The organism is Microcystis ichthyoblabe FBCC-A1114 (assembly GCF_050500245.1).
In the GTDB taxonomy this organism is placed as follows: domain Bacteria; phylum Cyanobacteriota; class Cyanobacteriia; order Cyanobacteriales; family Microcystaceae; genus Microcystis; species Microcystis ichthyoblabe_A.
Window position 1 is genome coordinate 230,687 of sequence record NZ_CP191408.1, and the last position, 55,742, is coordinate 286,428.

Consider the following 55,742-nt stretch of genomic DNA (forward strand, 5'->3'; position numbering starts at 1 on the left):
GCGTTAGTTTACAGCTTGCCCGTCCCGATAAAGGGGTATTTGAAGTGACTTTGACCCGGGTAGATATCGAAATCCCCTCCGTTAGCTATACCCTGAAACAGGAAGGTGGGGTGAAAGTTGGTTATATTAAACTGGATGAATTTAGTTCCCACGCAGCCGAACAAATGAAAGAGGCGATCGAGGAATTAAGTCAACAACAGGTATCCGGCTATGTTCTCGATCTGCGGGGCAACCCCGGCGGGTTACTATTTGCTAGTGTCGATATCGCTCGTATGTGGATGAAACAGGGCAAAATCGTTAGCACCATCGATCGACGGGGCGGAGATCGCCAATTTATCGCCAATAACACCGCTATTACCGATTTACCCCTAGTAGTCTTGGTTAATAAAGGTTCAGCGAGTGCCAGCGAAATCCTCGCCGGAGCGCTAAAAGAAAATGGCCGGGCGACTTTAGTAGGTACATCGACTTATGGCAAGAGTACCGTCCAATCGGTACACACCCTTTCCGATGGTTCTGGATTAGCGGTGACAATTGCCCGTTATTATCCCCCCAACGGCGAAAATATCTACAAAAAAGGCATTAAACCCGATGTGCAGATCGAGTTAACCCAAGAACAACAGCTGCGCTTCCGGGATGATCCTTCTTTGCTGGGAACGAAGGATGATCCCCAGTATCAACAGGCGATCTCACTCCTACAATCCCATAGTGTTAAACGTCCAGGCACTGGCAATCTCAATAACCCTTTGAGTAGTCGGGCCGAATAATCGTCCTAGAAAATCTGGGGAAACGGCTACTGTTTCGGCGAAATGGCGATTCTAGAACAGCCTTTAAAGTCTTTAACAGCGCTCTCTCTCGCTCCCGTGCAGTTGCTGGTGATTCCCCCCCCAAAGATTTCTGCAGCTACAAATTCTGCAACTAAGCATAATACGCATTATAAAACTGTATCGCTGGCTACAAATGCTCGATTATTCGCCAAAAAGTAACCTGATCAAAACCTCACACCCTGCTCTATAATTCCCGACGACCTTCTAAAGCTCTCGCTAAAGTTACTTCATCAGCGTATTCCAGATCGCCGCCCATGGGCAACCCGAAAGCGATACGGGTAACTTTAGTGAAGGGTTTCAGTAAACCCCCGATATACAAAGTCGTGGTTTCCCCCTCGACACTGGGACTGATAGCTAAGATAACTTCCTGAATTTTTTTCTGGCTGACTCTGGTGACTAAAGACTGTATATTTAATTGATCCGGTCCAATCCCATCCATAGGTGAGATAACACCCCCTAAAACGTGATATTTGCCCGAATATTCCCTAGTTTTCTCCAAAGCAATCACATCTCTGGAGTCAGCTACCACACAGATAGTCCCCGTTTCTCGGTTAGGATTGCGGCAAATTTCACAAATCGGTTCGGCCGAAAGATGAAAACAAACCTGACATAATCCTACTTGTTTTTTAGCCGCCACGATCGCCTGGGCCAATTCGATCGCATCTTGTTCTGGTCGTTTGAGAATATACAGGGCCAGACGTTGAGCGCTTTTTGGTCCGACTCCGGGTAATTTTTGTAACTGCTCGATCAAACGAGCTAAAGGCGGTGTATAAATAGCAGTTAATCCTCTTATCAGTTATCAGTTATCAGTTATCAGTGGGTAAGTTATCAGTTATCAGATTTGAGTTTTCAAGTGAGCAGTGTTACATGGAAGTTTCCTACTGTCTTTTCACTGTTTACTGCTCACTGTTTACTAACTAAGACCTTTTTGGTAAACGGACATCGATAACACTGGTGTTGAAATTATAATTATCTCCTTCCAACTCGATTAAAGTGCCAATTTTCACCTTTTGACCGCCAACAACCGCACCAGTGTCGGTAAATTCCGCTTGACCACTGAGAGTCATAATCATATCTTGAGAATAGTTTTCCGTGCGGGGATCCGGTAGGACTTTCACACTACCATCCGGCTGCGGAACTAAGACATTTCTCGATAAAGGTTTAACATTTTTTATATCCACTTGACCGGCCGGTTGATTACGAATAACAATATTAGTTTTCTTCTCGGTATTGAATTGATTGATCAAAGCATTGGGATTGAGAACACTTAAACCCCGGACAATAACATCCACTTCTATGGGTTCTTTGGTAACTTGAGCGATCGTACTTTTACCACTTGTCCCCGGTACAACAAAAATACCGATAATTGTCAATAAAATTACTAAGGCCGCTCCGATATCAAGCAAGCTAAATTTACCGAATAAACGTCCTTTTGAGTCTAATAACTGCATAGCCTTGAATTTATATAGATGACTATTCCTAGAGATCGAGCCTAGATAGTAAATTCTATCACGATCGGAATCTTGGTCGCAGACAGGAAGTCTGACTTAAGATAGAAGATCGGAGTCTCACACGGAGCGATCGATAGACAATGGCGGGTAAAACTCAACTTAAGAAACAAGAAAAGCAATTATCTCCACTCGATCTGACCCCTTCTGACGGTAACAACCTCGAAAAAGTTGCCCCCGTTAAACATTGGTCGATCGAAGATAGCGAAAATCTCTATCGCATCCAAGGCTGGGGAGAACCCTATTTCTCGATCAATGCCGCAGGAAATATTACCGTTTCGCCCCAGGGAGAAAGGGGCGGTTCTTTGGACTTATACGAGTTAGTTTCGGCGATTAAGCGGCGAAATATCGGTTTACCCCTGTTAATTCGGTTTAGTGACATCCTTGAGGATCGGATCGAGCGCCTGAACGCCTGTTTTAACCGAGCGATCGCCCGTTATAATTATGCCAATGTCTATCGCGGTGTCTATCCGATCAAGTGCAATCAACACCGTCACATCGTCGAGTCTTTAGTACGTTTTGGCAAACCCTATCAATTTGGGTTGGAGGCTGGTTCAAAACCTGAGCTAATGATTGCTTTAGCTACCCTAGAACCTGCCTTAAACGGCAAAAATGACAAAACACAACCCTTGCTAATTTGTAACGGCTATAAGGACAAAGAATACCTGGAAACTGCCCTATTGACCACTCGTCTCGGTCATCGGCCTTTGATTGTCATCGAACAATTGGAGGAATTATATTTAACCCTGCGCGTCAGTCGTCAGTTAGGAATTGCCCCACATTTGGGAGTGCGTGCGAAACTGGGGACAAAAGGGGTGGGCCGTTGGGGATGTTCCACGGGAGACCGGGCAAAATTTGGTTTAACCGTCCCGGAAATCTTAACGGTGGTGACGGAATTAGAACAAGCGGGGATGTTAGATTGTCTGCAACTGCTGCACTATCATATCGGGTCGCAAATCTCCGCTATTAGCGTCATTAAGGATGCCATTCGCGAAGCTAGTCAGATTTATGTGGAATTAGCGAAATTAGGGGCAAATATGACCTATCTCGATGTGGGGGGTGGTTTAGGGGTGGATTACGATGGCTCAAAAACTAACTTCTACGCCTCAAAAAACTACAATATGCAGAATTATGCCAATGATATCGTGGCTGAGGTCAAGGAAGCTTGTGAAGATGCCCAGATTTCACCCCCAATTCTCATCAGTGAAAGTGGCCGGGCGATCGCTTCTCATCAATCGGTGTTAGTCTTTGATATCTTGGGAAGTAGTGAGGTTCCCCAAAATCCCCCCGATCCCTGCAATGGGAAAGAACATCTGATCCTCCGTAATCTCTGGGAAACCTACACGGGTATCGATGAGCGCAATTATCAGGAAGCTTATCACGATGCGGGACAGTTCAAAGAGGAGGCGATTAGTCTGTTTAATTTCGGTTATCTCAGTCTCAAAGAACGAGCTAGAGCCGAACAATTGTACTGGGCTTGTTGTCACAAAATTCTGCAAGTGGCCCGACAAGAGGATTATGTTCCCGATGACTTGGAAGACTTAGAGCAAATTATGGCCTCAATTTATTATGCCAATCTCTCGGTTTTTCAGTCAGTTCCCGATAGTTGGGCGATCGATCAACTATTTCCAATTATGCCGATCCATCGTCTCGATCGAGAACCTACTCAAAGAGGAATTCTCGCCGATTTAACCTGTGATAGTGATGGGAAAATTGCCCAGTTTATCGATTTGCGCGGGGACATAAAATCAGTTTTAGAATTGCATCCGTTGGAGTACAAAAACGGGAAACATTCTCCAGAACCCTATTATCTAGGAATGTTTTTGGTGGGTGCTTATCAAGAGATTATGGGCAATTTACATAATCTTTTTGGCGATACTAACGTGGTACATATTCAGATGAGTCCCAAGGGGTACGATATCGAGTATCTAGTCAAAGGAGATACGATCACGGAAGTATTAAGTTATGTGCAGTATTCTGCGGAAGACCTGTTAGAAAGAATTCGTCTTCGTTGTGAACAAGCTTTGCAGGAAAATCGCATGACTGTGGAAGAATCCCAATTACTACTACAGGATTATGAACGCAGTTTGCGACGTTATACCTATCTAGTGGGTGGGGATTAATAGAGGTTACTTGTGGGGGAAATTTAGCTCATTTTCCCTTTTTAAAGCATTGATCGCAGAATTTTGGGCTAATGCTACCTCTGGTAGTACATTTATATGTATTTTCTCACTCCTTTCTTGCCGTCCCGCAGGAGGGAAGCGACATCAACATCTATTTCGTAAAAATTTAGTTACAAATACTTTGCGATTTGTGTCAATAACTTGCTACCTGCTACTTTTGCTACAGGAAATAGGTTACAACCCACATTCCGCATTTCTTATCATTCAATTGATAATTTGATAATTATTACTAATACATTGCTTACAACCCATTGGCAGGAAGGATTATAGCTACAATTATTGATTTTCATCAAGGTGATGTAAAAATATATAAGAATATATAAAAATATATAAAAATGTGCGTAATTTCGGTTACAACTAATGATGGAATAGAGTAAGTGGGTGGGTGGAATTAAGTATAAGATGAACGTAGGTTGGGCTTCGGCCGTGAGCTTTTGCCGAACGGTTGAAGCATGAAACCCAACTCCTGCTCATGTTACGCTACCGCCAACCCATCCTACAAATAATTTTGCCTCCCTACTTAAGAGTCTTTACTCAAGGATAAAAAAGATGCTTGACCAAAGTTTCAACCTATCAGACAGCAATGTTTTAGATGATATCTTCCAGTTACCAACCCTTGGCGTGGGATCAGGTTTGGGACGCTCCGACTTGATTACCCCTTTTGTCCGCAAAAGTCTCCAGGGACTGGATTCTGACTTTTTAAGCAATTCTCTGGAAGAATACCAGCTAGAACTGAAAAATCGCTGGCAATCATCCCAATCCCTTTCCTCTTGGCCTAACGGCGGTGATTTTTTAACAGGTCAAAGTAGTTCTGCGGGTCTTTTCAGTTCTGTTGACCTAGCCGGCAATACCCTCGCTACTGCCAGAGCGATTACCGTCGGTTCCAGCACCACCAGTTACACCGATTGGGTAGGAAGCACCGATACCAACGATTACTATCGTTTCACCCTCGCTAATTCTAGTAACTTTAATCTCAGTCTCACCGGAATGACCGCCGACGGGGACGTGCAACTGTTAAATAGTGGCGGTTCTGTCATTGCCTCCTCTACTAACGGTGGTACGGCTTCTGAGAGCATTACCGGTCAGTTGAGTGCAGGTACCTACTACATTCATGTCTATCCCTATCAAAGTGCTAATACCAACTATAATCTCGCTGTTTCGGCTACCAGTATTGACCTAGCCGGCAATACCCTCGCTACTGCCAGAGCGATTACCGTCGGTTCCAGCACCACCAGTTACACCGATTGGGTAGGAAGCACCGATACCAACGATTACTATCGTTTCACCCTCGCTAATTCGGGTAACTTTAATCTTGGTCTAACTGGAATGACCGCCGACGCGGACGTGCAACTGTTAAATAGTGGCGGTTCTGTCATTGCCTCCTCTACTAACGGTGGTACGACTTCTGAGAGCATTACCGGTCAGTTGAGTGCAGGTACCTACTACATTCATGTCTATCCCTATCAAAGTGCTAATACCAACTATAATCTCGCTGTTTCGGCTACCAGTGGTGGAACTGGATTTAACTCCACCTATGGTTACGGTTTAGTTAACGCTGCCGCTGCCGTTGCTCAAGCAATTAGTCAACCCACTTTTGCCGATGTTCCTAACTTGGGAGGTAATAACTGGGGTAATGATATGGTTAACGCCCCCGAAGCTTGGGCAAGAGGTTATACAGGACAAGGTGTTACAGTAGCTGTAATTGATTCTGGGGTGGACATTTCCCACCAAGACCTGAGCAATAATATTTGGCGCAATACAGGGGAAATTGCCAGTAATGGCATTGATGACGACGGAAATGGCTATACCGATGACGTTTATGGCTGGAACTTTGGTATCGGTCAAAATAACAATAACGTTCTACCCGGAACTACTTCTTCTGGACAAGGACACGGAACTCACGTCGCTGGGACAATTGCCGCCGCTAATAACGGCATTGGTATGACGGGCGTTGCCTATAATTCCCGAATTATGGCGATTCGTATGGGAGATGTAGATTCACAAGGTCGGTTTACTAATGGGGGCAACCTTGCTCAAGCTATCCGCTATGCAGTGGATAATGGCGCTCGCGTCATTAATATGAGTTTGGGATGGTCTGATTCAACTGCTTTACGCGATGCCCTTGCCTATGCCGCTAGTCGCAATGTGATTACGGTTAGTGCAGCTGGCAACTCTAGCTTGTCTTCTCCCGGAACACCTGCATACTACGCTACCCAATACGGTTTTTCCGTCGGTGCCGTCAATAGCAACCGGACAATTGCTAGTTTCTCCAATCGTGCCGGAACTAACAGCAGTATGCAGCACGTTATGGCTCCGGGGGTGAATGTTTATTCGACCTTACCAGGCAACCTATACGGGAATTCCAGCGGAACCTCGATGGCGGCTCCCCATGTGGCAGGAGTAGTGGCTTTAATGCTCGGGGCTAATCCCAACTTAACCCATGCTCAAGTCCGCAGTATTCTCACTAGCAGTGCTGTCCGTCTTGCTTAAAACGCTATTAATGCTCACAACCCAGAGCATTCCTAGTTAACCAATGCTGAAGAAAGTCTCTGTTGGATTCTGCAGGAGGCTTTTCTTCAGCCAAAATAACAGCCAAATCGCCAAAACTATGATTTATCCTAACTTTCGCTGGTTCCTAAGTTTGACCATTATTCTAGTTACAATGATGAGCTTTACTGACCCGAATTTTTCTCAATCAAAACAGGGTATTTCTGGCACTATTCTTCGTCTTAGCGGCGACCAAATGCCCACTATAGACACAACATCCTTAAGAACAAAACCTGAACCTATTAAAACAACTGTTTGGATTTTTTCAGGTAGAATTCCCGCTCAAGGAACCAACTGGCCAGTAGCCCAAGCCCAAAAACATCCTCACCTAATCAAGCAAATAAGTAGTGATTCTCAAGGTAATTTTTTGGTGGAATTGCCCTCAGGGGAATATACTCTCCTCGCTCAATATGATGACAATTTGTACCTCAATAATTTTTTAGGGGACGGCAGCTATGGAACCGTACAAGTGACTAACGGTCAAATTGTCAATATTCAGTTAATTAACACGGAAAAAGCTTATTTTTAGCAATTATTGTCCCAAAACGCTCAAGAAATAACATTTCTTGAGAGTGAGATAGAAGAAAATAATTTACTATCTTGCTTGATTACGTCTGCATTTCGCCAGTATTTGAATTGGCGAATTCCTAGTCTTTTTAATTACGATAGGTCTGGCTCTGTAATTTCTTCGGCGATGTTCTCTAGCATTCTTGGAATCTCTTCTTCCGTTACGTCATTTCTTCGGCTAACATTTAAAATATCACCTTCTTTTAATTGTTCGAGTATATTCTCGGCTAGTCTTTTCGTATAAGTTCGTTTACTGGCGACAAAATCTAACTCTTCGCTCAAGGGTTTCCGACAATTATCGCACTTAAATTGACGACGATTAACTTGTGGGTACACTGGTTGTCCTGAGAGCGGCGAATCTTTGACTAAATGGGGTTTGCTGAATAAATCTAAAAACCTTGTTTGATAAGACTTTTAGACTTTTTTGAAATCCAAAAGTGGTGGACATGGGAGTGATCAGGGGGAAAATCCCAGGACTTTTTCCCTGAAAATTAGGTAATTGACCCCCTCAAAATGGGTAAAACCCCACACTCTACCCCCACGAAAAACTTTTTGCCACAAACCCTATCTAGTGGGTGGGGATTGATGATTGCTCTTGCCGATCGAGTAATCGATCGAGGATGATAGAAAATAGACAAAATACATAGGCAGTAAGGGGAAGCAGTGGAAAAGGGAACGCTGGTAGAATTTCGGGTGCAAGGAGAAAGGCGCTTAGGGGTGATCGATCGCCCAGAAGGTAAAAAAGATTGGATCGTCATCGATCAAGGGGGAAACCCGCATAAACTGCGTCCCCAACGCTTCGATTACATTATCAAAGCAGGTCCGTCCAACCATAAGGAGATTGGCAATTTTCTGCGGGAAGTCCAACCCTATCTAGATCCCAGTGGTTTAGAAGTGGCCTGGGAATTATTAGCCGGGGAAAATCAGTTAGTCACTCCCGAAACCATGGCCGAGATTCTCTTTTCCGATCGCAGTCCCCAGTCTTGCTATGCAGCCCATTGTCTCTTGAGTGATGATAAAGTTTATTTTAAAAATAAAGGGGATGGTTACGAGGCCCGCTCGGAAAATCAGGTAGAGGAAATCAAACACCAGCTAGAGGTAGAACAACAGCGTCAACGGGAAAAAGGCCAATTTCTCCAACGTCTCCAACAGACCCTGGCCGGTGAAACGGTAGAATGGTCAGAAAGCGATCGAATTCGTCTGGAGTCTCTAGAAAAATTTATCCTCCAACCCGAACAAAAATATCCGGCAGCCACGGACATACTCTCGCTGCTAGGCCGTTCCCAAACCCCCGAGGCTGCTTTTGAATTGTTAGTCGATTTGAAATGGTGGAGTAGTCACGAAAACCTTTTCCTGCGACGCAGTTCCTACCCTGTTCAATTCTCGAAAAAGGTACTTGATGTGACGCGTCTTAATTTACTCAATCCCCCTGCGGATGCGGATGTCAACAATCGTCTCGATTTAACCCACCAAAAAATTTATACCATCGACGATGAAAGTACCGAGGAAATCGATGACGGATTATCGGTGGAAATGCTCGCGGATGGTGGTCATCGTCTCTGGATTCATATTGCCGATCCTAGCCGTTTAGTGCTTCCCGATGATGAATTAGACCTAGAAGCGCGTCGTCGCAGTACCAGTCTCTATCTTCCCACGGGAATGGTTCCCATGTTTCCCCTAGAGTTGGCCGCCGGTCCAATGAGTTTGGTACAGGGTAAACTTTGTCCCGCATTGAGTTTTGGGGTAATCCTCGATGAAACGGGGGCGATCGCCGATTATCGTATCCATCCCAGTACAATTAAACCCACCTATCGCCTCACCTACGAAGATGTGGACGAAATGTTACATCTGGATCTGCAGCATGAACCGGAAGTGAAGATTCTCAACCGTTGGGCCAAACAACGCCACGCATGGCGCAAATCTCAGGGATCGATTAACATCCAAATGCCAGAATCATCTATTAAGGTGAAGGCTAACGACGAAATTATCATAGAATTGCAGGAAGTTTCCCCATCTCGGCAATTAGTGGCGGAAATGATGATTTTAGCCGGAGAAATCGCCGGTCGCTACTGTCAGGAACACGAGATCCCCGTGCCTTTCCGCGGACAACCACAACCGGAATTACCCCCCGATGAGGAGTTAATTTTACTACCTGCGGGCCCAGTGCGTTCCTGTGCCTTGCGTCGCTGTATGCCGCGCAGTGAGATGACGACGATTCCTAACCGTCATGCTAGTCTGGGATTGAATACCTATTCCCAAGTAACTTCGCCAATTCGCCGTTATACTGACCTTTTGACCCATTTTCAACTAAAAGCCCATCTCCGGGGCGATAAACTGCCTTTTACCCGGGATAGAATGCAGGAAATTCTCTATAGTGTCGCTAGTTCGGCCCTGGAAGCCACCTCGGTGGAACGACAAACTAATCGTTATTGGAGTTTGGAATTTTTGCGACGACAGGGAGATCAAGTCTGGCAAGCTTTGGTATTGCGCTGGCTGCGGGAAGAGGAAAATTTAGGCTTGATTTTATTGGAGGAATTGGGGTTAGAATTACCCCATCGTTTTGAGCGATCGGTATCTTTAGGCGATCGCTTTCAAGTACAAGTTAGTCGCTCTGATCCCCACCGCGATGAGATCCGTTTTCGCGAGTTATCGGGTTTTGTCTCCTCCCAAGCAAGTTAATCTCTCGCGGAGACAGAATTCAGGAGTCGGGAGATAGGGGTTTAGGGGTTTAGGGAAATTTCAGCCAAATGCTCCACTCCCCTCTACCCTCTCCTTGAGTTAGCGGGTTCGTCATCTGATCCGTCTATTTCGGGTGCGGAACCTCTTGGCAGACTTTAAATACCGAACAATTTATTATACTAAATCCGTTGAGTATAGGCCACATATCAGGAGAGGCACTCATGCAAGAGGCAAAAGGGAGAATAATCGCTCTTCTGGAACTTTCGGAAATCCCCGACCGAATCCAGATTCTGAAACCCTTGCTTGACAAGTGATCGCTAACTTTTTTTCTAATAAAAACTCAAATTTGGCTCTCTTGGATTTGGTGGGTAAAATGTATTCTAAGATACAGTCCTGCTGGCGAGGGGGTGGAACGAACCACAAAGACACAGAGGACACAAAGATTGATCGATCCTATGTAAGTTAAACTTATCACACAGAACCTAGAAGAGCCGAAGAGCGATAAGCCGTCAGCTTTTTGCTGTGATCAGTAAACAGTGAACTGAAAACTCAAATCCGATCCCTGATAGCTGTCTCCTGACTCCTGACCCCACTAACAAACTTTTTCAGAAAACCCTACTCACTTTTCACCCGATCTGCCCGGTCTTGCTATTGTTAAAAGTATAGAACCTCCGAAAAAGGTCTCAACTCTGTGCAGTTAAAACAAGTCATCATCGCTCATAAGGCCAACCATCCCCAAAGTAAAGCATGGGCGGAAAAATGCGCTAAACAGTTAGAAGCCCGTCAGTGTAAAGTTTTAATGGGACCCAGTGGCTTTAAAGATAATCCCTATCCGGTATTTTTAGCCTCAGCATCGGAAAAAATCGACCTTGCCATCGTTTTGGGCGGAGATGGAACCATTTTAGCCGCCGCTCGCTATTTAGCTCACGAAGACATTCCGATTTTAGCGGTGAATGTCGGCGGCCATCTGGGATTTTTAACGGAACCTTTTGAGATTTTCCAGGATACGGAGACGGTCTGGGAGCGTTTACAATCCGATCACTATGCGGTACAACAACGGATGATGTTAACGGCCAGAATCTATGAAGGGGATAAAAGAAATCCGCAGCCAGTGAGCGAGGCATTTTATGCCCTGAATGAGATGTGTGTGAAACCCGCTAGTATCGATAGGATGCCCACCTCAATCCTCGAAATCGAAGTGGACGGGGAAATAGTAGATCAGTACCAAGGCGACGGACTATTAGTGGCTACTCCCACGGGATCCACCTGTTACACCGCTTCCGCTAATGGTCCGATTATACACCCCGGCATGGAAGCGATCGCTGTCACCCCGATTTGTCCCTTGAGTCTCTCCAGTCGGCCGATTGTCATTCCCCCGGCATCTCTGGTCAGTATTTGGCCTCTAGGAGACTACGAGTTAAATACTAAACTCTGGATGGATGGTGCTTTAGCCACTTCCATTTGGCCCGGGCAATGGGTGGGAGTTACTAAAGCCGAAAAATTCGCCCAATTTATTATCCTGCGGGAAAGTTATTCTTTTTATCAGACTCTACAGGAAAAACTGCAATGGGCCGGGGCGAGAATTCATTATGATGGCAATCGTCATAATTAGGGTTTGCGGCAAAGTTTTTCGTGGGGACAGGGTGTAGGGTGTAGGGTTTTACCGATTTTGAGGGGGTCAATTACCTAATTTTCAGGGAAAAAGTCCCTGAATTTTCCCCCCAATCACTCCAAAGGTCGACACTTTTTGAGGGAAAAAAAGTCTAAAAACCTTATCCAACAAGGTTTTTAGATTTATTGAGCAAGCCCTAAGTATATCTTCTAAAATTGGTCATTACTTCCGATTTTATCAGTAAATCTAGGCTTTTGGGGGTAGAACCCCCCAAACCCAGAAGCGCATTTGCTGATTGTCGGTATTTCTGCAAGAGAGGGTCAAAAGTTGTCAAAATATTTGACAAAGTTGCCACTTTATGGTAAGAAATTGGGTTATTATTATCCCTTAAATTTTAAATTTCATCCCATCCAGTTAAGCCAGAAGACATAACATAACTGGTAACAGTTGCTTCAAAAAAGTTAGCTTTGGTGTGGCCTTCTTTTTTGGTATCGGAAAAGCGTTCCAGATGGTTATAGGGACTTTTGTTATACTTTTCTTCCCTGTATAAAGGCTCAAGTCCGATCGCTTTTAGCCGAATATTAGCGAGGTATTTAGTGTACTGTTCGGTACTGTATTCGGTAATACCTAAAATGTCGTTGCCAACGATGTGATTTGTCCAGCGACATTCGTGTTTAACGGCACTATCGAACATCTCATAAATCTGTTCAACGGAATGGGGAAAAATTGCCATGGCTTCAGGAATAAGTTTTTGATACAAACGGACGTGACTTAATTCGTCCCGGTTGATCATTTTGAAAACGTCAGCACTACCGGACATTAGCTGTCGAGAAGCGAGATTATAGAAAAAGATAAAGCCGTTATAAAAATACAAACTCTCCAGTAAATAGTCGGCAAGAAGAGCGATAAAATAGCTTTCAGTAGTTTGTTTATCGATGTATTGCTGGTAGAGACTAGCAATAAATTCACAGCGATCCTTGAGAACTTTATCGGTGCGCCAAAAGTCATAAACTTCGCCTCTGCGATCCGAGGGAATAATCGTTTCAATTAAGTATTGATAACTTTGATTGTGCATGGCCTCTTGAGAAATTTGTTCCGCCATACAAAGACTAATTTCTGGCGCAGTGACGCTACCTTTTAGGTGGGGAATATTACAGGTTTGCACGGAATCAAGAAAAGTTAGATAGGACAAAATACCATCATAAGCATATCTTTCTTCGTCGGTAAGATGCCCGTATTCAGTCACGTCTTGAGTGATATCTAAGCGTTGCGGGATCCAGAAATTTTCCCGCATTTGTTGATATAAACCCACCGACCAGGTGTAGCGGACATCGTTTAATTGCATCAGGTTGGTGGTGTTACCAAACCAGATCGAACGGTTTTCGATCGCATCATCTCCCGACGGATTGAAGATCGGGGAAATGGGCATCGAATGGCAAGAATTAACTAAATGTAAGGACATGACTACTTGGACATTAAGGCACTTTTAGTTTATAATAGGTTTTCGGTAAAAAGTCAAATGGTTTGATTAGGGATAAATTCAAAATCTAGGGCTTCTGCCAAAGTAAATGGGCAATCGTTCGGGAATTTATCTAGGTTTATCCCTGTTTCAATAGCGGCTTTTTTTCTAGCCTTATTATAGCATTTTTTGAAATTTTCTTCTGTTAAAAAACTCTTAAGACTAGGGCTATTTTCTAAATCTTCTTCGATTCTTTCGCGATGCTCAAAAAGGTTTAATGCCCAGCTTCTGGTTTGTTTTTCTGGCTCTTGTAAGTATTTTAGTAAATGCCATAAAATCACGCTCAGATTGCTTTTTAATGCTTTCTGTTGACTGATAGATATAGATTTTATTTCTTCAATTAAATTCTCTAAATCTAATTCAGAAAATTGATTATTTTCTAGCAAAAATATGGTTTTATCTATCCAGGGATAGTAGTCTTTTTTGTATAAGTTCTTTTCCATAATTCGCCAATTCAAAAATGAAACGCATCAACCTCAAGAGTTGACAAAGAAATGCTCATCAGGTACTGTCTGATCATTAACAAAAACAAATCAGACCCAAAAACGAAGCCCCCAACATCTTAACATAGAACAAAGAAACTTGCTCTACCAACTTAGTCAAGAGGGAAATTTATCGTATAACTGCTAAAATAGCAATGACTAAAATATCGGTTAATAAATGTTTTTGGGTTGGGGACACTCTCGGTTCAGGAATATCGGCTCTTCCAGGTTTGGTGGGTAAAATGTATTCTAAGATACATTCCTCCTAGCGAGGGGGTGGAACGAACCACTCCAGACACAAAGGACACAAAGATCGATCAATCCTATGTAAGTTAAACTTATCACACAGAACCTAGAAGAGCCATTAATTTTGCTGAGATACTTAAAAAGTAAAAAAGGGGTTGGGGGAAGAACCTCGGCCTGACTGTAGCCAATTTGACAGAATTAATCGATAGATAAGAGTGAATGGAAGTAACTAGGATAAGTTCGCAGTTTTTAGCAATCTTATCCCGTTTTTTCCCTGTAAATGCTGTATCTGTGCGGCTTTTCCCAATTATCTCCCTCAACACTCCTACCACTTAATTTCCATGCAGGGTTATAATTGTATTAAGATGTGTAACAATTCTCTGGCAAACTCTTGACAAAGGATAACAAATCTGCTCTACCAAAAAACAGGAAAGGTTTTATTTCTATGACATTAATTCAAACCGCCCAATTATCGCTAGAAACTTTGGCTTTAGCCTTTTTTAAGCAGACAGAAGGACGCTGGCAATCCCAGAGACGTTATTACACCCTCACCCAAGAAACGGAACCCCAAGAAGTTATCAGCGCCATCGAGATTAAATATTTACCCCAGGGCAGCGAACCATTAATTCAACTGGCCCGTTTACATAATCTGGAAGATACAACTTTATTAGGTGGTACGGAAGTGACTTGGCAAAGTAATTATCTCCGTCCCCAGAGTAAAAAACCCTCCAACGGTTCCACTATATTCGGTATTTTAGATAATATTCTCTATCGCGATCGGGGATTTGCGACGGATAAACCCGTTAGTGCCATTTATACCTTTCCTAACCCCTCTACTCTCTGTCTGAGAACAGAATACGCCGGTTCTGTCTTTGAAGAGGAAATTAAACTCATCGGTCAACAATATCGCACTCGACAAACTATTATCTCTCGCGCCGGTCAAGAATTGATGATCGGTCAATATCTAGAAAAACGGGTTAATTAGTCAAAAAAATGGCGGCTATTCCCAGAATTTTGACTTCTATCCTAGGAATAGGGCTGAAATCAAATCAGCCCTTCCCATAACTCCCCTTTAAACCGGGGTTAAATTGTCTTGATTCTGACTAGCGAGAAACTTCTCTAATTCCGTAATCGCATCGGCATCGACTTTAGTTTGCATGGGACAGAATTTCGGTCCACACATCGAACAAAACTCCGCAGTCTTATAGATATCTGCGGGTAAAGTCTCATCGTGGTATTCCTTAGCGCGATCGGGGTCCAAGGATAACTGAAATTGACGATTCCAATCAAAATTATAACGAGCAATGGAGAGTTCGTCATCACGATCCCGCGCCCCGGGACGATGACGGGCGATATCTGCCGCATGAGCCGCTATTTTGTAGGCAATTAAGCCATTTCGCACATCTTCAGCGTTGGGTAAACCGAGATGTTCTTTCGGGGTGACATAACATAACATCGCCGTCCCGTACCAACCCGCCAGAGCCGCCCCGATCGCCGAGGTGATATGATCGTATCCGGGGGCAATATCGGTGACAAGGGGACCAAGAACATAGAAAGGTGCTTCGCTACACTCCTCCATTTGTTTTTTCACATTAAATTCAATTTGGTCCATGGGAACATGGCCCGGTCCTTCCACCATCACCTGTACATCGTGTTCCCAAGCGCGACGCGTCAGTTGGCCGAGGGTTTTCAATTCCGCTAATTGGGCTGCATCGGAAGCATCGTGGGTACAACCGGGACGTAGGGAGTCACCGAGACTAAAAGAAACGTCATAACGCTTGAAAATCTCGATAATTTCGTCGAAATGGGTATATAGAGGATTTTGCTTGTGGTGGTGCAGCATCCACTTAGCAATAATACCACCCCCCCGGGAGACAATCCCGGTCAGACGAGTTTTGACTAAAGGCAGGTGTTCGATGAGGATTCCCGCATGAATCGTCATGTAATCCACCCCTTGCCTGGCGTGTTTTTCGATAATATGGAGGAAATCTTCGGGGGTGAGTTTTTCAATATTGCCGTGAACGCTTTCCACCGCTTGATAGATGGGTACAGTACCGATGGGGACGGGAGAAGCATTGATAATCGCGGTGCGAATTTCGTCCAAATTACCGCCACCGGTGGAAAGATCCATTACCGTATCGGCGCCGTATTTGACCGCTAGGTGTAATTTTTCCAGTTCTTCGTTAATATTCGAGGAGTTAGGGGAAGCCCCGATATTAGCATTAACTTTACACTTAGAAGCAATACCGATCGCCATGGGTTCGAGGTTGAGGTGATTGATATTAGCGGGAATAATCAGTCTTCCTCGGGCGATTTCGCTGCGAATCAATTCGGGAGAGAGATTTTCCCGTTTTGCCACATACGTCATCTCTTCGGTAATTATCCCCTGACGGGCGTAGTGCATTTGCGATACATTTGCTTGTCCGCGCCGGGGGGCAACCCATTCTTGTCTCATAATTTTATTTCCTCTGTAAACAGCTTCCCTACGCTGGAATTACCCAGTCTCAGGTTCTAAGGGTCTTTCTCAGCCTGATTGCCTCAGACACCCCTAGCTATGACGGCAATTGTATCACTGTTGACGACTGAGGAGATCAAGCTTAAGATTGTTGTTTGATTAGGCGGTTATCAGTTATCAGTTATCAGTTATCAGTTATCAGATGTGAGTTTTGGCTCTTCTGGTTTCTGTGTGGAAACGAGGTCTATACTGATAGTTTATTTAACAAAATAGTCCTAAAAGTCTTTCCCAGTAAACATTTCACGATTTCATAAGCAAAAATTATCACACAAAGTCGAGAAGAGCCGAGTTTTCAGTTCACTGATTACTGTTTACTGTTTACTGTTCACGGCAAAAAACTTCCCACTTCCCCACTCCCCTGCTGATTCCGAAAAAAAGGGGCAGGCAAAAGCCTACCCTAGGATTAATTATCAATCAAACCTTAGACATCGTAGTAGAGAGAGAACTCGTAGGGGTGGGGACGTAAGCGCATCGGGTTAACTTCGTTATCGAGTTTGTAGGTGATCCAGTTGTGGATAAAGTCTTCGGTAAAAACACCAGAATCGGTCAAAAAAGCGTGATCTTTTTCGAGACTTTCTAGTGCTGCTTCTAGAGAACCGGGGGTAGAGGGTATTTTTGACAATTCTTCGGGACTGAGTTCATAGATATCCACATCGAGAGGTTCTCCCGGTTCAATTTGATTTTTAATCCCATCGATACCAGCACAGAGCATAGCTGCAAAAGCGAGGTAGGGATTAGAAGTCGCATCAGGACAACGGAATTCTAAACGTTTAGCTTTCGGGTTGCTTCCCGATAAAGGAATCCGAATCGAAGCGGAGCGATTACCTTGGGAGTAGGCCAGGTTTACTGGGGCCTCAAAACCGGGGACGAGACGCTTGTAGGAGTTGGTGGTGGGGTTAGTTAAAGCTAAGAGAGCGGGAGCGTGTTTAAGCAAACCACCGATGTAGTACAGTGCCATTTGGCTGAGTCCGGCGTATTTATCCCCGGCGAACAGGGGTTGACCATCTTTCCAGATAGACTGGTGAACGTGCATCCCGGAACCATTATCGCCAAAGATGGGTTTGGGCATAAAGGTGACGGTTTTACCGTATTTCTTAGCCACGTTCTTAATGCAGTATTTGTAGGTCATCAAGTAGTCGGCGGCCCGTACTAGGGTAGAGAATTTAATCCCTAGCTCGTTTTGACCACCGGTAGCGACTTCGTGGTGATGTTTTTCGATGGGAACTCCGCAGTCGGCCATGGTTAAGAGCATTTCCGTGCGAATGTCTTGAGAGGTATCGGTGGGACTAACGGGGAAATAACCCTGTTTGTAGGCGGGTTTATAGGCAAGATTTCCGTCCTTTTCGTCTTTACCGCTATTCCAACGACCTTCGACACTATCCATGTAGTAATAGCCGGAGTTGGCGGTTTGGTCAAAACGAGCGCTATCAAAAAGGAAAAATTCTGCTTCCGGTCCAAAATATACGGTATCACCTAAACCGGTAGTGCTAAGATAATTGATCGCTTTCTGGGCAATAGAGCGAGGATCGCGGCTATACCATTCACCGGTTCTCGGTTCTTTGATGCTACAGATCATGCTTAGGGTCGGTTCCTTGTAGAAGGGATCGATCCAAGCGGTGGTAGGATCGGGAACCATGGCCATGTCGGATTCGTTAATTGCTTTCCAACCGCGAATACTGGAACCATCGAAGGCAACACCATCGCTGAAAGAGCTTTCATCGATTTGATCGTAGTAGAACGAGCAGTGTTGCCAGATACCTGGCATATCAATAAATTTCAGGTCAATAATCTTAATATTGTTGTCCTGAATCATTTTCAAGACTTCTTGTGGCGTTTCGGGCATGGAAAACTCCTTTGACTTATGGATCGGTTCTTAAGCTTCTCAAAAAACCCATCCTAAACAGTCACTTTGTCCAGTTTTGTATTTTTCGATACAAAATCTTTGATCCTAGCTTGAAAAAATCTGTAATTTTCTTGTTGAGTTCGGTAATCGCCCGGAATGGCGATTTGCCTATCAGCTTCTACTGCCTCTTGCCACACTTCAAGGAGGTTCGTTTGTGCAAACATTGGCCGTTTGGAGATTTTCTGCTCACTGAAAAGCTTCCAGGGTAATGATTTGGTAGTAGTGGCGTAGCCCTCTTGCTTACCTGGTAGGAAGTGTGTAAAGTATTTATTAATAAAAATAATTGGAACCCGATCAGTCTTTGAACCTCCTCAGAAAACTGGTGATTTTCTAGTAAAGATATGGTTTTCTTTATCCAGAGATAGTAATCATGTTCGTATAAGTTCGTTTCCATAATTATTCCCATTATTTTGATATTTCAGGAAACCAATCCTCATTTAACGCCTGTTCTATAGTACAAATTGGAGCTAAACTGACCAAATTTTCAGCCATTCCCGATAATTCGATAAAAGAAATACGAGCTTCTTGAAAAGAGTTGTTAAAAATTTCAATCAGATAAGGCTGTAAACTAGGACTATCGGCAATAATTCTTTTTATGGCACGACGAAAATTCCTAATTTCATTTTTCCATCCTCTTTGATTATATTCTAATTCCGACTGCCAGTAAACCAGTTTTAGCAAATGTTCTAATAAGCGAGTTAAATAACTTTCTAAACTTCGTTTCTCACTTTTACCAATGCTGCTAATTTCTTCAATTAAATTCTCTAAATCCAAATCAGAAAACTGATTATTTTCTAGTAAATTAATGGTTTTTTCTAACCAGAGATAGTAGTCTTTTTCGTATAAGTTCTTTTCCATAATTATCCCCCATTATTTTGATATTTCAGGAAACCAATCCTCATTTAACGCCTGTTCTATAGTGCAAATTGGAGCTAAACTGACCAAATTTTCAGCCATTCCCGATAGCTCCAAAAATAATTTACGAGCATTTTGATAACAGGGCAAGAAAATTTCCGATAGATAGGACTTTAAACTGGGACTGTCTTCAATAATTTGTTGAATTCCTAGGCGAAAATTCCTAATTTCATTTTTCCATCCTCTTTGATTATATTCTAATTCCGACTGCCAGTAAACCAGTTTTAGCAAATGTTCTAATAAGCGAGTTAAATAACTCTTTAAGCTTTGTCGTTGACTTTTGCCCATGTCGCTAATCTCCTCGATGAGATTATCTAAATCCAAATCAGAAAACTGGCGATTTTCTAGTAAAGATATGGTTTTCTCTATCCAGAGATAGTAATCCTGTTCGTATAAATCACTCTTCATTGCTTAATCCTCTCCGAGAAACTCAGGAAACCAATTTTCATCTAAAATTTGGTTGATTGATCCAATAGGTGTAGCACTTAAAAGTCTTTTATCGATGCCAGAACCTTCGACAAATAGATGGCAAGCATCCTCATAACATTTATCGAGAATCTCGGTGAGATAAGATACTAAGTTTGTATTATAGTTTCCATCCTTTTTGTTGCTAATAATTCTTTTTATTTGAATGCGAAAATTTAAAATCTCTCGTCGCCACTTGTTTTTATTGTAATCGCGCTTAGATTGCCAATAAGTTAATTTAAGTAAATGTTCCAAGAGTTTAGTTAGTAAACTCTCTAACTTCTGACGTTCTCTTCTGGACATATCTTTTATTTCTTCAATTAAATTTTCTAAATCCAACTCAGAAAACTGACGATTTTCTAGTAAAGATATGGTTTTCTCTAACCAGAGATAGTAATCCTGTTCGTATAAAGTCTTATCCATAGCTGTGATTAGGTGATCAATAAAACTCACCTTTAAATTATATAAAAAAATTAAGGTGGGCATTGCCCACCCAAGTTAACTTTAATTAGCGCAACTAGAACAACTATCGTCAGACTCTCGAAAATTGTCCTTTTGTACGGTACGGACATAATAAATCGCTTTACACCCCAATTCCCACGCCATGATTAGAGTATCAAAGATATCTTTAGCGGTGAGACAACGGTTAGGTTCTGCGGGAAAGTAAACCCCTTCATTGAGGTTGAATAATAACTCCATAGAAATCCCCGTATCGATCCATTCTTGCATAGTAGCGATCGCTTTTACCACCTGCTGCTGTTCGAGATTTTTATTCTCTGGATAAAACCAGAAAGCTTCTTCAATAAAAGGTGGTGCGATGGGAACGGTTCCCTTTGCCCATTTATCGTAGAAAAAGCGACTATAAACCGGCAAAACACTAGCGGTACATCCCTGTACCAAACTGGAGGAAGTATTAGGAGCAATGGCGGTAATATGGGAATTACGGATGCCAAATCGTTGAATATCTTCGGCTAATTGTTGCCATCTTTGCGGTTGCACTGCGTTATTTAAAAACCATTCCACTGGTTTAGCACCGATTAATTTACCTTGGCTCCATTCGCTACCCAAGAAAGCTTGATAAGCGCCGCGTTCTTTGGCTAATTCCATCGAGGAATAGGTACACCAATAGCCAATTTCTTCAAATAAATTACTAATTTCTGACAGGTTATTGTAGGATAATTTCCGTTTAGCTAACCAGTCAGCCAATCCCATCGCCCCTACCCCAATAGTGCGATATTTATCGTTGTGGTTTTTAGCATTATCAAAGGGAGGGTTAGTGATATCGATAGTATTGTCGAGAATTCTGACAGCGATTTGACAATTAGACTCGATTTCTTCCTTGTCGATGTTGGCTAAATTAAGGCTAACTAAATTACAGCAATGGGCAGTTTTATCCGGGGTGACATTCGAGAAACTCTCCGTGCATAAATTTACACCGGGGATATAGCCATCGTGTTTATTAGGATTAGCGCGATTGATGGTATCTTTGAAGGCAATGTAGGGCATTCCTGTTTCTACTTGGGAACGCATGATACTTTTAAATAAGTCCCGGGCATTGATTTTTTTATAGAGGAGAACCTCTTTATCTAAATTAGCCTCTACTAAACGATAAGCCTCTTCAAATTCTTCCCCCCATAGTTCCGCTAATTCTATACCTAATTTTGTGCGAACTTCGTAGGGATCTACTAATGTCCACTCGGCTTTAGTTATCACCCGACGCATAAATTCATCGGTGATAACTAATTGGGGAAAAACATCATAAGCTTTGCGTCTTTGATCACCGTTTTCTGTCTGCATTTCCAGAAATTCTGGCACATCTAAATGCCAGATGTCAACACCGATAGTTACTGCCCCGGCGCGTCTTCCCCCCTGATTTACTGCAATAGCTGTATCGTTGAGTAATTTAATCCAAGGAATAATCCCCCCAGAAGCATTAGCTTTCCCCATTACCCAGCTACCAGTGGAGCGAATTCTACTCACATTCACCCCGACACCGCCACCATTTTTGGAGATGCGGGCAGCATTAGTAATCTCGCTGAAAATGCTTTCTAAACTGTCATCAATGGAAAGTATAAAACAACTGGTTAGGGAACCTTTGGGTGTGCGTAAATTGGCTAAAATTGGGGTAGCAAGAGAGATTTTTCTTTGAGCAATTGCTTGATAAAATTTCTTAGCCCAGGGGAGTCTATTAGCCGGCTCTTCCACAGTGGCAAGCAGTAAGGAACAGGTTAATAATGCCTCTTGGGGTAACTCATTTTTGAGTAAATAACGGCTAGTGATTAACAATGCCCCAGCGTAATCATAATCGATATCCCAATCGGGATTAATCCAAGAACCGGCTTCTTTTAATTCTGCTTCGGAATAGATGAGAATCCTTTCGTCGTACAGCCGATTTTTAACTTGAGTTTTGACGGTTTTCTCGTAATTTCCGTACTGATAACCTCGGACTACTAAGGTATCTTTCCACAGACTCCAAATATGCAATCTTCCCGCTACATAGCGCCAATCCGGTTCCTCGGGACTACACATTTCTAGGGCGCAATTGATTAAATTATCCTGTATTTCCCTAGTGGTAATCCCATCCCGCAGGCGTGTGGTTAAACCCGCTTCTAAGGCGATTGAATTGACTTTTTTACCTTCACAAGCCCACTCTACCACGTCGCGAATTTTGCCGATATTTAAGCTGGTGGTGGAACCATCGCGCCGAATCACTCTAATTCCATGGCTGCCCATATTAGCTAAAGGGGTAGAACGAAAGGGTATTACTTCGTTATTTTTGTGAATGGAGACGGCAGTAGTCAAGGGCTTCGATTGCATAATTGGGAAATTGCGGCGTTAAAAAACTTGACAAATTAATCTATTTGTACTAGAGCATTCTATCAGATTTTCTGGGAAAACACAACATCTAGCGTGTTAAATAATTTTATCACTCTATATGTGGTATAACCAGGATTATTTTGTTCCCTAAAAACCGTGTTTTGGATGACATTTTCTGGAAAAAATTCTCGATTCTCTCTCAAAGTGGTTCTTTTGTATGCTTGACAAAAAGCTTTTTCTTTGATAGCAAAACAGACTGACTGCTGAGGAGGTTATGGTGAGATTTTATTTGTTCTTAACTTTTCGATAATTTAAGACAAGAGTGGATTAAAAGTCAAATTTCCTCTGAGAACCTCTGAGAGAGTAAAATTTCTCTTTTCGCTATTTAGTGGCTTACCGCTAGAATAATAGGACAAAACGCTATATATAGCGTCTAGCCAGTAGAGGACAAGGATGAAATATTTAGAAGAATGGCGTGGTAGCGGGGTGGATGCGGAGTTAATCGCTCTCAATGTCACCAGTTTAGCGGGGTTATCTCCCAGTGAATACCTACTCTACTCCCAAGAATTACCGCGACGCAATGATGGCAGAGTTAGGGATAGTATTCTCAAGCGTTATGAACATACCAGTCAAGGCGGTTGGTGGTGTTCAGGAATCGACCTACTAACGGGCAATTATGACTCTTGGGGCTGTTTTAAGCCCGATTTTCCCCGTTTAAGCTTCGATAATGCTAAACCGATTAAGTACGAACATCCTCCCCAAACCCCCACGGGAGTCTTTGCTTTGCGGGTTCCCCTGAAAATTTGGCAAAAAGTAGCCCAGCGTATCAGTATTAATATTTTAACTGAAGAAGTGGATAATAAGCAAGAGGATCTCGGTTTTTGGTCCTGGGTAATCAAACATCCAGAGATACCTATTTGTCTTACGGAAGGAGCGAAAAAAGCGGGGGCATTACTAACAGCAGGTTATGTGACAATTGCTTTACCCGGGATTCACAATGGTTATCGTACTCCCAAGGACGAACTAGGTAGGAGAATCGGTAAATCTCATCTAATTCCGCAGCTAGAAAAATTAGCTAATTCCGGACGCAAGATTTATCTAGTTTTCGACCAAGAAACTAAACCGAAAACCCAGCAAGCGGTTAATTTAGCTTTACAGAGAATGGGTTATCTATTCACCCAGGCTAACTGTGAGGTAAAGGTGGTTACTTGGGATGCTGCTGACGGTAAAGGAGTGGATGATTTACTAATCAATCGAGGAGAAGATTACTTTAAACAAGTCTATCAAAAAGCTACCTCTTGGGAGATTTGGAAGGCAGCAAGTTTAAATAGTTTAACTCTCCCACCTCATCTAGAGTTAAATAGCCGTTACTTGCCAGATATTTCTGTTCCTACATCAGCGCAGTTAATAGCGATTAAATCGGCTAAAGGTACGGGAAAAACTGAGTTTTTAGCCAAGATAGTTAAACAAGCTATTGCCAATCAACAAAAAGTTTTAGTTATTGGTCATCGGGTGAAACTGGTAGAGGAGTTGTGTCAACGCTTTGGTTTAAACTATATCAGCAAAATTAGAGATAATCCTGCGGCACAAATTTACGGTTATGGTTTATGTATTGACTCTCTCCATCCCCAATCACAAGCTAAATTTAAAGCAGAAGATTGCCAAGGTGCTATCATTATTATCGATGAGATCGAACAGGTTCTATGGCATGGGTTAAATGGGGATACTTGTAAAACTAATCGTGTGGCAATTTTAAAATCCCTAAAGTCCTTGCTGCAAACTGTGGTCAGCAGTGGGGGTAAAGTCCTAGTCGCTGATGCTGATTTAAGTGATATTTCCCTAGATTATTTAACTTCTTTAGCTGCAATTAAACTAGAAACTTTCTTGATTAGTAACGAGTGGAAACCTAGTTATCAAGAAGCTTGGCGAGTTTATAACTACTCCGATAATACTCCCCAACGGCTAGTTAATGATTTGGTCAAGCATATTAAAGACGGAGGAAAACCCTTTGTTTGTCTATCAGCACAAAAATTAACCAGCAAATGGGGAACAATTACCCTAGAGTCTTATCTAAAAAAGCAATTTCCTCATAAGAAAGTTCTGCGGATAGACTCAGAGTCATTGCAAGATTCTAGTCACGCTGCCTATCAAGCGATTGGCAATTTAAATCAGTTGTTACTTAACTATGATATAGTTCTAGCTAGTCCCGCGATCGAAACGGGAATTAGTATTGATATTCAGCAACACTTTTCCTCGGTTTGGTGTTTAGCACAGGGAATTCAGAATCCCACTTCTATCGCTCAATTTTTAGGAAGAATTAGAGAGAATATTCCTCGTTATATTTGGTCAGCAGTGTACGGATTTAATCAGGTGGGCAATGGATCCACTTCTATCCCCAAACTTCTCACCTCTGGACACCGATTAACCGAGGTTAATATTCGCTTACTACACCAATCAGATTTAGAATCTCTGGAGGATTTAGATACAACTTTTCAAGCGGAATCTCTCCTCTGTTGGGCAAAAATGGCCGTAAGAGTCAATGCTTATATGCTTAATTATCGTCAGTCAATTCTAGGGATTTTACAAGCAGAAGGTCATAGAATTAAAGAACGAAATCAGGAAGAAGAACTAGACATAACTAATCAGTTAACGGAAGCAATTGAAGAAATTATGGAACATAATTATCGTTCTGAATGCGAGGCAATTGCCAGCGCAGCCGAGATAACGGAATCAGAGTGTCGTCTGCTAAAAAAACAGTTAGTTAAGTCAGTAAAAGAAAGGAGAATTATCAGGAAATATGACCTATACAAACGCTATGGAATCCCCGTCACACCACAATTAGTAATTAAAGATGATCAAGGATGGTATCAAGAACTACGCTTACATTACTTTTTGACAATTGGGCGACAATTTTTGTGTGATCGAGATGCTTTAATTGCGCGTAAACTGATAGAATCAGGTCACGGAAGTTTATTTATTCCCGATTTTAATAGTAGTCAATTAGGAGTGATTATCGGGACGTTAGAATTGTTGGGAATTCCCGTATTATTAGCTAATCCTGAAAGAGAATTAAATAATCATGATGCCGATTTACAAAAAATGGCGGAAATTGCCATTAAAAACCGTAACGAGATTAAAACTATCACCAAGATTAACCTCGCTAATACTTCCCGTCCTCTGACGATTATTCGTAATTTTTTAAACTTGTTAGGTTATGAATTAACTGACAAGGGCAGCCAGAGAATTGCTAAAAAATCTCTAAAAGTTTATCAGATTGTTGCACCTTATGACGGTAGAGAACAAGTGTTTCAACAATGGTTATTTAGAGACGAAAAATGTGCGGGAAGTTCCGAGTTTTGGTATGAATAAGGTTCTTATACCAATTCTCCAAAGTCTGACTACAGAAGTTTAATCCCCCTAAATCCCCCTTAAAAAGGGGAACTTAAAGGGGGATTTAAATTCGATGTGTAGTTTTCATTTAGAGAAATGGTATTAGGGACTTGTTATACAAATAATTAACCTTATATCTTGTGAAAAAATTAAGATCGATGTCGGCTGTATTAGCGCAGCTTGATGCAGATTAAATTGTTAATTTTGCCACAATACAAGGCGTTGCTGAATCAAGCTATGAATGCCAACCGTGCCATCCTATCTAAAAGTTAGTTTGCCAGAAGCTTCCTATCTCAAATCAGCAACACCAACTCCTGCAAACCGACACCGACACCCACCCCCAAACCACCGGACAAAACAGCGATCGAAACGAGATTAAATCCAGTTAATAGAGTTTAGATTTGATAGGGATTACCCAAGCGATCCACAAAAACATTGTAATCTAAAGGTAAACGCCCCGGATTAAGCCGAGGTTCCGCCGCGTAACCGATGGGAACGACAACAGCGATCGCCAGATCGGGATGATCGGCAGCACCGATCACAGCTTTTACCTTGTCCTCGATCCAACCGTTGAGAAAACAACTAGATAAACCGAGACTTTCGGCAGCTAAAACCAGATGAGTAGCGGCGATCATGGCATCTTTAATCGCGTATTCCCGGGTTTTTTCGCCCAAATCCTTTTGAAATCCCGGGATTGCCTGTTTAAAATATTTTACCGTGCCTTCGCTCCAGGCACCTGTACTGAGAGCCTGTTCATAGATAGGAGTTAGCTCTCCTCCTCCTGCGGCAGCATCGGCAGCGAAAACAAAAGTAACTGGTGCTTGGATAATTTGCTTTTGTCCCCAAGCGGCCTCGGCTAAAGCGGCCTTTTGTGCCTCATCTTGTACTAAAATAATTCGCCAATCTTGGATGTTGAAACTACTAGGTGCGGCAACGGTTAATTCTACTAGGGTTTTCAGCAGTTCTGGGGCGATCGGATCGGTGGTAAAATTTTTAATAGAACGACGTTGATTAATCGCCGTGGGAACATCGAGAGGCAAGGTCATAAAGTCAATGGATCAAGTTAAATACTTCTAATTATTATAAGGTCAAGCTATCAGCCTCAGTCTTAGGTGTGAAAAAACAGAAATAGTAAAACATCAGGGTTAAATTGTGGCAGTCAGGAAAAGATCGACTATACTGTTAAACTTAAACAGGTCATAACCCAATGACCATCTAGCTATAATCATGTCACCGCCACAAAAATCATTTTATGCTTTCTGAGCCGGAACCGAGGGACACTCTCACCACTGCCACCGTCAATATGGGCGATCAAAGTGCCGATATTAAGCCAATTTTAGCCTTAAAAGAGTTGGTCGCCAGTTTATATCGTGAACAAAACAAAGTTCAAAATCTCTTAAGTTCCCTCGGTTTTGCCCTGCGGAGTTTCAATAATTTAAACCAATTCCTCGATCTTACCCCCTTGATGGCCGCACGAGTGGCAGACGCGGAGGGAGGGGCGTTGATTTTGAGTAAAAATAACGGTCAAGTGGCGCTTGATCAACTGTATTGCCAAGATAATCAAATTAATGGGGAACTACGCCGACAATTAGAGGCAATTATCCGACAATTAAACCAAGAAACGCCACTTGAGAATAAAAATAGTCGATCGCTTCTCGATAGTCTCGACCATCAAATCCGGCAAACTCTCGGACAGGGTACGCAGATTTATAGTACACCAGTTTTGGTAAAAAATAGTGAGCGGGGACGTTTATACGTTTTCAGTCGCGATCCCGATTATGGTTGGACACCCACCCGTCGTAAACTGTTGCAGCTAGTGGCCGATCAAACGGCGGTAGCTATAGCTAATAATGAATTAACGATCGAATTACGGGCCAAGGAACGTCAGGATCGAGAGTTAGAAATCGCTTCCGAAATCCAAAATCGTCTTTTACCCCGGCAATGTCCGAAAATTCAGGGGGTAGAATTGGCAGCCCACTGCAAAACGGCTAATCGCGTTGGTGGCGACTATTATGATTTTATCCCCTGCAACTACGATCAATTTAAACCAGCAACGGAGGCGGAAAGGGAAGCTAGTACCGCTCCTTGGAGTATAGTCATCGGTGATGTCATGGGAAAAGGTGTCCCAGCAGGATTATTGATGACCATGACCCGGGGAATGTTGCGAGCGGAAGTGTTAAATCGTCACTCCCCGGCCCAGATTTTGCGTCATCTCAATCGGGTTATGTATGCCGATCTCGATAATTCTCATCGTTTCGTGACATTATTTTATTCCGAGTATGATCCCCTGACGCAGCGTCTTGGCTACAGTAATGCTGCCCATTATCCCACCCTCTGGTGGCGGGCTAAAACGGCAGAGTTAGAGTCTCTTGACACGGAAGGGACATTAGTTGGTTTAGAGGCCGATTCTATCTATGATGATGCCCAAGTGCAATTAGAAGCGGGAGATACGCTGATCTATTATACCGATGGCTTTACCGATGCAGTCAACTCGAAAGGGGAAAGATTTGATCAGAAAAATTGGCTATCGGCAGTTAAAGAAGCCTGTCAACAGTACAACGATCCTGAACAGATTCTAAAATATTTATTTGGAAAAGTGGACGCTTTTACTGGGTTAGGAAATGACAGTAGTGACGATATGACTTTAGTAGTTATGCGAGTGAAATCGGAGGAATAAATCATCGGTTTCTAGCTAAGTAAATTAGCCTAATTCGGCTCTTGCCATGGAGCAAATAAAGGCAATAAAGCTAACCCGGGTAAAGCGGCAATTACTGTGATTAAAAAGAACCACTGCCAACCGATCGCCGCTGCTAAAACTCCGGCGGGAGCGACTAAAATATCGCGACTAAAAGCCATTAAACTCGATAAGAGGGCGTACTGAGTAGCAGTAAAACGAGCATTACAAAGACTCATTAAAAAAGCCACAAAAGCGGCAGTACCTAGACCGCTGCAGAAGTTTTCAATATTAATAGCTAAGACCATAAAAGGATAATTTTGCCCTAAATTTGCTAAAATAAAATAGGCTAAATTACTAATAGCTTGCAAGCCGCCAAAAATCCAGAGCGATCGATTAATTCCCCAACGACTTAACAGGGAACCACCTAATAAAACTCCCACCATAGTTGCTATCATGCCCATACCGCCTTGGATCGCCCCGATAGCGGTTTGACTGAAACCAGTTTTTAAAAGAAAAGGAGTCACCATATTATTAACTAAAGCATCCCCTAAACGATAGAGAACAATAAAGGCGAGAATGCCGATTCCTTGACCTAATTGATAGCGTTGAAAAAACTCTTGGAAAGGCAACCAAACCGCCTCTAAAAGAGTTTGGGGAGTATCATCTCTAGGGGGAGTAGCTGGGGCGAAAAAAGACCAAATAATCGTTAAAGCCATCAATCCAGCTAGGAAAAGATAGACAAGGGGCCAGGGAAAGTGATCGGCTAAAATTAAAGCGATCGAACCAGTTAAAATTAAAGCCAAACGATAACCTAAAACCCCGATCGCCACCCCAGCACCCATCTCCCATTTTTCTAAAATATCTGTGCGATAGGCATCGTAGGCAATATCTTGAGTGGCACTAAAAAAAGCAATCAGTAAAGCATTAATTGCCAATAATTCCAAAGATTGTTTTGGTTGTTGAAAAGCCATGAAACCAATCGCTAAAGTTAGACAAATTTGAGCGATTAAAATCCAACCGCGACGACGACCAAGCAGCGGGGGAAGATAGCGATCGAGTAAGGGAGACCAAAGAAATTTAAGAGAGTAGGGGAGAGCGACTAAACTAAATAAACCGATCGATTTCAGATCAACTCCTTCGGTGGTCATCCAAGCTTGCAGGGTGCGACTGGTGAGCAATAAGGGTAATCCAGAAGCAAAACCTAAGAATAACAAAGCCGCCATTTTTTGACTGCGGAACACTTGCAAATAAGCGGAAATTTCCTTGATCATAGAGGGGGGTAGGAGGATAGATTAGATTAAAGAATATAGTTAATTGACCCAAAAAGAAAGAAATTAGTTCTGACCGGCATCATTCCATCTTAACCATGGCCCGGCGATCAAAAAAAATTCCCGAAAAATAGCGGTCTTTCCCCCAGCCGAGGCTATAGGCAGTAGAATAGATGAGATTTTGATTCAGTAGTCTTGAAAAATTGCGGTCTTCTCCCTAAGATAGATGCTTGATTCCCCCAACTAGCTCCCATCCCTATTTACCCTTCCCGGATAAGGACCGCCACCCCCATCTTCCCTCCCGACTCCTGTGATTAAAGTGGACTCCTGTTTTATCTCATACCTATTGTCTCATCCCTCCGACTCGGAAGCGATCGGTGACACTGCCGCCATTACCGTCGAGGTGCGTTTGGCCCAAGGCCAAGATCTCAAAAGTTTGGCGGAGATTCTCACCGATAGTTTTTTCCCCACGGCCAATTATTGGTCTTTTCTGCGTCCCGTCTTTAAATTAGGCATTTACGAGGACTTACGGGGACGATTGCGCGCCGATACCCCTTACTACCACTGTCTGGTAGTCAGTCAAACCAGCGTCACTGCCACGGGTCCTGAGGAAATTATTGTCGCTACGGCGGAAATCGCCTTAAAATCCAGTGCTTTTTTAGCTGTTCCCATTCCTTATATCTCTAATTTAGCCGTTAGTCCCGATCACCGGCGTGCCGGTCTGGCCCGGAGATTGCTGCTCAAGTGTGAACAGATCGCTAGAGAATGGGGTTTTGAGGAACTTTCCCTCCATGTTCTCGATAATAATCTAGCAGCCCAGTCACTCTACTTAAGTAGCGGTTATCGTCTGCAAAAAACCGACGGTTGGTTGAGCAATTGGTTATTTAATCGACCACAAAAGTTATTTCTGCACAAAAAAATCAGCCATTGAGGAGATAGGATTCAGGAGTCAGGAGACAGTAATCAGGAGTCAGGATTCAGGAGACAGTAATCAGGAGTCAGTAATCAGGAGACAGGAGTCAGGAGTCAGGATTCAGGAGTCAGGAGACAGTAATCAGGAGTCAGGATTCAGGAGACAGTAATCAGGAGACAGTAATCAGGAGACAGGAGATTATTTTTATTTATTCTCCCCATTTCCCCACACCCCACACCCCACACCCCACACCCCACACCCCACACCCCACACCCCACACCCCACACCCCACACCCTACACCCTACATCCCACACCCCACTTCCCCACCAGCAAACCCTAGATATTTCGACAAAATTGCCATGCAGAACAACGATAAGGAAAAATTCTGCTATATTATCTGCTAACTCTCTAGAAAACCCAATTAGTTTAATAATCTTTTCCGGGTATCTGAGAAAAAAAATAGTTCATCCCTTTAAAATATGGTTTTAGGGAGATATTTAGTGATTGTGTGAGGCAATTTGTGGTTAACAAGACAAAATCAAGGGCTAAAAGTAGAAAATCAGGCAAATTAGCAGCTAAAACTGTTAAAAAGCGGCGATTGTCCAGTAAATGGTTCCTGACAGCCCTAGGCTTAACTGGCTGCGCCCTAGTTTCCGCTACGGCCGGTGCTATGTTGGCTGTGTCTCTCTCCTCCACACCTTTGCGACAAGCTGCTCTTAGTCCTCAAGAAGCCGCCGCTTTTAACAATCAGCAGGCCATATCCTATGAAAATCTGCAACTTCCCGCCCTCAACCGCCCCGTTAATATTCTGGTAGTCGGCGCAAAAGTGTTGACATCCGATGTCAAGGAGGCAGAAACCCCAGATTTGGGTTATCATGCCCCGGTTAATTCCTTGGAGGGTTTAACCGATACCATGCTGTTACTGCGTTTTGACCCCCAAAGACAGAAGTTAACCATGCTTTCCATCCCCCGGGATACCCGCACCGATATCGAGGGTTACGGGGAGAAAAAAATCAATGAAGCTAACGCCCTCGGTGGACCTGCTTTAACGGCGGAAACGGTTAGTCATCTTTTAGAGGGAGTCGCTATCGATCGCTATGTTCGCATTAATGTGCAGGGTGTGGAAAAATTAATTGATGCTTTGGGGGGAGTGACGGTATATGTTCCCAAAGACATGAAGTACCAAGATTTTAGTCAACACCTCTACATTGACCTGAAAAAAGGGGAACAACACCTCAACGGCGAGAAATTCCTCCAGTTTGCCCGTTTTCGTTACGATGCTAAAGGCGATATCGGTCGTATCCAACGACAACAGCAATTAATGCGGTCTTTAGTGGAACAAACCCTAAAACCAGCAACTTTATTGAAAATTCCTGATATTATCGAGGTTATCCGCAATAGTATCGATACTAATCTCAGTTTAGAGGAGTTACTCGCCCTAGCCGGTTTTGCCTCCAAAACTGAGCGAGCTGATGTGCAAATGCTACTCCTACCAGGAGACTTTAATGGTGATGGTCGGCAAGGGATCAGTTATTGGTTGCCCAATCAAAGTAAAATTCAAGAGCTAGTGGCTCAACATTTCAACCACGGCTTTTTTATGGCTGACACTGAAGAAACTACGCAACCGACTCGCATCGCTGTGGAAGATAGCACCGATAATCCAGAAGCGGTGCAAACTCTAGTCAGATATCTGCGCTCATTGGGTTATGAAAATGTTTTTGTCTCTAAGTCTTCATCGCCAATTCTAGAAACTACCAAAATTATTGCTCAAAAAGGGGATAATTCCCTCGCTGCTGCCCTGCATAATAGCCTTGGTGTCGGGGAAGTTTTGGTGGAAAGTACAGGGAATCTCGCTTCTGATGTGACAATTAAAATTGGTCAAGATTGGCAAGAAAAATCAGCTAATCTTTCTGAGCTATCCCCTGGCAACTAAGAGAAAAATCAAGTTTATCTGAGTTAGTAGTTGCCCATTGACAAAAAACTCATCCATTATCAGTTATCATTGATTAGTGATTCTGTTTACTAATTACTGATTAGTGATTACTCTCCCATGATTCCTTTTTTTGAGAAACTAAAAACTCCTTTAACTAAGCAAAAAATCTCGGTTCTGCAAATTAATTTAGGGAAAAGATGTAACCTTGCTTGTAGCCATTGTCATGTGGAAGCTAGTCCAGTTCGCTCCGAAGAAATGACTCCAGAAGTATGCGAACAAATTATCGAACTGATCGCAAGATTTCCCCAAATTAAAACCGTCGATCTGACCGGCGGCGCTCCCGAAATGCTCTACGGTTTTAAACCAATTGTGGAAACCTCTAGAAAAGCGGGAAAAGAGGTAATTGTGCGCTCGAATTTAACTATTTATTTTGAGAAAGGATTTACTGATATTCCTGAATATTGCGCTGCCCATCAGCTGCGGGTGGTGGCTTCTTTACCCTGTTATCTTGCCGATAATGTGGATAAAATGCGCGGTCTGGGAGTCTATGATCGATCGATCAATGCTTTACAATGGTTGAACCGTCTTGGTTACGCTCAAGAGCCGAATTTGATTGTGGATTTAGTCTATAATCCCCAGATTCCTAAGTCAGAGAATTTTTCTCTCACACCAGATCAGGTATCCCTAACACGGGATTACAAAAAGTTCTTGCAAGAACATTTTAATATTTCTTTTAATAATCTGTTTACTATCACTAACTTACCCGTCGGAAGAACCCGTTTCCATCTGGAACACCGGCAACTCTATCAACCCTATCTTCAATTCCTCGAAGACCATTTTAATGCCGATACTGTCGAGCATTTGATGTGTCGTCATCAGCTTTCCATTGATTATTTAGGTAATATCTATGACTGCGATTTTAATCAGATGGAGGCTCTGGCTGCTTGCACCAGTCAAGGCAAAAAATTAACCCTGCCGGATTTATTACAAGCGGATAGTTTAGATGTAATTGCAGAGGTACAAACCGCTTCCTATTGCTACGGTTGCACTGCCGGCAGCGGTTCCAGTTGTGGAGGAGCTTTGATTGCAAGCTGAACAAGTGTACTGGATTGACAGCCTGTCTCGGGAAATTTAGTACAAATGCTCGGAATAGCTCTCCCTGCTGCCCACTCCGGTGCTGTCTTAACGGGGTAGGGTGTGGGGTGTAGGGTGTGGGGTGTGGGGTTTTACCGATTTTCAGGTGGTCAATTAGCCAATTTTCAGGGAAAAAGTCCCTGAATTCTCCCCCCGATCGCTCCAATCGCTGGCACTTTTTAGTCAAAAGTTGGACTATTGATTAGGGACCAGAAAAAACCGCCGATTCGATATCTTGACGACTAAGGGAGTATTTAAAAGCGCGATTGATGTCACTGCCGTCATTGGCTGCCCGAAAGTAACGAACGGTGATTTCTTCGATATCGAGGCAGATTTCCGCTTTCCATGTCAGTTTTTCCACAGTCCAACAGTGGACATTCTCGGTATTTTTCCGACAACCTAACTTAACTAGCCATGCTTCGATCGCCGGTAAGGGATGATTATAGAGGGGAGTATCAGCAGTGGGAATCTTCATCGCATCTAAATCAAAAATAATTGGGCTACAGTGACAGCATTCTCTCCTCGAAGCATAGCAATAATCACCGCCAGTAACAAGCAGCCGAGCAGGGTGAGTGCCAAGATAAACAAAGCAAAAATCTCTCCCGAAGATAGGGGGCGATCGGTCGGATCGAGATAGGCGCTACGATTAGCTATGGGTTGATCGCCATCGGGGATGGTTTGGATGACATTCCAGCGCGAGTAACCTATCTGTAAATCATACAGGGAACGGCGATCGGGATTACTCAGGGTGGCATAAGCTTCGTTAAGACGCTGGAATTTAGCCGTTGCCACTTCGGGGCTGAGTTCGGTAGTATCGGGGTGGTATCGTTTGCTCAGTTCCCGATAGGCTCGTCGCACTTCGATCACCGAGGCACTCGGATGTAGTCCTAGAATGGCATAATAAGTATTGGCAAAGCGCGAGTTAGCGGCAATGACTCGCGAGGTGGTTTGGGAATTATCGCGCTCGAAGGTCACAAGATTTTTTACACTAAAAATTGTCTTAATATTTTAACCCTGTTGATCATGAAATCTCGTTATCGGCTGCGTCTTCAGATCTGTCTTGTCTTTCTCATTGTTGCTCTGACGAGTTGGTCTCCTTGGCTAACCCCTAGCGCCTACGCGGGGATCGATGACGATCGCCTCGATGGTAATATTTTTGTGGTCTATGCGGGTAATGGTTCCCTCGTACCACCGCGTTTAAATTTAGCGGAAACTTTTCAACGGAAAATTCCGGCTATTATTGTCTATTATCTGGATGATAGTAGTGATTGTAAGCGATTTGCGGCGATTGTCTCCCGTTTTCAAGAGTTTTACGGTCGCGCCGCCAGTATTATCCCCGTTACTGTCGATTCTATCCCCTTAAAGTCTTCCTATCGTCCCGATGAACCGGGTTACTATTATCGCGGTGGGGTTCCCCAAACGGTGGTTTTAGACCAACAGGGTAAAGTGGTTTATGATGGTTTGGGCAATGTTAAATATGAAGATGTGGATGATGTCTTAAGAAAGGTTTTTGAGCTTCTGCCTCGATCAGAATCGGTAGAGTTAAAAAGACGCTCTTTTAACGAGTTTAACGCTGAATTGCGCTAGTTACCTCTTTTTTATCCTCAATTGAACCAAAAATAATCATTTAGAGATGCTGTCAGCAGCGTCTCTATCTTGTTTTTAGCAACAATAAAATTATTTACTTATTGCTTTTATTATCATTTAAGATTTATTTTAATCAATAAATGCTAGGCAATTCAGATTTTATCTAGAGTAACATTTGAAAAACATTTGCAACAGTGCCAGACTAGAAAAAGTTTGCTAACCTAATTATACTGAGAACAATAATCATTCTTATAGGTGTAGGAGACAGCAATGAAAATCAAGCAAAATTTCCTAACAGCAGCGATATTACTGGGTTTTTCTAGTCCGGTACTGGCTAATAGTCTCGAAAACCTCTCTAGTAACCCCATGGCACAGGTAACAAGTGTCAATCAATTGCGGGATGTTTCTCCCACCGCCTGGGCGTTTGAGGCCTTAAGAAGTCTCGTGGAGAGGTATGGTTGTATAGTAGGTTATCCTGACCGCACTTTTCGCGGTGAACGCGCTTTAACTCGTTGGGAATTTGCCGCCGGGTTGAATGCCTGCTTAAATACCCTAGAAAGATTGATTCAAGAAGGAGTAGCGGTATTAAAAGAAGATCTAGACAAAATCAAGCGATTAGTCAAGGAATTCGAGACAGAATTAGCGGCATTGGGTGCTAGGGTTGATAACTTAGAAAATCGAGTCGCTTTTCTGGAAAATAATCAATTTTCCACCACTACTAAATTAACCGGGGAAGTGGTGATGGCATTATATGGGGTAGCCACAGGAGAAAAAAACGGTGGTGAAGGGATTCCCCAAGTGCCAGCTTTTGGTTATCGGGCCCGTTTAGAATTAAATACTAGCTTCACAGGTAAAGATTTACTCTATACCCGTCTAGCAACGGGAAATATTGCCGATTTAGCCGATACCACCGGAACTTTTGCCAGTACCTTAGCCTTTACCCAACCCGACGGCAATGATTTATTGCTAGAAGTTTTAAACTACAGTTTCCCCGTAACGGAAAATATCTACCTCTGGTTAGAAGCGACGGGAGGTGCTAAAGATGACTTTACCAATACCCTCAACTTTTTGGATGGAGATGGTGCTAGTGGGGCGCTTTCCGCTTTTGGTACCCGCAATCCCCTTTATTTTGCTCCCGGACAAACTGGACTCGGTTTACAGGGTAATTATGGGGCTTTGCAATTCAGCGCCGGTTATCTTGCTGGGGATGCTAACGATCCTAACCCAGGAGCGGGTTTATTTAACGGTTCCTATACTGCCCTAGGGCAGCTGGGTTATGTTCCTAACGAGAATTTTGGTATTGCTTTATCCTACCTTCATGGTTATAACCAATTAGATACGGGAACGGGAAGCCAGCGCTCGAATTTCCGATTTTTCACCGAAGAACTATTCGGGGAGGCTGTCCCGACAATTAATAATAGTTTGGGGTTACAATTTACTTGGCGAATTGTCGATGGTTTTGTCCTCGGTGGTTGGGGTGGCTATACAAAAGCTATCACCCTTAGCACCTTAGATGGACAACTAGAACGCGGGGATTTAGATATCTGGAATTGGGCGGTAACTTTGGCTTTTCCTGATTTATTTAAGGAAGGAAATACGGCTGGTATTATTGTTGGTATGCAGCCCTGGGTATCTAGTTCTAGTATTAGATTAAATGATGGTAGTGCCACTAATGATCCCGATACTTCCTTTCATATCGAAGGATTTTATGAGTGGAAACTCACCGATAATATTGCCCTTACTCCGGGGGTAATCGTGATTACTTCCCCTAACTCAAATAACAACAATTCCACCTTAGTTATCGGCACTATCCGCACAACTTTTACTTTCTGATTTGTCTAGGCAGCCAGTCAGAAATAAAGATAAAGTATGACGGGATTTAACATCATTTCTCGACAACTGGCTGCCGTTCCGCACTCTCAACTAACTGAATTAAGGGGGCATTTATGGTATTTTTAGAGACAATTTACCCTACTTTTGTGGTTTCTTTTTCGGTGGATTTAGAGGGTTTTAGTTTACGCTTCAGGGTTGAAGTTGTGGCGAAGAGGTCGAGGACGATTTGAGGAACACTGTTAAATGTGATTAAATAGGGTACAATGAAAATTGAAGATACACCTAGTTAAGCCATGAAACAAGTTCTCAAAAATATTAAGGTATCGGAGATTCCTGCACTAATCGCTCAGTTAGGTTTTTCTCCTGAACAAGAAGTTAATCTGACGATTGAGGAAAATTCAGAAAGTCTTATCTCAATTATGGATAAAGTCGGCAAAAAAGCTCAAGCTAAAGGTTTGACAGAAGATAAACTAACAGAACTATTAGTAGATGAATCCTAATCGAGTTGTTATAGATACCAATGTTTTTATTAGTGCTTTACTCAATCCCCTAGGAACACCCAAAAAAGTAATCAATATAGCAGTCAGTCAATTTACTATTCTCCAGAGCGAGGCAACTTATCAAGAATTGGCAACGAGAATAAGTAAAAAGAAATTTGACAAATATTTAGAAAAAGATGATAGGTTAGATTTCTTGTCGTCTCTTAGAAATAGGAGCTTATTTGTTGATATATCGCATGAAACGAGAGTTTGTTCCGATTTAGATGATAATAAATTCCTAGAATTAGCTGTATCTGGAATGGCACAATACATCATAACAGGCGATAATGCTCTTTTAATTCTCAATACTTATCAAGGGATTCCAATTATTACTCCAGCAGAGTTTTTAGTGATTTTCTAGTGTCCTTGAGAATTTTTTGAGGGAGGAATTCAAAAAAATAAACCCATCAACTGACTGAATGAAGAGGAATTTATGGTATTTTTAGAGGTAATTTAGCCGACTTTTGTGGTTGCTTTTTCGGTGGATTGGGACGGTTTTAGTTGGCAACTGATAATAAAGCCTCTTCTATTAGCTTTGGTAACTCAATAGCATAAAACCGATTCTTAATGTGTAAAATGTGTAAGAGGAAGAGACGCAAAAAATAAACCCCCTCAACCGACTAAATGAAGGGGGTTATGATATTATTCCAATAGGAAGGGATAGATAGGGTTATAGCCATGAGTATTGATATCTCCGATGAAATTCTCAGTGCAACACGCATGACTGAAGCTGAGATGAGGCAGGAAATTGCGGTCATGCTCTTTCAAAAAGAGAAGCTCACCCTTGCTCAAGCGAGTCGATTTGCAGGAATGAATCGTATTGCTTTTCAACACCTACTTGCAAGTCGTCAAATTCCAGTACACTACGATGTCGAAGATTTTGAACAGGATATTAAGAACTTGCGGGAGATGGGAAGATTGTGATTGTTGTCAGTGATACATCCCCTATCAACAATCTTGCCGCCATTAATCAACTTCATCTGCTACAACAACTTTACGAAATAGTTTTTATTCCTGAAGCAGTTTATCGAGAATTAACTGAGCCTGATTTTCCAGTAGCAGGTTCAATAGAAGTCCAAACCTTAGATTGGATTCAAACTCGAACGGTAACTAACCACACAGTGATTAAAGCTCTTGCTGATGAACTAGATAAGGGAGAAGCTGAGGCTATTGCTTTGGCACTTGAGTTGGGAGCAGATCAAGTTTTGATTGATGAGCGTCGTGGTCGTAGGATTGCTGCTAGACTTAATCTTCGATACACAGGAATTCTGGGCATTTTGGTTGAGGCGAAGAATCAAGGGTTAATCTCTGAGGTGAAACCCCTACTAGACGCTTTGATCAATCAAGCAGGATTTTGGGTTGCTGCGCCTTTATACAGCAGTGTTTTACAGATGGTTGATGAAGGAAAAAACAAACCCCCTCAAGATTGAATGAAGGGGTATTTATAGTATTTTAGAGGTAATTTAGCCTACTTTTGTGGTTTCTTTTTCAGTGGATTGAGAGGGTTTTAGTTGGCAACTGATAATAAAGCCTCTTCTATTGGCTTTGGTAACTCAATAGCATGAAACCGATTCACAGAAAAAGCGTAATCTTCACCACTTTCATCAATAACCCGAATTAGACTGTTTATTTCTGCTGTCTCATCAGGGATAACGCGGTATATTTTGCCCACCTCTAGTGAAGCTTCGTAGCCTTCATTATTGAGACAAACTGCGAACTTATTTGTTGGAGATGACTCTATTTTCATGGTCAATCTAGAAACGGTAACTTGAGCTTAAATTCTTTTTTGCCGATGCCATGAGCTTCATACCAATGGACTTCAGCTAACCTTACTATACCATTGGCAAGCTGAACTTGGGCTATGCCCTTTAATTTTCTCCATTTACCTTTGCCATACTGTTTTTGCAACCGTTCCCGATTACGAATTCCTGTTCCTGTGGCAATAATCTCGATATTCGTGATACCGCTGATAATCTCAAAGTCCACGATCGATCAAGCAATCTTAAAGAGTGGCCCCCTATTATAGCATCTATTGCCAAAAAAGAGATATAAAAAAACAAACCCTCCTCAAGATTGATTGAAGGGGTATTTATGGTATTTTAGAGGCAATTTAGCTTACTTTTGTGGTTTCTTTTTCAGTGGATTAAGAGGGTTTTAGTTGGCGCTTCAGGGTTGAAGCTGCGCCGAGAGTGCCGAGGGCAAGGAGACTGAGGGTTGAGGTGGGTTCAGGGACTGAGGTTGGTGCGTTGCTTCCTGTCAAAGTTCCTTGCAATCTTACTCCTTCTAGGAAGTTATCTGTTGGATCAATAATCCGAATGGTTAGTTGATTCTGTCCTTGATTGAGAAGTGCAGCCGTGGAAGAACCTGCGGCAAGAGAAAATGGTGTTAAACTACCCCAAGCGCCAGCACTTAGTGAGGCAATCTGTTGCCCATTGAGAGCCAAAATACCAGTATCATCTACCGCCCAACTCCCTGTAATAGAGACTGTCGAGAGATCGACCCCAGTCAGATCAAAGGCACGAGTATAAGTTCCAAGTCCATTAGCTGGTGTATTGGCATCTCTAGCAATCCAAGTGGAATTATACTTTAGACGTTCATAATCTGAGATTTATTAAACTTCTGAAATCGTAGAGTCAGCAAGGAATCCAGTTCTTTTTTATGTTTCAGATGGGCATCATTCAGACATTCATAAATGGCTGAAGAAAAGTCAGAAAAGTTTTCATAATATTTACCATGTAAACATTTCTTTTTGACAAATTTCCACAGCCTTTCAATTAAATTTAGATTAGGCGAATAAGACGGCAGATAGAGTAGCTCTATTGACAAAGAAAGACCCAATTCTTCAACAATTTTACATTTCTGATAGCGGGCATTATCTAAGACTAGAGTGATGGGAATCATTAGTCCTAAAGCAGCTATTTTTTCAAGAAGTTCACAGACTTGAGTTGCCGTAATATAAGTGTCATTAGTAACTAGAATAACTTCATGAGTTATTGCATTTAATGCTCCTAAAACATTGAAGCGTTTACGCCCGCTCGGTGACTTAACAAAAAGTCTCTCAAAACACCAAACAAAACCGAGAAATGCTCCCATGACGAAGTGAGCGGCATCAACAAAAAAAACAGCCCTTTTTCCTTCTTTAGCCTCATTTAGTCTGGGTTCTAGCTTTTTTTCTTTGTAGTCTTCTTGTTCATCTGGGTCAGCTTTAGAAGGAAGAGAACCTATTTTTAAACATTTCATTCCCAAGGATTTTAAGAATTTCCTCACTTGGGTAGGACTTCGTTTTATCCCTGTCAATTCTTCTATTCTATATACAGCTTCATTTATTGTGGCTGGTGGATTTTTCTCGAAATATTTTTTGAGTGTTTCTCTTTGAGACTCTAATTCACTTTTAGGGCGATAGAAGTTGATTTCTTTTAATTTTTCTATTCCGCCCTCTTGATAATCTCGAAGATAGGTTAATAAGGTATTTGGCGAGATTCCTGCTAACTGACAAATTTTTTTGTGCGGTATCTTTTGGCTTTTTAACCAGAGAACTTCCATCTTCAGTTGAACCCGGGGATAAGGATGATGAAATCTTTCATAATACAGTGAGTTCTTTTCTTCTTCCGTGAATTCTAGGTTAATCATGTTTTTAATGAGTGCTTTGCTTCTAATTATGACTCTTGAACTATATTATTGTCTTTGAGTAAAAAATGCAAGTTATAACCGTGCAAAGTATAGGCCCATTAGCCAACCATCCACCAAACCAATTTGGATTGCCCGGATAGACTGTTTGAGCCGGAGTAGTAGTTGAACTGCCTTGAGGGTTATCTACAGTCCAGTGAGCGTCAGATTGTGCTCCTGTTGTGATTAAGGTATTGGAAGCATCTAATCCTGTTGCTAAATTAATAGTGATCGCTTGAGCTTGAGTCGGAAAAAATAAAAAAGGAATGACTAGAGTAGAAACGGCGGCTAAGTTTTTTAGCATTCTAACCTCTCTTTTTTGCTAAATATATATATTGTTAAGTGCGATCACACTCTCTCGCAGTCAGGTCAAGCGACAGCCTAACCCAACAGCAAAGGCGAATAGCAAAACAATACACATTCCCCCCCCACAACTGTATCAAAAGCTACAATTTAATAAATCTTTGCATTCCTCTCCCTTCAGATTTTGGGGTTTTTGGGGAGTTCAAGAGCTTGGAATTGTACAATAAGGTTGTACAAGTCTTCCCTAAAAATCATGTTAAGCAAAGAAACCACCTACTCTCAGGCGAGAATGAATTTAGCCAGTATCTTAGATCAGGTGTGTGACGAATCGCAAATTATCGTCATTAAGCGTCGCAATCAGAAAAATGTGGCCTTAATTGCTGAAGATGAGCTTTCCAGTTTATTAGAGTGTGTTTATTTATTGCGATCTCCAGAAAATGCCCAACGCTTATTTCGCTCTTTAGCATGGACCCAGACAGAAGATGCAACTCCTCAAACATTAGCTGAATTGAAAGGGGAGTTAGGAATTGAGTCCTAAAAGAGAAAATAAGCCAGATAAACCTCAAAACAATCCTATTCATGGTTATTTGCCCGTTTTTAGTCCTGATTTCAAAGCAGATTTAGCTTGGTGGTATCGAAACGAACCGAAAAAAGGCGATAAAATTTTAGACTTATTGGCAGATATTTTGGATGGCGATCCGTTTACAGGATTGGGTAAACCCGAACCTCTTAAGTATATTGCTGCCGACACTTGGTCACGACGGATCGATTTAGAGCATCGTTTAGTTTATAAAGTCACAGGAAATAAGGTTTATTTTTTACAAGCTCGCTATCATTATCAATCAGGCTAAACTCAGACAAACCCATTAAGAACTGTTACAGGAGAAAGGGGACAAAGAACGTAGTACGTTCCCCCTCGCAGCTTGGGTTAGGCGATAGCCCAACCCAAGACAGAAGGAGGATAACAGCACAGCACACACCCCCACAACTGTATCAAAAGCTACAATTTATAAATCTTTACATTTCTCTCCCTGACGAGCTATCCACCATGAAACCCATCCTCAACGCCCAGATGATTTCGGAAGTTAGAGGACAACCAGAATCACGACCAATATCAACGGACGGGACTCAACTGCCCCAATTCGACGCTCACCGCATCAAAGCGATTGTCCCCAGGGCGATAGGAGAGAATTTCCAAGCCAATCGGCTCGCCACTGGTGGAATCCTTAATCAGAATCACCCCATCCCCCAGTTCAGTACAAATCTGCTCCTTTCTGGGTTGCTGCCAGAAGACAGTGAGTAATTCCGTTTCCGGTTCATAGAAAACTTTTACTTGAGCCATAGCATTTCCCCTTCTTTAATCCCATCGGTTTGGTAGGCAGTAATCAAGAACCCATCTCCATTTAAACGCCGAGCCACTGCCACAACCCAACGTTTTTCCTGTCGCTGGCGATAGAATAGCAGCACCCCAGCATCGTGGCTACTGCGTCGAATTTCATCCGGTAAAGCTAGGGTAAGGGTCACTAATTCCTCCAACTCCTCAAGGTCAGGATGTTTGCCCATTAGCCTCTGCCAATAACCTTCTGAAGTTCTAACTGTAAATCCCAAAGGGGTAACAACTTCAAATTTCATTGCCAATCATGGATAGGATTCTCGCTTCGGTGTTCGATAAATATAGTGGTCGTGTTGCCGATGCTCAATCTTCAATTCCTGAATCTACAAGACAATTGGCAATGAGTTGGTCAAATTGCTCCCAATCTTCACTATCCCATGATGAATCATCATTTGAGGGAGTATTTTGAGCAGATTCAATCAAGGTAATAATAACCGACCCTCCATAAAACCACACACTATCCCCCGTAACTGTATCAAAAGTTACAATTTAATAAATATTTACATTCTCCTCCCTTGAGATTTTGGGGTTTTTGGGGAGTTCAAGAGCTTGAAATTGTACAATAAGGTTGTACAAGTCTCCCCTAAAAATTATGTTAAGCAAAGAAACCACTTACTCTCAAATACAGTATTTTATCAACTGTAGATATCTCGGCGATGTCCAACCTTGTGGATGGTAATGCGTTCTGCTTCGGGTGCAAAAGAATAGATAACTCTATAGTCACCGACTCGAAGCTTGAAAAGACCACTCAAATTAGCACTTAAAGCTTGAGGACTAACATTTTCAAAATTATCCGACAACCAGCGAACTTTCCGCAAAATTCGCTCTTAAATGATAGGAGCGAGTGCTTCTAAATCAGCAATTGCTTCGCGGCTAAATTCTACAAAGTAAGCCATTACCAGTTTAATCCTAATTTTTTGGCTACTTCCTCGGCTGAAACCCCCTTTTCTCCTATTTCAGTCCGTCTTAGAGAGTCAAGAACTTGTTGCTTAACTTCAGGTTTGACTTCTTTGTCTTGGTCAGGATCGAGTAAGATAGATTGGATGGTTTCGGCAACAGTTTCTTGAATGAGGAGCTTGAGTTCTTCAACTGTTAGCTCTTTAACTTGCATATTTTTAACTAGGAGAGAAGAATAAATAAACTACTCCTAATTTTGGCACTAAATTGGCTATTTGGCTCTTCTCGACCTTGTGTGATCATCAATGCTTTGTCTCGTTCTAAAGTAGAACCTCTGGAAATACCTTGCCAGGAAGATCCTAGCAACGAGGTGATAGTTGTTTAATAAGCGAAAGGAAAAAATAAACCACCTCAAGATTGATTTAAGGGGCATTGATGGTATTTTTAGAGGCAATTTAGCCGACTTTTGTGGTTTCTTTTTCGATGAATTGGCAGGGTTTTAGTTTGCGTTTGAGGGTTGAAGCTGCGCCGGAGCCGAAAGGGATAATAATTAACACATACCGCTCAAACTGTTATCTTTTGATGATGAGTAATTTGTTTAGCTTGCTCTTGCTGCTAAATCGGTAGTGATACTGGCATTATATCTGGATAATGTTATCATCCCGACAGGGGTAAATTTTATTGCGATTGCGTTAGCGCAAATACAATGTTGATAAAAATTAATGTAGTAACCATAATGTAGCTACATTTGGAGAGTAAAATTGAAGTGGACATGGGACGACAACAAAAATCGGACAAACAGGCGCAATCACGGCTTGAGCTTTGAAGCCGCTCAATATGTTTTTGCCGATCCTCTCGCTGTCAGCCGTCCTGATCCATACCCAGAGGAAGAACGCTGGCAGACTATCGGACTGATCGGTAAACTGACTGTGTTTGTGGTGCATACAGGGCCGGAGTCTAATTCAGTGACAGGAGAGGAAACGGGACGAATTATTAGCGCACGCAGGGCAACAGCCCATGAAAGGAGGGCTTATGAAGAAGGGAGATTCTAATCCAGTACCGCCAGAGATACAGGCTGAAATTGACGCTCTAGACGCATCACAAGAGCCTATCCGCACAGATCTGATCCCAGAGGCTACGGGAGATTGGAGCAGGGCGCGGCGTGGTGTATTTTGTCGTCCGCTCAAACAGCAGATCACTCTAAGCCTTGATGCTGACCTGATAGACTGGTTCAAAACCCAGGCCACACAAGAGGAGGGGTATCAGACCAGTATTAATCGCGTCCTGCGAGAATATGTGGAAACACGGGCAAAAAAATAAACCCCCTCAAGATTGATTGAAGGGGCATTTATGGTATTTTTAGAGGCAATTTAGCTTACTTTTGTGGTTGCTTTTTCAGTGGATTTAGAGGGTTTTAGTTGGCGCTTAAGGGTTGCACCTGCGCCGAGAGTGCCGAGGGTGATGATACTCAAACTGTTATTTTTTGTACTGTAGATTTTGTGGTTATTTCCTTAGGATGTCTGAACAATTGACCTTCATTTTGGTAGAAAACTTCATAATCCGGGGCCAGTTCAAGACGTAACTGTTTCCATAAACTAATTCCTTCTTGTTTAAAATCCATTTCAGCTTGCTGATTAGGAAAATCTGATAAAGGTGGATAGTCTTGATTTAAAGTCTTATCGTAAGTATCCTGCCATGCGTTTAAACGCTGAATAGTTGCTTGACTTAATGGTAATTCTTCAGGAGCAATGTTATCAATTTCATCTACTCCCCAAAGTGGGTAACTTCCATAATCTGCCCAAAGTTTGATTCTGATTGCCATAACTATCATTCCTGAATAAGTTTGTTAATTAATCGAGTTGGAGTTGGATTAGCACTCACTAAGTAACCATTATGACTAATTTCTAGAGAAACATACTGAATAATTCTATTGATTTCTACTTTATAAATTATGCGACTTTTTCCTTGTATGCCAATAATTGTCCCCTCACTAATAGCTGTTATAATTAAATCAGGAATTTGTTCTTCGGTAATACCTCTCTGGAGGAAATCTTCTCGATGATTTTCTAGAATATGCAGTAATCCAGAACCTCTCTCTCCTCCTTTTCCTGTTTCTAGAAAAACAATTTTCCCGCTAGGATCTTGAGTAATTATGATAATATTTTCTGGGGTATGTTTGATTGCTGCTTTTTTAAGTTCAGCAATCAGGAGTTTTTTCTGATCGTTGTTCGGATTCGACCTCATTGCCGATTATAGCTCAAGATTGCGTAAGTTGATCTAGTTTACTCATCCCTCAATTATACAATAAAACCCCCTCAAGATTGATTGAAGGGGCATTTATGGTATTTTTAGAGGTAATTTAGCCTACTTTTATGGTTTCTTTTTCGGTGGATTGGGATTGTATTAACCAGATTTAGGCTGAATTAAAATGTGTCTAAAACACTAGCTAAATCCTCAAGAAAATTAGCTCTCTCATCTTCAGAAAGTTCGTCTAAAAATTGATTTAACTTCAGGTAAACTTTGCCTTCGTCGGTTAAATTTGTAAGACTAACTTTAAGTCCGTACTTAGATAAAAGCTTTTCAACCTCTAGTTTCTCCTGATCAGTAAAATCAGATGGATTACATAAATCCCAAACTGCTCCAGGTATAGAACCAATTTTGTTAACTATAGCACCGACAGAGAGACTACTAACTCCAGCAACAATTTGTTTACCATGCTCTTTAGCAAGCTTTGCAAGCCGTTCCGCAAGATTATCTTTCCAGCCCATTTGACAAGAATCCTCCTGTTGATTTTTGTGGGTTTTACTCAAGCATTACTTCTACCGCACTGAGCAGTGCGATCGCACTCTCTCGCAGTCAGGTCAAGCAACAACCCAACCCAACACTAAAGGCGGATAGTAGAACAATACACACTCCCCCCCCCCACAACTGTATCAAAAGCTACAATTTAATAAATCTTTATATTCCTCTCCCTTCAGATTTTGGGGTTTTTGGGGAGTTCAAGGGCTTTGAAATGTACAATAAGATTGTACAAGTCTCCCCTAAAAATCATGTTAAGCAAAGAAACCACCTACTCTCAGGCGAGAATGAATTTAGCCAGTATCTTAGATCAGGTGTGTGACGAATCTCAAATTATCGTCATTAAGCGTCGCAATCAGAAAAATGTGGCGTTAATTGCTGAAGATGAGCTTTCCAGTTTATTAGAGTGTGTTTATTTATTGCGATCGCCAGAAAATGCCCAACGCTTATTTCGCTCTTTAGCATGGACCCAGACAGAAGATGCAACTCCTCAAACATTAGCTGAATTGAAAGAGGAGTTAGGAATTGACTCCTAAAAGAGAAAATAAGCCAGATAAACCTAAAAACAATCCTATTCATGGTTATTTGCCCGTTTTTAGTCCTGATTTCAAAGCAGATTTAGCTTGGTGGTATCGGAACGAACCGAAAAAAGGCGATAAAATCTTAGACTTATTGGCAGATATTTTGGATGGCGATCCGTTTACAGGATTGGGTAAACCCGAACCTCTTAAGTATATTGCTGCCGATACTTGGTCACGACGGATCGATTTAGAGCATCGTTTGGTTTATAAAGTCACAGGAAATAAGGTTTATTTTTTACAAGCTCGCTATCATTATCAATCAGGCTAAACTCAGACAAACCCATTAAGAACTGTTACAGGAGAAAGGGGACAAAGAACGTAGAGGGGGACAGTGAAACAACAAACATTTTCTACTCCAAGTCTGTAGCCTAAGCTACAATTTAATAAATATTTACATTCCTCCTTTCTCCTGTCGATCCTAGACATCATTCTAAAAGTCGGCACTTAAAGGGGTACGGGGGAAAGGAATCACATCGCGAATATTGGTCATTCCCGTCATGAATTGTACCAGACGCTCGAATCCTAAACCAAAACCAGCGTGGGGAACAGAACCGTAGCGACGCAGATCTAAATACCACCACAAATCATCGGGATTCATTCCCTGTTCCTGCATTCTTTGGATTAATACATCTAATCGTTCTTCCCGTTGGGAACCGCCGATAATTTCGCCGATCTTGGGTGCTAAAATATCCATAGCGGAAACAGTTTTATTATTGTCATCTAGACGCATATAAAAAGCTTTGATTGTCTTGGGATAATTGGTGACAATCACGGGTTTTTTGAATAGTTCTTCCGCTAGATAACGTTCGTGTTCTGACTGTAAATCTACGCCCCATTCTACTGGAAACTCGAACTGACGATCGGCTTTTTCTAATAACTCGATCGCTTCGCTGTAGGTAATCCGGCCAAACTCACTATTAACGATATTTTCGGCCGTACTTAACACCGTTTTATCGATACGTTCGTTAAAAAACTGCAAATCTTCGGGACAATTTTCTAAAACGAATTTAAAGATATATTTCAGAAAAGCTTCCGCTAAATCCTGATCTCCTTCCAAGTCACAAAAAGCCATTTCCGGTTCCACCATCCAAAACTCGGCCAGATGACGGGAAGTATTAGAATTTTCGGCGCGAAAAGTCGGGCCAAAAGTGTAAACATTAGATAAAGCCATGGCCATTACTTCCGCTTGTAATTGTCCACTGACGGTTAAATAGGCCCGTTTACCGAAGAAATCCTCGGCAAAATTGGCGGGTTTTTTTAAATCTAAACTGGTGACTGTAAATAATTCTCCCGCACCTTCGCAGTCGTTAGCGGTAATAATGGGAGTATGTACCCAAATAAAGCCCTTTTCTTGGAAAAAAGTGTGTATAGCGGTAGCGCAAGCGTTTCTAACCCGCATTACTGCCCCTAGGGTGTTGGTTCTTGCTCGCAGATGGGCAATAGTTCTTAGGAATTCAAAGGAATGACGTTTCTTTTGTAGGGGATAATCCGCAGGACAGTCACCATAAAGGGTGATTTCGGCCGCTTTTAACTCGATATTTTGCCCTTTACCCGGGGAAAGAACCAAATTTCCCGAAACAGCGATCGCTGTTCCTGTACTAATTGTTTTTAGTACATTATCATAATCGGGTAAAGTCGGTTCGAGGATAACTTGTAAGTTGGCCAGGGATGAGCCATCATTAACTTCCAGGAAAGTAAATTCTTTTAATTCTCGTTTTGTTCTCACCCAACCCTGCACGGTGACGGATTGATCCGGTTGTCCTGTTTGAAAGATTTCCTTGATTCTGCTAGTCATTGCTTATCCCTATGTTAAGTGGCTGAGTGGAATTAAATATAAGATGAACGTAGGTTGGGTTGAAGCATGAAACCCAACGCCAGATTATGTTACGCTACCGCTAACCCATCCTACAAATAATTGTGTCTCCCTACTTAGAACCAAAGAGTATTTTAGGATAGAAGGTTCAGATCAGGCTAAAATCAATCTCGAACAGGTCTCATGCTTCTGGTGGAAAAATTATTAAGTAAGCCCAAAAGCCGTAAATTAGCGATTTTTCTGGCTTTTATCGGTAGTATTCTCGCTTTACCCTTTCCTATCGCCGGTATTCATAAATTCTATCTCGGTCAACCTCTCTGGGGAATTATCTATCTTCTCCTCTGGCAAACTCCGATTCCCCGGGTGGCTTGCGCGATCGATGCGGTGTGGTATTTAATCCAAGATAACCAATTTTTCGCTAACTATTTTCCCACTGCCACCGCTGCTGCCACTGTCCCCAGTTTAGAGCCTAAACAAGTAGAGGCGATCGGGGCAGCTTTAAGGGAATTAGAGCGCCTCCGGCAAGAAGGATTAATTTCTGAGTACGAATTTGAAGAAAAACGGCGACAATTACTATAATGACACCGCAAAACTGGTTAGGGCGCACTTTTAACCCTTTAAAAGCCAAAATTAGCAATGATCCCTATTATCGCTTTCGTTCCCTTGATGAGATCGCTATGGCGGCACAATTGGGCATTAAAATTAATGTCAATCAAGCGGGTGTGGATGATTGGCTGCGATTGCCGGGGATATCCATCCATCAAGCGCGGATGTTGGTGGAATTGTCGGGTATGGGGGTAGAATTGCTTTGTCTTGAAGATCTAGCCGCTGCTTTGAGTGTTCCTGTGGCTAGATTGAAAGCTTGGCAACCGATTCTAGAATTTGCCTATTATAGTCCCGAAAGTCACCTCGCACCCCCTAAAATCAATCCTAACACTGCCTCGATCGAGCAGTTAACCACCCTACCCCTGATCAGCGATAATTTGGCAGCTGCCATTATTAAAAACAGGGAAGAAAAGGGATTATTTAAGAATATTGTGGATTTTAAAGGGCGTTTATCCCTAGACGCTCAGGAAATCTCCCAATTAATGCACTTTTTCCAGTTTTAATCCCAAATACTCAGGAAAGGAGACAGGAGATAGGAGTCAGGAGATAGGAGACAGTAATCAGGAGACAGGATTCGGGAGATTATTTTTATTTATTCTCCCCACTTCCCCACACCCCACACTCCACTTCCCCACTTCCGGGCAAATCTAAATGTCTTCAGATTCCTCCGCATCACTAGGGGGAACTAGGGCCACCGCAGCGATCGCATCGTCCTCATCGAGTTTTTGCACCCGGATGCCTCCGGCCGATCGCGATTGAGGAGTAATAGCATCGACGGATTGACGGATGATAATACCCCGTTCGGTGATAATCATAAATTCCTCGTTGGGGTTAACAACGTGCAGAGCCGCTAATTTATCGTTCTTTTTGCGGAATTTAATCACTCTGACTCCTAATCCCGCCCGATTTTGCAGACGTAGAAGGGTAACGGGAACCCGTTTTCCTAGTCCTGCCATGGTAATTGCTAACACCCAGGGGCCATTATTAGCCACTTCGGGGTTAATTTCTTCGCTTTCGTCCTCGGTTTCTTCTTGGTTAGATTCAGCGATTTGGGCGACAATTTGACTAGGCAGAATGTCCATACTAATTAATTCGTCACCTGAGCGCAATTTCATCGATTTTACGCCCTTAGTTGCCCTTCCCAGGGAGCGCAATTGTTGACTATCGGCCTTAAAATGAATGGCCATCCCCTGACGAGAACCGATAATGACGCTATCTTCCTCTTTAGCCAAGCGAACCCAACGTAGTTGATCACCGTCTTCGAGAGAAATGGCGATTAAACCGTTCGATCGAATATTACTAAAGGCAGCGAGGGCGGTTTTCTTGATAAATCCCTTTTGTGTGAGCATAATCAGGTAATTATCCTCGCTGAACTCGCTGACTGCCACCACCGAGGTAATTTTCTCCCCTTTGGGAATTTCTAACAGTTGCACGATGGGAACCCCGCGAGCGGTACGGGAACCGGTGGGGATATGATAGGCATTGAGACTATAGACAACCCCGCGATCGGTGAAAAAGAGAACGCTATCGTGATCGCGGCAGGTGATAAAGTGATCGATGCCGTCGTCTTCTTTCATTTTCGCGCCAGCTTTGCCCCTTGTTGCCCGATTTTGGGACTCAAAGGTATTAACGGGCATTCTTTTGATGTAACCCTGTTCGGTGACGAGAATTAAGGCCTGTTCGTTGGCAATCAGGTCAGTTTCGGCGATTTCTCCTTCCCGTTGTTCAATATGACTGCGACGGGGGGTAGCGTGAATCGTTTTGATCTGTTGCAGTTCTTCCTCGATAATGCTGTCGATCCGTTCTTTTTTGGCTAAAATATCCTGAAGATCGCCGATTTTTGTCAGTAATTCCCCGTGTTCTTGCTGAATTTTCTCCGATTCTAGGGCGGTTAACCGTCGCAGCTGCATTTGTAGGATTGCGTCCGCTTGCACCTCTGAAAGACCAAAATTCTGCACTAATCCCTCTTTTGCACTAGCTGTGTCGGCAGCACTGCGAATCAGGGCAATGACTGCATCGAGACTAGCGAGGGCAATTAGTAAACCCTGAAGGATATGATCCCTTTCCTCGGCCTTGCGGAGTTCATAACGGGTACGACGGGTGATCACTTCTACCCGAAAATCGAGGAAAACGCGGAGAAACTCTCTTAAAGTCAGTAATCTCGGTTCGTTATCGACTAATGCCAACATATTCGCCCCAAAATTCGACTGGAGGGGCGTTTGTTTATAAAGATTGTTGAGGACGACGCGGGGATAGGCATCCCGTTTCAGTTCGATCACCACCCGGATGCCGTCGCGATCGCTTTCGTCCCGCACATCGGAAATACCGTCTATTTTGCGATCATTGACCAAATCGGCGATTTTTTCGATTAATGCCGCTTTATTGGTTTGATAGGGCAGTTCGGTGATGATAATAGCATCTCGATCGGGTCTTCCCCTTTGTTCGATGGTTTCAAAGGAGGCGACTCCCCGCAGGGTAATGGAACCGCGGCCGGTGGTGTAAGCTTCCTGAATACCGTCTCTACCGAGGATATGCCCCCCGGTGGGAAAGTCCGGCCCCGGGATATAACGCTGTAATTCCGTATCGGTGAGATCGGGGTTATGGATGAGGGCAACGGTTCCATCGATAATCTCGGCCAGGTTGTGGGGGGGGATATTGGTGGCCATACCGACGGCGATACCCGATGAGCCATTAATTAGCAGTTGCGGGACTCTAGAGGGTAAAACCACGGGTTCCTGTTGGGAACCATCGAAGTTATCGGCAAAATCGACGGTTTCTGACTCGATATCCTGTAGTAGGGCGTTGGTGGCCAGGGTGTGCAGACGACACTCGGTATAACGCATGGCTGCCGGGGGATCGTTATCGATCGATCCGAAGTTACCATGACCGTTAATCAGGGGATCGCGCATGGAGAAATCCTGGGCCATGCGGACGAGAGCATCGTAAACAGCAGTATCCCCGTGGGGGTGGTATTTTCCTAATACTTCCCCGACGACTCTAGCGCATTTCCGGAAGGGGCGATCGGGGGTTAATCCTAGTTCGTACATCGCATAAAGAATGCGCCGGTGTACGGGTTTCAGTCCGTCCCTAGCGTCGGGCAAGGCGCGCCCAACGATGACGCTCATGGCGTATTCTAGGTAGGAACGGGACATTTCATTGCTTAAGTCTGTGGGGACGACATGATCCTGGGCGGCGGTCATAGGGGGGTTAACTCCAATAACAAGGCAAAAAAAGCGTTTTTGTGATTAAATTCGCTAAAAATCGGGCTTTTGCCCTTTTGATGTGCAGAATATGCCCATTTGTACGACTATTTTACCATAAAATCCCTCTTTTTTGGGGTTTGAGGCGGCACTCAAACTTTTGCCGAAAGTCTCTTCCCTCATTCCGGCCCGATCTTGACACTCTGTGGACTATCTGTCACAATATTGTCATATAGGCCATTTGTTCTTAAAGTAATGGATTTGCAATTATCATTATTTCCAGATAATCAACCAAGTCAGGCGGTAAGCAAACAGAAAAAAGCCAAGTTAGGTCGTTACGAAAGAATTCAGCGCGAACTAGCAACGGTAAAGCGTGATCCCTATCAAGTCCTGGTCGATGTTAACGTTCCGCTTCAGCCTCTCAATAGCTATAATTTTATCGATCTATTCTCCGGTGCGGGTGGTATCACCCAAGGTTTATTGCAAGCAGGTTTTAACCCTGTAGCCAGTGCAGAAATTAGCCCGATCGCCTCAGCAACCCATCAAAAGAATTTTCCCAATTGTCATCATTTTTGTGGTGATATACATGATTTTAATACTCAAGAATGGTTGGCCAAAATTGGCAATCCATTCATTCATCTTGTGGTGGGCGGACCACCATGTCAAGGATTTTCCGTTGCTGGAAAACGAGATGCTAATGATCCACGGAATCATCTGTTTCAAGAATTTATCCGCCTTGTTTCTGAAATACAGCCTTGGTACGTTGTCATGGAGAATGTACCCGGTATTCTAACAATAAAAAAAGGAGAAATTAAGCAAAATATTCTGGAAGCTTTTCAAAGTATTGGCTATAGAAATATTTCAATAGCAATTCTTGAATCTGCCGCCTATGGCGTTCCTCAAATAAGACCAAGAGCTATTTTCATAGCTAATAGATTTGGGCTGCCAAATCCTTATCCAAGTCCTCAATTAGTACCGGAGAAATACCAACCGATTGAAGCCGCCATCTGCGATTTACCTGCTTATGAACCTCTTCCCAGTATCAATCACGAATGGACTCGTCACTCCCCCGAATATATGGCCAGAATAGCTCAAGTTCCTCCCGGGGGTTCCTTATATGAAACTTATGTTGATGCCTTCAAACGACAGTATCGGGGTAAGCCAAGTATGACAATTAAAGAAAATCATGGCGGTACTCATATCCATCCCTATTTAAATCGGGTTATTTCAGCCAGAGAAATGGCTAGATTACAAACTTTTCCCGATTCCTTTATTTTTGAAGGAACAATGAAAAAAGCGATGTGGCAAATTGGAAACGCCGTACCTCCACGTTTGGCAGAGTGTATTGGCTATGCTCTTATTCCCTACTTAAATCTAATAGCTACAGGTAATAAAAATATTGGAGAGGTGGCAAGATAAATCACCGCTCTTCAGTCAATTTGATATTAAGAGAATTACGCCATGTTTCAAAATCATACCAACCGCAACCTACACAGCCCTGTTCTGCTTCTGCTCCAGATTGAGGAATATTTTCCGGCCAGTTCTCTCCACCGGAATACCAAAATCTGATATCCATTGGTGTTCCTCGCTTACCAGTTTTAATACATTTTTCACAACTTCTTGACTTTAATAAATTATGATTTCCCGCACTATCTTTTTTGAGAAGCTGAAACTTGTTTCTCATCTCAGCTACACTCATATTGACATCATGACTTGGTTCACTTATCCCCCAACGTTCCATAGGAAAACGATGGTCAATAACCAGTTCATGTGACTGTCTGATTCTGTTTTCAATCACATCTTTATATCGATAAAACTCCAAAATTCTAGCCACTAATTGAGGCGGTATGTTGGCAGAGGCATTCGCCGCTCGCATCTCTCCAGTCCATCGATCCCAAGTTGTTGTTTTCTGACAAATTGGACAGTATTCTCGTTTTGTTTCTATTACTAGCCCCTGGCGACCGCTCCTATTTCCGCGCTCTAATCCTTGGATACCACCGCCACCAGCATATTGCTCCGATGCTATTTTTTTTCCTTCACAGGTACGACAATGCCAAGCTCGATCTGATAATAACTCGAAGACTTTGTACTGTGATGAACCCTGTTTAAACTTTGCTTTTATAGCTTCTACTAAATCAGAACTCATTCCGGTTTCTCTATTTCTATCTCTAAATTTTCCAGTAATTGGGATACAGTTATGTTTAAGCCCTTCGCCAGAGTGACAAGAGCGGTAAGAGAAGGATTTCTTACTCCTCGCTCTAGTCCAGATATATAGGTACGATCAAGATGGCAACGTAGCCCTAGTTCTTCTTGTGATATGCCTAAAGCTGCTCTATGCTCTCGGATCATTAACCCCAATGCCCTTAAAATTACTGCTTTTGATTTTTCCATAAAGTCTATAATCGTCTTTAGTGGACGATAAGTCCA

The 55,742-nt window shown here is 42.7% G+C and carries 57 protein-coding genes, 5 pseudogenes and 1 riboswitch (2 of these 63 running past the window's edge); of the genes and pseudogenes, 28 read left to right on the forward strand and 34 right to left on the reverse strand.

Going from position 1 to position 55,742, the window contains the following annotated elements:
• Positions 1-764 carry the 3' portion of a carboxyl-terminal processing protease CtpB gene (gene ctpB / locus ACQY1Y_RS01065; protein WP_430014717.1) on the forward strand. It extends 562 nt beyond the left edge of the window, so only the last 764 of its 1,326 coding nucleotides appear in the window; the start codon falls outside the window, past its left edge; the stop codon is at positions 762-764.
• 244 nt (positions 765-1,008) lie between these two features.
• On the opposite strand, the gene recR is transcribed toward ctpB, so the two are convergent.
• Both recR and ACQY1Y_RS01075 read right to left on the reverse strand, forming a co-directional pair.
• A complete protein-coding gene (gene recR / locus ACQY1Y_RS01070; protein ID WP_043999193.1) occupies positions 1,009-1,599 on the reverse strand; it encodes a recombination mediator RecR in 591 nt (196 codons plus the stop codon).
• Positions 1,600-1,741: 142 nt separating this feature from the next.
• A complete protein-coding gene (locus tag ACQY1Y_RS01075) occupies positions 1,742-2,275 on the reverse strand; it encodes a DUF4330 domain-containing protein (protein ID WP_287231899.1) in 534 nt (177 codons plus the stop codon).
• A gap of 140 nt (positions 2,276-2,415) precedes the next feature.
• Between ACQY1Y_RS01075 and speA the strand changes: the two genes are divergently transcribed.
• The 3 genes from speA (at position 2,416) to ACQY1Y_RS01090 (ending at position 7,591) form a co-directional block, all read left to right on the forward strand.
• A complete protein-coding gene (gene speA / locus ACQY1Y_RS01080; RefSeq protein WP_123230232.1) occupies positions 2,416-4,455 on the forward strand; it encodes a biosynthetic arginine decarboxylase in 2,040 nt (679 codons plus the stop codon).
• A 609-nt stretch (positions 4,456-5,064) separates the two neighbouring features.
• Positions 5,065-7,005, forward strand: coding sequence for a S8 family serine peptidase (locus ACQY1Y_RS01085; protein ID WP_430013801.1), 1,941 nt, complete (start codon positions 5,065-5,067; stop codon positions 7,003-7,005).
• Positions 7,006-7,180: 175 nt separating this feature from the next.
• Positions 7,181-7,591, forward strand: coding sequence for a hypothetical protein (locus tag ACQY1Y_RS01090; RefSeq protein ID WP_262382225.1), 411 nt, complete (start codon positions 7,181-7,183; stop codon positions 7,589-7,591).
• A gap of 134 nt (positions 7,592-7,725) precedes the next feature.
• Here ACQY1Y_RS01090 and ACQY1Y_RS01095 read toward each other — a convergent pair.
• Positions 7,726-8,001, reverse strand: a pseudogene (locus tag ACQY1Y_RS01095) (helix-turn-helix domain-containing protein); the annotation flags it as partial.
• Positions 8,002-8,292: 291 nt separating this feature from the next.
• Between ACQY1Y_RS01095 and ACQY1Y_RS01100 the strand changes: the two are divergent.
• Positions 8,293-10,308: a ribonuclease catalytic domain-containing protein gene (locus ACQY1Y_RS01100; protein WP_123230230.1), complete on the forward strand. Its 2,016-nt coding sequence runs from the start codon at positions 8,293-8,295 to the stop codon at positions 10,306-10,308.
• 691 nt (positions 10,309-10,999) lie between these two features.
• Positions 11,000-11,920, forward strand: a complete 921-nt coding sequence (locus ACQY1Y_RS01105) for an NAD(+) kinase (protein ID WP_002777783.1) — start codon at positions 11,000-11,002, stop codon at positions 11,918-11,920.
• 394 nt (positions 11,921-12,314) lie between these two features.
• Here ACQY1Y_RS01105 and ACQY1Y_RS01110 read toward each other — a convergent pair whose 3' ends face one another.
• Together ACQY1Y_RS01110 and ACQY1Y_RS01115 are read right to left on the reverse strand one after the other, a co-directional pair.
• Positions 12,315-13,382 (reverse strand): ribonucleotide-diphosphate reductase subunit beta, encoded by a 1,068-nt coding sequence (locus ACQY1Y_RS01110; protein WP_016515829.1) that lies wholly within the window; start codon positions 13,380-13,382, stop codon positions 12,315-12,317.
• A gap of 53 nt (positions 13,383-13,435) precedes the next feature.
• On the reverse strand, positions 13,436-13,882 hold the full coding sequence (locus ACQY1Y_RS01115) for a DUF29 domain-containing protein (RefSeq protein ID WP_430013802.1): 447 nt from the start codon (positions 13,880-13,882) through the stop codon (positions 13,436-13,438).
• A gap of 730 nt (positions 13,883-14,612) precedes the next feature.
• Between ACQY1Y_RS01115 and ACQY1Y_RS01120 the strand changes: the two genes are divergently transcribed.
• Positions 14,613-15,152 carry a phycobiliprotein lyase gene (locus ACQY1Y_RS01120; RefSeq protein ID WP_002738011.1) on the forward strand — a complete coding sequence of 180 codons (540 nt, stop codon included), beginning with the start codon at positions 14,613-14,615 and terminating at the stop codon, positions 15,150-15,152.
• Positions 15,153-15,239: 87 nt separating this feature from the next.
• Here the strand turns inward: ACQY1Y_RS01120 and thiC are convergent, their stop codons facing one another.
• The 8 genes and pseudogenes from thiC to ACQY1Y_RS01160 form a co-directional block, all read right to left on the reverse strand.
• On the reverse strand, positions 15,240-16,622 hold the full coding sequence (gene thiC, locus ACQY1Y_RS01125; protein ID WP_430013803.1) for a phosphomethylpyrimidine synthase: 1,383 nt from the start codon (positions 16,620-16,622) through the stop codon (positions 15,240-15,242).
• Positions 16,623-16,630: 8 nt separating this feature from the next.
• Positions 16,631-16,727: riboswitch (TPP riboswitch) on the reverse strand.
• A gap of 376 nt (positions 16,728-17,103) precedes the next feature.
• Positions 17,104-18,525 (reverse strand): type I glutamate--ammonia ligase, encoded by a 1,422-nt coding sequence (gene glnA, locus ACQY1Y_RS01130; RefSeq protein ID WP_002737277.1) that lies wholly within the window; start codon positions 18,523-18,525, stop codon positions 17,104-17,106.
• Positions 18,526-18,578: 53 nt separating this feature from the next.
• On the reverse strand, positions 18,579-18,749 hold the full coding sequence (locus ACQY1Y_RS01135) for a hypothetical protein (RefSeq protein ID WP_016515827.1): 171 nt from the start codon (positions 18,747-18,749) through the stop codon (positions 18,579-18,581).
• Positions 18,750-18,877: 128 nt separating this feature from the next.
• Positions 18,878-18,979: pseudogene (locus tag ACQY1Y_RS01140) on the reverse strand (DUF29 family protein); the annotation flags it as partial.
• Positions 18,980-18,990: 11 nt separating this feature from the next.
• Positions 18,991-19,443, reverse strand: coding sequence for a DUF29 domain-containing protein (locus tag ACQY1Y_RS01145; protein ID WP_002777790.1), 453 nt, complete (start codon positions 19,441-19,443; stop codon positions 18,991-18,993).
• Positions 19,444-19,455: 12 nt separating this feature from the next.
• Positions 19,456-19,908 (reverse strand): DUF29 domain-containing protein, encoded by a 453-nt coding sequence (locus ACQY1Y_RS01150; protein ID WP_430013804.1) that lies wholly within the window; start codon positions 19,906-19,908, stop codon positions 19,456-19,458.
• Between the two features lie 3 nt (positions 19,909-19,911).
• On the reverse strand, positions 19,912-20,388 hold the full coding sequence (locus ACQY1Y_RS01155) for a DUF29 domain-containing protein (RefSeq protein ID WP_430013805.1): 477 nt from the start codon (positions 20,386-20,388) through the stop codon (positions 19,912-19,914).
• A gap of 81 nt (positions 20,389-20,469) precedes the next feature.
• Positions 20,470-22,782 (reverse strand): ribonucleoside-diphosphate reductase subunit alpha, encoded by a 2,313-nt coding sequence (locus ACQY1Y_RS01160; RefSeq protein ID WP_430013806.1) that lies wholly within the window; start codon positions 22,780-22,782, stop codon positions 20,470-20,472.
• Positions 22,783-23,235: 453 nt separating this feature from the next.
• Here ACQY1Y_RS01160 and ACQY1Y_RS01165 point away from each other — a divergent pair, with 453 nt between their 5' ends.
• The gene (locus ACQY1Y_RS01165; RefSeq protein WP_430013807.1) at positions 23,236-26,151 is read left to right on the forward strand and encodes a plasmid replication protein, CyRepA1 family; all 2,916 of its coding nucleotides are present in this window, start codon (positions 23,236-23,238) and stop codon (positions 26,149-26,151) included.
• 416 nt (positions 26,152-26,567) lie between these two features.
• On the opposite strand, the gene ACQY1Y_RS01170 is transcribed toward ACQY1Y_RS01165, so the two are convergent.
• Positions 26,568-27,218, reverse strand: coding sequence for a nitroreductase family protein (locus ACQY1Y_RS01170; protein ID WP_002735609.1), 651 nt, complete (start codon positions 27,216-27,218; stop codon positions 26,568-26,570).
• 206 nt (positions 27,219-27,424) lie between these two features.
• Between ACQY1Y_RS01170 and ACQY1Y_RS01175 the strand changes: the two genes are divergently transcribed.
• Positions 27,425-28,849, forward strand: coding sequence for a PP2C family protein-serine/threonine phosphatase (locus ACQY1Y_RS01175; RefSeq protein WP_069474895.1), 1,425 nt, complete (start codon positions 27,425-27,427; stop codon positions 28,847-28,849).
• Positions 28,850-28,878: 29 nt separating this feature from the next.
• Here the strand turns inward: ACQY1Y_RS01175 and ACQY1Y_RS01180 are convergent, their stop codons facing one another.
• Positions 28,879-30,120, reverse strand: coding sequence for an AmpG family muropeptide MFS transporter (locus ACQY1Y_RS01180; RefSeq protein WP_287231915.1), 1,242 nt, complete (start codon positions 30,118-30,120; stop codon positions 28,879-28,881).
• Between the two features lie 307 nt (positions 30,121-30,427).
• Here ACQY1Y_RS01180 and ACQY1Y_RS01185 point away from each other — a divergent pair, with 307 nt between their 5' ends.
• The 3 genes from ACQY1Y_RS01185 (at position 30,428) to arsS (ending at position 34,059) form a co-directional block, all read left to right on the forward strand.
• Positions 30,428-31,048 carry a GNAT family N-acetyltransferase gene (locus tag ACQY1Y_RS01185; protein ID WP_016515820.1) on the forward strand — a complete coding sequence of 207 codons (621 nt, stop codon included), beginning with the start codon at positions 30,428-30,430 and terminating at the stop codon, positions 31,046-31,048.
• 503 nt (positions 31,049-31,551) lie between these two features.
• A complete protein-coding gene (locus ACQY1Y_RS01190; RefSeq protein WP_002777809.1) occupies positions 31,552-32,964 on the forward strand; it encodes an LCP family protein in 1,413 nt (470 codons plus the stop codon).
• A gap of 117 nt (positions 32,965-33,081) precedes the next feature.
• Positions 33,082-34,059 carry an arsenosugar biosynthesis radical SAM (seleno)protein ArsS gene (gene arsS / locus ACQY1Y_RS01195; RefSeq protein ID WP_002737945.1) on the forward strand — a complete coding sequence of 326 codons (978 nt, stop codon included), beginning with the start codon at positions 33,082-33,084 and terminating at the stop codon, positions 34,057-34,059.
• A gap of 241 nt (positions 34,060-34,300) precedes the next feature.
• Here the strand turns inward: arsS and ACQY1Y_RS01200 are convergent, their stop codons facing one another.
• Together ACQY1Y_RS01200 and ACQY1Y_RS01205 are read right to left on the reverse strand one after the other, a co-directional pair.
• Entirely contained in the window at positions 34,301-34,573 is a 273-nt protein-coding gene (locus tag ACQY1Y_RS01200) for a DUF3143 domain-containing protein (protein ID WP_002737741.1), read from the reverse strand.
• A gap of 5 nt (positions 34,574-34,578) precedes the next feature.
• The gene (locus tag ACQY1Y_RS01205; protein ID WP_002736811.1) at positions 34,579-35,073 is read right to left on the reverse strand and encodes a J domain-containing protein; all 495 of its coding nucleotides are present in this window, start codon (positions 35,071-35,073) and stop codon (positions 34,579-34,581) included.
• A gap of 48 nt (positions 35,074-35,121) precedes the next feature.
• Between ACQY1Y_RS01205 and ACQY1Y_RS01210 the strand changes: the two genes are divergently transcribed.
• The 6 genes from ACQY1Y_RS01210 to ACQY1Y_RS01235 all read left to right on the forward strand — a co-directional run bounded on the left by ACQY1Y_RS01210 (position 35,122) and on the right by ACQY1Y_RS01235 (position 39,487).
• Complete coding sequence (locus ACQY1Y_RS01210) at positions 35,122-35,685, forward strand: thylakoid membrane photosystem I accumulation factor (protein WP_002737509.1); 564 nt, start codon at positions 35,122-35,124, stop codon at positions 35,683-35,685.
• A gap of 270 nt (positions 35,686-35,955) precedes the next feature.
• Entirely contained in the window at positions 35,956-37,518 is a 1,563-nt protein-coding gene (locus tag ACQY1Y_RS01215) for an iron uptake porin (protein ID WP_002751858.1), read from the forward strand.
• 293 nt (positions 37,519-37,811) lie between these two features.
• A complete protein-coding gene (locus ACQY1Y_RS01220; protein ID WP_002737474.1) occupies positions 37,812-38,018 on the forward strand; it encodes a hypothetical protein in 207 nt (68 codons plus the stop codon).
• On the forward strand, positions 38,008-38,418 hold the full coding sequence (locus ACQY1Y_RS01225; protein ID WP_069474902.1) for a putative toxin-antitoxin system toxin component, PIN family: 411 nt from the start codon (positions 38,008-38,010) through the stop codon (positions 38,416-38,418). The genes ACQY1Y_RS01220 and ACQY1Y_RS01225 overlap by 11 nt, the downstream gene beginning before the upstream one ends.
• Before the next feature lie 317 nt (positions 38,419-38,735).
• Positions 38,736-38,981, forward strand: coding sequence for a UPF0175 family protein (locus ACQY1Y_RS01230; protein WP_002748168.1), 246 nt, complete (start codon positions 38,736-38,738; stop codon positions 38,979-38,981).
• Complete coding sequence (locus tag ACQY1Y_RS01235) at positions 38,978-39,487, forward strand: DUF3368 domain-containing protein (protein ID WP_430013808.1); 510 nt, start codon at positions 38,978-38,980, stop codon at positions 39,485-39,487. Before ACQY1Y_RS01230 ends, ACQY1Y_RS01235 begins: the two co-directional genes overlap by 4 nt.
• 77 nt (positions 39,488-39,564) lie before the next feature.
• On the opposite strand, the gene ACQY1Y_RS01240 is transcribed toward ACQY1Y_RS01235, so the two are convergent.
• The 5 genes and pseudogenes from ACQY1Y_RS01240 to ACQY1Y_RS01260 form a co-directional block, all read right to left on the reverse strand.
• Complete coding sequence (locus ACQY1Y_RS01240; RefSeq protein ID WP_002751846.1) at positions 39,565-39,804, reverse strand: hypothetical protein; 240 nt, start codon at positions 39,802-39,804, stop codon at positions 39,565-39,567.
• A 2-nt stretch (positions 39,805-39,806) separates the two neighbouring features.
• Complete coding sequence (locus ACQY1Y_RS01245) at positions 39,807-40,043, reverse strand: hypothetical protein (protein ID WP_002777819.1); 237 nt, start codon at positions 40,041-40,043, stop codon at positions 39,807-39,809.
• A gap of 157 nt (positions 40,044-40,200) precedes the next feature.
• A pseudogene (locus tag ACQY1Y_RS01250) lies at positions 40,201-40,293 on the reverse strand (PEP-CTERM sorting domain-containing protein); the annotation flags it as partial.
• Between the two features lie 350 nt (positions 40,294-40,643).
• On the reverse strand, positions 40,644-41,687 hold the full coding sequence (locus ACQY1Y_RS01255; protein ID WP_430013809.1) for an IS630 family transposase: 1,044 nt from the start codon (positions 41,685-41,687) through the stop codon (positions 40,644-40,646).
• Between the two features lie 40 nt (positions 41,688-41,727).
• Entirely contained in the window at positions 41,728-42,027 is a 300-nt protein-coding gene (locus ACQY1Y_RS01260; protein ID WP_430013810.1) for a hypothetical protein, read from the reverse strand.
• Positions 42,028-42,279: 252 nt separating this feature from the next.
• Between ACQY1Y_RS01260 and ACQY1Y_RS01265 the strand changes: the two genes are divergently transcribed.
• Together ACQY1Y_RS01265 and ACQY1Y_RS01270 are read left to right on the forward strand one after the other, a co-directional pair.
• Complete coding sequence (locus ACQY1Y_RS01265; protein WP_002771558.1) at positions 42,280-42,564, forward strand: type II toxin-antitoxin system Phd/YefM family antitoxin; 285 nt, start codon at positions 42,280-42,282, stop codon at positions 42,562-42,564.
• On the forward strand, positions 42,554-42,877 hold the full coding sequence (locus tag ACQY1Y_RS01270; RefSeq protein WP_430013811.1) for a Txe/YoeB family addiction module toxin: 324 nt from the start codon (positions 42,554-42,556) through the stop codon (positions 42,875-42,877). The genes ACQY1Y_RS01265 and ACQY1Y_RS01270 overlap by 11 nt, the downstream gene beginning before the upstream one ends.
• 263 nt (positions 42,878-43,140) lie before the next feature.
• On the opposite strand, the gene ACQY1Y_RS01275 is transcribed toward ACQY1Y_RS01270, so the two are convergent.
• Together ACQY1Y_RS01275 and ACQY1Y_RS01280 are read right to left on the reverse strand one after the other, a co-directional pair.
• On the reverse strand, positions 43,141-43,368 hold the full coding sequence (locus ACQY1Y_RS01275; RefSeq protein ID WP_002735928.1) for a hypothetical protein: 228 nt from the start codon (positions 43,366-43,368) through the stop codon (positions 43,141-43,143).
• Positions 43,356-43,658: a hypothetical protein gene (locus ACQY1Y_RS01280; RefSeq protein WP_016515170.1), complete on the reverse strand. Its 303-nt coding sequence runs from the start codon at positions 43,656-43,658 to the stop codon at positions 43,356-43,358. Before ACQY1Y_RS01280 ends, ACQY1Y_RS01275 begins: the two co-directional genes overlap by 13 nt.
• 8 nt (positions 43,659-43,666) lie before the next feature.
• On the opposite strand from ACQY1Y_RS01280, the gene ACQY1Y_RS01285 reads away from it, so the two are divergent.
• A complete protein-coding gene (locus ACQY1Y_RS01285) occupies positions 43,667-43,828 on the forward strand; it encodes a hypothetical protein (protein ID WP_162205107.1) in 162 nt (53 codons plus the stop codon).
• A gap of 226 nt (positions 43,829-44,054) precedes the next feature.
• Here the strand turns inward: ACQY1Y_RS01285 and ACQY1Y_RS01290 are convergent.
• The 3 genes and pseudogenes from ACQY1Y_RS01290 to ACQY1Y_RS01300 all read right to left on the reverse strand — a co-directional run.
• Positions 44,055-44,315: pseudogene (locus tag ACQY1Y_RS01290) on the reverse strand (type II toxin-antitoxin system RelE family toxin).
• Positions 44,315-44,530: a hypothetical protein gene (locus ACQY1Y_RS01295; protein WP_012264484.1), complete on the reverse strand. Its 216-nt coding sequence runs from the start codon at positions 44,528-44,530 to the stop codon at positions 44,315-44,317. The pseudogene ACQY1Y_RS01290 and the gene ACQY1Y_RS01295 overlap by 1 nt, the downstream one beginning before the upstream one ends.
• A gap of 241 nt (positions 44,531-44,771) precedes the next feature.
• Positions 44,772-44,846: pseudogene (locus tag ACQY1Y_RS01300) on the reverse strand (PEP-CTERM sorting domain-containing protein); the annotation flags it as partial.
• 231 nt (positions 44,847-45,077) lie between these two features.
• On the opposite strand from ACQY1Y_RS01300, the gene ACQY1Y_RS01305 reads away from it, so the two are divergent.
• Together ACQY1Y_RS01305 and ACQY1Y_RS01310 are read left to right on the forward strand one after the other, a co-directional pair.
• A complete protein-coding gene (locus tag ACQY1Y_RS01305; protein WP_162205106.1) occupies positions 45,078-45,368 on the forward strand; it encodes a BrnT family toxin in 291 nt (96 codons plus the stop codon).
• Positions 45,349-45,636, forward strand: coding sequence for a BrnA antitoxin family protein (locus ACQY1Y_RS01310; RefSeq protein WP_108937536.1), 288 nt, complete (start codon positions 45,349-45,351; stop codon positions 45,634-45,636). The genes ACQY1Y_RS01305 and ACQY1Y_RS01310 overlap by 20 nt, the downstream gene beginning before the upstream one ends.
• Positions 45,637-45,784: 148 nt before the next feature.
• Here ACQY1Y_RS01310 and ACQY1Y_RS01315 read toward each other — a convergent pair whose 3' ends face one another.
• The 3 genes from ACQY1Y_RS01315 to ACQY1Y_RS01325 all read right to left on the reverse strand — a co-directional run bounded on the left by ACQY1Y_RS01315 (position 45,785) and on the right by ACQY1Y_RS01325 (position 47,084).
• On the reverse strand, positions 45,785-46,138 hold the full coding sequence (locus ACQY1Y_RS01315) for a hypothetical protein (RefSeq protein ID WP_036402756.1): 354 nt from the start codon (positions 46,136-46,138) through the stop codon (positions 45,785-45,787).
• 5 nt (positions 46,139-46,143) lie between these two features.
• Positions 46,144-46,560 (reverse strand): hypothetical protein, encoded by a 417-nt coding sequence (locus ACQY1Y_RS01320; RefSeq protein ID WP_271989625.1) that lies wholly within the window; start codon positions 46,558-46,560, stop codon positions 46,144-46,146.
• 179 nt (positions 46,561-46,739) lie between these two features.
• The gene (locus ACQY1Y_RS01325; RefSeq protein WP_430013812.1) at positions 46,740-47,084 is read right to left on the reverse strand and encodes a hypothetical protein; all 345 of its coding nucleotides are present in this window, start codon (positions 47,082-47,084) and stop codon (positions 46,740-46,742) included.
• Between the two features lie 282 nt (positions 47,085-47,366).
• Here ACQY1Y_RS01325 and ACQY1Y_RS01330 point away from each other — a divergent pair, with 282 nt between their 5' ends.
• Together ACQY1Y_RS01330 and ACQY1Y_RS01335 are read left to right on the forward strand one after the other, a co-directional pair.
• Positions 47,367-47,651, forward strand: coding sequence for a type II toxin-antitoxin system Phd/YefM family antitoxin (locus tag ACQY1Y_RS01330; RefSeq protein WP_002751836.1), 285 nt, complete (start codon positions 47,367-47,369; stop codon positions 47,649-47,651).
• Entirely contained in the window at positions 47,641-47,964 is a 324-nt protein-coding gene (locus tag ACQY1Y_RS01335) for a Txe/YoeB family addiction module toxin (protein WP_002777826.1), read from the forward strand. The genes ACQY1Y_RS01330 and ACQY1Y_RS01335 overlap by 11 nt, the downstream gene beginning before the upstream one ends.
• A 162-nt stretch (positions 47,965-48,126) precedes the next feature.
• Here ACQY1Y_RS01335 and asnS read toward each other — a convergent pair whose 3' ends face one another.
• On the reverse strand, positions 48,127-49,491 hold the full coding sequence (asnS, locus tag ACQY1Y_RS01340; RefSeq protein WP_430013813.1) for an asparagine--tRNA ligase: 1,365 nt from the start codon (positions 49,489-49,491) through the stop codon (positions 48,127-48,129).
• Between the two features lie 201 nt (positions 49,492-49,692).
• On the opposite strand from asnS, the gene ACQY1Y_RS01345 reads away from it, so the two are divergent.
• Both ACQY1Y_RS01345 and ACQY1Y_RS01350 read left to right on the forward strand, forming a co-directional pair.
• A complete protein-coding gene (locus tag ACQY1Y_RS01345; protein ID WP_002777830.1) occupies positions 49,693-50,088 on the forward strand; it encodes an NINE protein in 396 nt (131 codons plus the stop codon).
• A complete protein-coding gene (locus ACQY1Y_RS01350) occupies positions 50,088-50,618 on the forward strand; it encodes a helix-hairpin-helix domain-containing protein (RefSeq protein WP_430013814.1) in 531 nt (176 codons plus the stop codon). The genes ACQY1Y_RS01345 and ACQY1Y_RS01350 overlap by 1 nt, the downstream gene beginning before the upstream one ends.
• 144 nt (positions 50,619-50,762) lie before the next feature.
• Here the strand turns inward: ACQY1Y_RS01350 and gyrA are convergent, their stop codons facing one another.
• Entirely contained in the window at positions 50,763-53,315 is a 2,553-nt protein-coding gene (gene gyrA / locus ACQY1Y_RS01355; RefSeq protein WP_002736405.1) for a DNA gyrase subunit A, read from the reverse strand.
• A gap of 255 nt (positions 53,316-53,570) precedes the next feature.
• Here gyrA and ACQY1Y_RS01360 point away from each other — a divergent pair, with 255 nt between their 5' ends.
• On the forward strand, positions 53,571-54,734 hold the full coding sequence (locus ACQY1Y_RS01360) for a DNA cytosine methyltransferase (protein ID WP_016516841.1): 1,164 nt from the start codon (positions 53,571-53,573) through the stop codon (positions 54,732-54,734).
• A gap of 1 nt (position 54,735) precedes the next feature.
• Here the strand turns inward: ACQY1Y_RS01360 and ACQY1Y_RS01365 are convergent, their stop codons facing one another.
• The gene (locus tag ACQY1Y_RS01365) at positions 54,736-55,461 is read right to left on the reverse strand and encodes a hypothetical protein (RefSeq protein WP_016516842.1); all 726 of its coding nucleotides are present in this window, start codon (positions 55,459-55,461) and stop codon (positions 54,736-54,738) included.
• On the reverse strand, positions 55,458-55,742 hold the 3' portion of the coding sequence (locus ACQY1Y_RS01370; RefSeq protein WP_223211029.1) for a helix-turn-helix domain-containing protein. The gene runs 15 nt beyond the window's last position; the window shows 285 of its 300 coding nt (coding positions 16-300); the start codon falls outside the window, past its right edge — the gene reads right to left on this strand; the stop codon is at positions 55,458-55,460. The genes ACQY1Y_RS01365 and ACQY1Y_RS01370 overlap by 4 nt, the downstream gene beginning before the upstream one ends.

What these genes read in the sequence shown, in the direction of transcription:
- ACQY1Y_RS01075 (WP_287231899.1), bottom strand. Translation starts at nt 2,275, where the DNA reads ATGCAGTTATTAGACTCAAAAGGACGTTTATTCGGTAAATTTAGCTTG.
- speA (WP_123230232.1), top strand. Translation starts at nt 2,416, where the DNA reads ATGGCGGGTAAAACTCAACTTAAGAAACAAGAAAAGCAATTATCTCCA.
- ACQY1Y_RS01085 (WP_430013801.1), top strand. Translation starts at nt 5,065, where the DNA reads ATGCTTGACCAAAGTTTCAACCTATCAGACAGCAATGTTTTAGATGAT.
- ACQY1Y_RS01090 (WP_262382225.1), top strand. Translation starts at nt 7,181, where the DNA reads ATGAGCTTTACTGACCCGAATTTTTCTCAATCAAAACAGGGTATTTCT.
- ACQY1Y_RS01110 (WP_016515829.1), bottom strand. Translation starts at nt 13,382, where the DNA reads ATGTCCTTACATTTAGTTAATTCTTGCCATTCGATGCCCATTTCCCCG.
- ACQY1Y_RS01115 (WP_430013802.1), bottom strand. Translation starts at nt 13,882, where the DNA reads ATGGAAAAGAACTTATACAAAAAAGACTACTATCCCTGGATAGATAAA.
- ACQY1Y_RS01120 (WP_002738011.1), top strand. Translation starts at nt 14,613, where the DNA reads ATGACATTAATTCAAACCGCCCAATTATCGCTAGAAACTTTGGCTTTA.
- thiC (WP_430013803.1), bottom strand. Translation starts at nt 16,622, where the DNA reads ATGAGACAAGAATGGGTTGCCCCCCGGCGCGGACAAGCAAATGTATCG.
- glnA (WP_002737277.1), bottom strand. Translation starts at nt 18,525, where the DNA reads ATGCCCGAAACGCCACAAGAAGTCTTGAAAATGATTCAGGACAACAAT.
- ACQY1Y_RS01135 (WP_016515827.1), bottom strand. Translation starts at nt 18,749, where the DNA reads ATGTTTGCACAAACGAACCTCCTTGAAGTGTGGCAAGAGGCAGTAGAA.
- ACQY1Y_RS01145 (WP_002777790.1), bottom strand. Translation starts at nt 19,443, where the DNA reads ATGGAAAAGAACTTATACGAAAAAGACTACTATCTCTGGTTAGAAAAA.
- ACQY1Y_RS01150 (WP_430013804.1), bottom strand. Translation starts at nt 19,908, where the DNA reads ATGAAGAGTGATTTATACGAACAGGATTACTATCTCTGGATAGAGAAA.
- ACQY1Y_RS01155 (WP_430013805.1), bottom strand. Translation starts at nt 20,388, where the DNA reads ATGGATAAGACTTTATACGAACAGGATTACTATCTCTGGTTAGAGAAA.
- ACQY1Y_RS01160 (WP_430013806.1), bottom strand. Translation starts at nt 22,782, where the DNA reads ATGCAATCGAAGCCCTTGACTACTGCCGTCTCCATTCACAAAAATAAC.
- ACQY1Y_RS01165 (WP_430013807.1), top strand. Translation starts at nt 23,236, where the DNA reads ATGAAATATTTAGAAGAATGGCGTGGTAGCGGGGTGGATGCGGAGTTA.
- ACQY1Y_RS01170 (WP_002735609.1), bottom strand. Translation starts at nt 27,218, where the DNA reads ATGACCTTGCCTCTCGATGTTCCCACGGCGATTAATCAACGTCGTTCT.
- ACQY1Y_RS01175 (WP_069474895.1), top strand. Translation starts at nt 27,425, where the DNA reads ATGCTTTCTGAGCCGGAACCGAGGGACACTCTCACCACTGCCACCGTC.
- ACQY1Y_RS01180 (WP_287231915.1), bottom strand. Translation starts at nt 30,120, where the DNA reads ATGATCAAGGAAATTTCCGCTTATTTGCAAGTGTTCCGCAGTCAAAAA.
- arsS (WP_002737945.1), top strand. Translation starts at nt 33,082, where the DNA reads ATGATTCCTTTTTTTGAGAAACTAAAAACTCCTTTAACTAAGCAAAAA.
- ACQY1Y_RS01200 (WP_002737741.1), bottom strand. Translation starts at nt 34,573, where the DNA reads ATGAAGATTCCCACTGCTGATACTCCCCTCTATAATCATCCCTTACCG.
- ACQY1Y_RS01210 (WP_002737509.1), top strand. Translation starts at nt 35,122, where the DNA reads ATGAAATCTCGTTATCGGCTGCGTCTTCAGATCTGTCTTGTCTTTCTC.
- ACQY1Y_RS01215 (WP_002751858.1), top strand. Translation starts at nt 35,956, where the DNA reads ATGAAAATCAAGCAAAATTTCCTAACAGCAGCGATATTACTGGGTTTT.
- ACQY1Y_RS01220 (WP_002737474.1), top strand. Translation starts at nt 37,812, where the DNA reads ATGAAACAAGTTCTCAAAAATATTAAGGTATCGGAGATTCCTGCACTA.
- ACQY1Y_RS01225 (WP_069474902.1), top strand. Translation starts at nt 38,008, where the DNA reads ATGAATCCTAATCGAGTTGTTATAGATACCAATGTTTTTATTAGTGCT.
- ACQY1Y_RS01230 (WP_002748168.1), top strand. Translation starts at nt 38,736, where the DNA reads ATGAGTATTGATATCTCCGATGAAATTCTCAGTGCAACACGCATGACT.
- ACQY1Y_RS01240 (WP_002751846.1), bottom strand. Translation starts at nt 39,804, where the DNA reads ATGAAAATAGAGTCATCTCCAACAAATAAGTTCGCAGTTTGTCTCAAT.
- ACQY1Y_RS01255 (WP_430013809.1), bottom strand. Translation starts at nt 41,687, where the DNA reads ATGATTAACCTAGAATTCACGGAAGAAGAAAAGAACTCACTGTATTAT.
- ACQY1Y_RS01260 (WP_430013810.1), bottom strand. Translation starts at nt 42,027, where the DNA reads ATGCTAAAAAACTTAGCCGCCGTTTCTACTCTAGTCATTCCTTTTTTA.
- ACQY1Y_RS01265 (WP_002771558.1), top strand. Translation starts at nt 42,280, where the DNA reads ATGTTAAGCAAAGAAACCACCTACTCTCAGGCGAGAATGAATTTAGCC.
- ACQY1Y_RS01275 (WP_002735928.1), bottom strand. Translation starts at nt 43,368, where the DNA reads ATGGCTCAAGTAAAAGTTTTCTATGAACCGGAAACGGAATTACTCACT.
- ACQY1Y_RS01280 (WP_016515170.1), bottom strand. Translation starts at nt 43,658, where the DNA reads ATGAAATTTGAAGTTGTTACCCCTTTGGGATTTACAGTTAGAACTTCA.
- ACQY1Y_RS01285 (WP_162205107.1), top strand. Translation starts at nt 43,667, where the DNA reads ATGGATAGGATTCTCGCTTCGGTGTTCGATAAATATAGTGGTCGTGTT.
- ACQY1Y_RS01295 (WP_012264484.1), bottom strand. Translation starts at nt 44,530, where the DNA reads ATGCAAGTTAAAGAGCTAACAGTTGAAGAACTCAAGCTCCTCATTCAA.
- ACQY1Y_RS01310 (WP_108937536.1), top strand. Translation starts at nt 45,349, where the DNA reads ATGAAGAAGGGAGATTCTAATCCAGTACCGCCAGAGATACAGGCTGAA.
- ACQY1Y_RS01315 (WP_036402756.1), bottom strand. Translation starts at nt 46,138, where the DNA reads ATGGCAATCAGAATCAAACTTTGGGCAGATTATGGAAGTTACCCACTT.
- ACQY1Y_RS01320 (WP_271989625.1), bottom strand. Translation starts at nt 46,560, where the DNA reads ATGAGGTCGAATCCGAACAACGATCAGAAAAAACTCCTGATTGCTGAA.
- ACQY1Y_RS01325 (WP_430013812.1), bottom strand. Translation starts at nt 47,084, where the DNA reads ATGGGCTGGAAAGATAATCTTGCGGAACGGCTTGCAAAGCTTGCTAAA.
- ACQY1Y_RS01330 (WP_002751836.1), top strand. Translation starts at nt 47,367, where the DNA reads ATGTTAAGCAAAGAAACCACCTACTCTCAGGCGAGAATGAATTTAGCC.
- asnS (WP_430013813.1), bottom strand. Translation starts at nt 49,491, where the DNA reads ATGACTAGCAGAATCAAGGAAATCTTTCAAACAGGACAACCGGATCAA.
- ACQY1Y_RS01345 (WP_002777830.1), top strand. Translation starts at nt 49,693, where the DNA reads ATGCTTCTGGTGGAAAAATTATTAAGTAAGCCCAAAAGCCGTAAATTA.
- ACQY1Y_RS01350 (WP_430013814.1), top strand. Translation starts at nt 50,088, where the DNA reads ATGACACCGCAAAACTGGTTAGGGCGCACTTTTAACCCTTTAAAAGCC.
- gyrA (WP_002736405.1), bottom strand. Translation starts at nt 53,315, where the DNA reads ATGACCGCCGCCCAGGATCATGTCGTCCCCACAGACTTAAGCAATGAA.
- ACQY1Y_RS01360 (WP_016516841.1), top strand. Translation starts at nt 53,571, where the DNA reads ATGGATTTGCAATTATCATTATTTCCAGATAATCAACCAAGTCAGGCG.
- ACQY1Y_RS01365 (WP_016516842.1), bottom strand. Translation starts at nt 55,461, where the DNA reads ATGAGTTCTGATTTAGTAGAAGCTATAAAAGCAAAGTTTAAACAGGGT.